This is a genomic window from Nostoc sp. FACHB-280, from assembly GCF_014697615.1.
Taxonomy (GTDB): domain Bacteria; phylum Cyanobacteriota; class Cyanobacteriia; order Cyanobacteriales; family Nostocaceae; genus Nostoc_B.
Genome location: NZ_JACJSD010000048.1, coordinates 1 through 56,860, shown reverse-complemented (window position 1 = coordinate 56,860; position 56,860 = coordinate 1). Strand labels below are relative to the sequence as shown.

The 56,860-nt window shown below is 41.4% G+C and carries 60 protein-coding genes (1 of these 60 cut by a window edge); 28 read left to right on the top strand and 32 right to left on the bottom strand.

What is annotated here, in order from left to right:
• The 5 genes from H6G75_RS26730 to H6G75_RS26710 form a co-directional block, all read right to left on the bottom strand.
• Positions 1-459: the 5' portion of an ABC transporter ATP-binding protein gene (locus tag H6G75_RS26730; protein WP_190982936.1), read on the bottom strand. Its footprint begins 333 nt before the window's first position; 459 of the gene's 792 nt are visible here — the first part of the coding sequence; it begins with the start codon at positions 457-459; its stop codon lies off the left edge, out of view.
• 13 nt (positions 460-472) lie between these two features.
• Positions 473-1,405 carry a branched-chain amino acid ABC transporter permease gene (locus H6G75_RS26725; RefSeq protein WP_190982935.1) on the bottom strand — a complete coding sequence of 311 codons (933 nt, stop codon included), beginning with the start codon at positions 1,403-1,405 and terminating at the stop codon, positions 473-475.
• A 23-nt stretch (positions 1,406-1,428) separates the two neighbouring features.
• Positions 1,429-2,379 (bottom strand): branched-chain amino acid ABC transporter permease, encoded by a 951-nt coding sequence (locus H6G75_RS26720; RefSeq protein ID WP_190982934.1) that lies wholly within the window; start codon positions 2,377-2,379, stop codon positions 1,429-1,431.
• Between the two features lie 7 nt (positions 2,380-2,386).
• A complete protein-coding gene (locus tag H6G75_RS26715; RefSeq protein ID WP_190982933.1) occupies positions 2,387-3,607 on the bottom strand; it encodes an ABC transporter substrate-binding protein in 1,221 nt (406 codons plus the stop codon).
• A gap of 198 nt (positions 3,608-3,805) precedes the next feature.
• Positions 3,806-4,957, bottom strand: coding sequence for an FAD-dependent oxidoreductase (locus H6G75_RS26710; RefSeq protein ID WP_190982932.1), 1,152 nt, complete (start codon positions 4,955-4,957; stop codon positions 3,806-3,808).
• A gap of 69 nt (positions 4,958-5,026) precedes the next feature.
• Between H6G75_RS26710 and H6G75_RS26705 the strand changes: the two genes are divergently transcribed.
• The 7 genes from H6G75_RS26705 (at position 5,027) to H6G75_RS26675 (ending at position 13,447) form a co-directional block, all read left to right on the top strand.
• Positions 5,027-5,536, top strand: a complete 510-nt coding sequence (locus H6G75_RS26705) for a GNAT family N-acetyltransferase (RefSeq protein ID WP_190982931.1) — start codon at positions 5,027-5,029, stop codon at positions 5,534-5,536.
• Positions 5,537-5,884: 348 nt separating this feature from the next.
• A complete protein-coding gene (locus tag H6G75_RS26700; RefSeq protein WP_190982930.1) occupies positions 5,885-7,744 on the top strand; it encodes an NAD(P)H-quinone oxidoreductase subunit F in 1,860 nt (619 codons plus the stop codon).
• A gap of 50 nt (positions 7,745-7,794) precedes the next feature.
• Complete coding sequence (locus H6G75_RS26695; protein WP_190982929.1) at positions 7,795-9,297, top strand: NADH-quinone oxidoreductase subunit M; 1,503 nt, start codon at positions 7,795-7,797, stop codon at positions 9,295-9,297.
• Positions 9,298-9,508: 211 nt separating this feature from the next.
• The gene (locus tag H6G75_RS26690) at positions 9,509-10,105 is read left to right on the top strand and encodes a CDP-alcohol phosphatidyltransferase family protein (RefSeq protein ID WP_190982928.1); all 597 of its coding nucleotides are present in this window, start codon (positions 9,509-9,511) and stop codon (positions 10,103-10,105) included.
• A gap of 27 nt (positions 10,106-10,132) precedes the next feature.
• Entirely contained in the window at positions 10,133-11,458 is a 1,326-nt protein-coding gene (locus H6G75_RS26685) for a CO2 hydration protein (RefSeq protein ID WP_190982927.1), read from the top strand.
• A 207-nt stretch (positions 11,459-11,665) separates the two neighbouring features.
• Entirely contained in the window at positions 11,666-13,093 is a 1,428-nt protein-coding gene (locus H6G75_RS26680; RefSeq protein WP_190982926.1) for a radical SAM protein, read from the top strand.
• A gap of 24 nt (positions 13,094-13,117) precedes the next feature.
• Positions 13,118-13,447, top strand: coding sequence for a hypothetical protein (locus H6G75_RS26675; RefSeq protein ID WP_190982925.1), 330 nt, complete (start codon positions 13,118-13,120; stop codon positions 13,445-13,447).
• A 3-nt stretch (positions 13,448-13,450) separates the two neighbouring features.
• On the opposite strand, the gene H6G75_RS26670 is transcribed toward H6G75_RS26675, so the two are convergent.
• From H6G75_RS26670 to H6G75_RS26660, 4 genes are all read right to left on the bottom strand, one after another.
• Positions 13,451-14,329, bottom strand: a complete 879-nt coding sequence (locus tag H6G75_RS26670; RefSeq protein ID WP_190982924.1) for an aspartoacylase — start codon at positions 14,327-14,329, stop codon at positions 13,451-13,453.
• Positions 14,330-14,391: 62 nt separating this feature from the next.
• Entirely contained in the window at positions 14,392-14,529 is a 138-nt protein-coding gene (locus H6G75_RS26665; RefSeq protein WP_190982923.1) for a hypothetical protein, read from the bottom strand.
• Positions 14,507-14,632 (bottom strand): hypothetical protein, encoded by a 126-nt coding sequence (locus tag H6G75_RS33970; RefSeq protein WP_397332790.1) that lies wholly within the window; start codon positions 14,630-14,632, stop codon positions 14,507-14,509. Before H6G75_RS33970 ends, H6G75_RS26665 begins: the two co-directional genes overlap by 23 nt.
• Positions 14,633-14,661: 29 nt before the next feature.
• Positions 14,662-15,405 (bottom strand): hypothetical protein, encoded by a 744-nt coding sequence (locus tag H6G75_RS26660; RefSeq protein WP_190982922.1) that lies wholly within the window; start codon positions 15,403-15,405, stop codon positions 14,662-14,664.
• A 116-nt stretch (positions 15,406-15,521) separates the two neighbouring features.
• Here H6G75_RS26660 and hemE point away from each other — a divergent pair, with 116 nt between their 5' ends.
• The 4 genes from hemE (at position 15,522) to H6G75_RS26640 (ending at position 18,113) form a co-directional block, all read left to right on the top strand.
• The gene (gene hemE / locus H6G75_RS26655) at positions 15,522-16,583 is read left to right on the top strand and encodes a uroporphyrinogen decarboxylase (RefSeq protein WP_190982921.1); all 1,062 of its coding nucleotides are present in this window, start codon (positions 15,522-15,524) and stop codon (positions 16,581-16,583) included.
• A gap of 77 nt (positions 16,584-16,660) precedes the next feature.
• A complete protein-coding gene (locus tag H6G75_RS26650; protein WP_190982920.1) occupies positions 16,661-16,870 on the top strand; it encodes a type II toxin-antitoxin system HicB family antitoxin in 210 nt (69 codons plus the stop codon).
• 3 nt (positions 16,871-16,873) lie between these two features.
• Positions 16,874-17,098 carry a type II toxin-antitoxin system HicA family toxin gene (locus H6G75_RS26645; RefSeq protein ID WP_190707397.1) on the top strand — a complete coding sequence of 75 codons (225 nt, stop codon included), beginning with the start codon at positions 16,874-16,876 and terminating at the stop codon, positions 17,096-17,098.
• Positions 17,099-17,156: 58 nt separating this feature from the next.
• Positions 17,157-18,113, top strand: coding sequence for an NAD(P)-dependent oxidoreductase (locus tag H6G75_RS26640; RefSeq protein WP_190982919.1), 957 nt, complete (start codon positions 17,157-17,159; stop codon positions 18,111-18,113).
• 75 nt (positions 18,114-18,188) lie between these two features.
• Here H6G75_RS26640 and H6G75_RS26635 read toward each other — a convergent pair whose 3' ends face one another.
• Complete coding sequence (locus tag H6G75_RS26635; protein ID WP_190982918.1) at positions 18,189-18,797, bottom strand: Uma2 family endonuclease; 609 nt, start codon at positions 18,795-18,797, stop codon at positions 18,189-18,191.
• Between the two features lie 187 nt (positions 18,798-18,984).
• Here H6G75_RS26635 and H6G75_RS26630 point away from each other — a divergent pair, with 187 nt between their 5' ends.
• Together H6G75_RS26630 and H6G75_RS26625 are read left to right on the top strand one after the other, a co-directional pair.
• Complete coding sequence (locus H6G75_RS26630; protein ID WP_190982917.1) at positions 18,985-20,571, top strand: B12-binding domain-containing radical SAM protein; 1,587 nt, start codon at positions 18,985-18,987, stop codon at positions 20,569-20,571.
• An 83-nt stretch (positions 20,572-20,654) separates the two neighbouring features.
• Positions 20,655-21,221, top strand: a complete 567-nt coding sequence (locus H6G75_RS26625; protein ID WP_190982916.1) for a Uma2 family endonuclease — start codon at positions 20,655-20,657, stop codon at positions 21,219-21,221.
• A 21-nt stretch (positions 21,222-21,242) separates the two neighbouring features.
• On the opposite strand, the gene H6G75_RS26620 is transcribed toward H6G75_RS26625, so the two are convergent.
• The 9 genes from H6G75_RS26620 to H6G75_RS26580 all read right to left on the bottom strand — a co-directional run bounded on the left by H6G75_RS26620 (position 21,243) and on the right by H6G75_RS26580 (position 27,611).
• Complete coding sequence (locus H6G75_RS26620) at positions 21,243-21,521, bottom strand: hypothetical protein (protein ID WP_190982915.1); 279 nt, start codon at positions 21,519-21,521, stop codon at positions 21,243-21,245.
• Positions 21,522-21,668: 147 nt separating this feature from the next.
• Positions 21,669-21,998, bottom strand: coding sequence for a DUF433 domain-containing protein (locus H6G75_RS26615; protein ID WP_190982914.1), 330 nt, complete (start codon positions 21,996-21,998; stop codon positions 21,669-21,671).
• A 112-nt stretch (positions 21,999-22,110) separates the two neighbouring features.
• On the bottom strand, positions 22,111-23,433 hold the full coding sequence (locus tag H6G75_RS26610) for an OmpP1/FadL family transporter (protein ID WP_190982913.1): 1,323 nt from the start codon (positions 23,431-23,433) through the stop codon (positions 22,111-22,113).
• Positions 23,434-23,625: 192 nt separating this feature from the next.
• On the bottom strand, positions 23,626-24,015 hold the full coding sequence (locus H6G75_RS26605; RefSeq protein WP_190982912.1) for a PIN domain-containing protein: 390 nt from the start codon (positions 24,013-24,015) through the stop codon (positions 23,626-23,628).
• Positions 24,002-24,277 (bottom strand): AbrB/MazE/SpoVT family DNA-binding domain-containing protein, encoded by a 276-nt coding sequence (locus H6G75_RS26600; RefSeq protein ID WP_242051653.1) that lies wholly within the window; start codon positions 24,275-24,277, stop codon positions 24,002-24,004. Before H6G75_RS26600 ends, H6G75_RS26605 begins: the two co-directional genes overlap by 14 nt.
• A 52-nt stretch (positions 24,278-24,329) precedes the next feature.
• Positions 24,330-26,390 carry a ribonuclease catalytic domain-containing protein gene (locus H6G75_RS26595; RefSeq protein ID WP_190982911.1) on the bottom strand — a complete coding sequence of 687 codons (2,061 nt, stop codon included), beginning with the start codon at positions 26,388-26,390 and terminating at the stop codon, positions 24,330-24,332.
• A 206-nt stretch (positions 26,391-26,596) separates the two neighbouring features.
• Positions 26,597-26,812 carry a 30S ribosomal protein S18 gene (rpsR, locus tag H6G75_RS26590; protein ID WP_062296148.1) on the bottom strand — a complete coding sequence of 72 codons (216 nt, stop codon included), beginning with the start codon at positions 26,810-26,812 and terminating at the stop codon, positions 26,597-26,599.
• A 2-nt stretch (positions 26,813-26,814) separates the two neighbouring features.
• On the bottom strand, positions 26,815-27,009 hold the full coding sequence (gene rpmG / locus H6G75_RS26585) for a 50S ribosomal protein L33 (protein ID WP_083468823.1): 195 nt from the start codon (positions 27,007-27,009) through the stop codon (positions 26,815-26,817).
• Positions 27,010-27,053: 44 nt separating this feature from the next.
• A complete protein-coding gene (locus H6G75_RS26580) occupies positions 27,054-27,611 on the bottom strand; it encodes an RDD family protein (protein WP_190971115.1) in 558 nt (185 codons plus the stop codon).
• A gap of 127 nt (positions 27,612-27,738) precedes the next feature.
• On the opposite strand from H6G75_RS26580, the gene H6G75_RS26575 reads away from it, so the two are divergent.
• From H6G75_RS26575 to glp, 3 genes are read left to right on the top strand one after another with little or no spacing between them, the layout of a single operon-like run.
• Entirely contained in the window at positions 27,739-27,930 is a 192-nt protein-coding gene (locus H6G75_RS26575; protein ID WP_190982910.1) for a hypothetical protein, read from the top strand.
• Positions 27,927-28,178, top strand: a complete 252-nt coding sequence (locus H6G75_RS26570; RefSeq protein WP_190982909.1) for a hypothetical protein — start codon at positions 27,927-27,929, stop codon at positions 28,176-28,178. The genes H6G75_RS26575 and H6G75_RS26570 overlap by 4 nt, the downstream gene beginning before the upstream one ends.
• A gap of 34 nt (positions 28,179-28,212) precedes the next feature.
• On the top strand, positions 28,213-29,454 hold the full coding sequence (glp, locus tag H6G75_RS26565; RefSeq protein ID WP_190982908.1) for a gephyrin-like molybdotransferase Glp: 1,242 nt from the start codon (positions 28,213-28,215) through the stop codon (positions 29,452-29,454).
• 114 nt (positions 29,455-29,568) lie between these two features.
• Here glp and H6G75_RS26560 read toward each other — a convergent pair whose 3' ends face one another.
• A complete protein-coding gene (locus tag H6G75_RS26560; protein ID WP_190673726.1) occupies positions 29,569-30,594 on the bottom strand; it encodes an ABC transporter permease in 1,026 nt (341 codons plus the stop codon).
• Between the two features lie 127 nt (positions 30,595-30,721).
• Positions 30,722-32,374 (bottom strand): ABC transporter substrate-binding protein, encoded by a 1,653-nt coding sequence (locus H6G75_RS26555; protein ID WP_190982907.1) that lies wholly within the window; start codon positions 32,372-32,374, stop codon positions 30,722-30,724.
• A gap of 690 nt (positions 32,375-33,064) precedes the next feature.
• Between H6G75_RS26555 and H6G75_RS26550 the strand changes: the two genes are divergently transcribed.
• From H6G75_RS26550 to H6G75_RS26525, 6 genes are all read left to right on the top strand, one after another.
• Positions 33,065-33,391 carry a hypothetical protein gene (locus tag H6G75_RS26550; protein ID WP_190982906.1) on the top strand — a complete coding sequence of 109 codons (327 nt, stop codon included), beginning with the start codon at positions 33,065-33,067 and terminating at the stop codon, positions 33,389-33,391.
• A 192-nt stretch (positions 33,392-33,583) separates the two neighbouring features.
• Positions 33,584-33,760, top strand: coding sequence for a hypothetical protein (locus H6G75_RS26545; protein ID WP_190982905.1), 177 nt, complete (start codon positions 33,584-33,586; stop codon positions 33,758-33,760).
• 253 nt (positions 33,761-34,013) lie between these two features.
• Positions 34,014-35,543, top strand: coding sequence for a photosystem II chlorophyll-binding protein CP47 (gene psbB, locus H6G75_RS26540; protein WP_190982904.1), 1,530 nt, complete (start codon positions 34,014-34,016; stop codon positions 35,541-35,543).
• A gap of 73 nt (positions 35,544-35,616) precedes the next feature.
• The gene (locus H6G75_RS26535; protein WP_015115729.1) at positions 35,617-35,721 is read left to right on the top strand and encodes a photosystem II reaction center protein T; all 105 of its coding nucleotides are present in this window, start codon (positions 35,617-35,619) and stop codon (positions 35,719-35,721) included.
• A 295-nt stretch (positions 35,722-36,016) separates the two neighbouring features.
• On the top strand, positions 36,017-37,036 hold the full coding sequence (locus H6G75_RS26530; RefSeq protein WP_190982903.1) for a 30S ribosomal protein S1: 1,020 nt from the start codon (positions 36,017-36,019) through the stop codon (positions 37,034-37,036).
• A gap of 88 nt (positions 37,037-37,124) precedes the next feature.
• Positions 37,125-37,856, top strand: coding sequence for an HAD family hydrolase (locus H6G75_RS26525; protein ID WP_190982902.1), 732 nt, complete (start codon positions 37,125-37,127; stop codon positions 37,854-37,856).
• 120 nt (positions 37,857-37,976) lie between these two features.
• Here H6G75_RS26525 and H6G75_RS26520 read toward each other — a convergent pair whose 3' ends face one another.
• The gene (locus H6G75_RS26520; protein WP_190982901.1) at positions 37,977-38,369 is read right to left on the bottom strand and encodes a pentapeptide repeat-containing protein; all 393 of its coding nucleotides are present in this window, start codon (positions 38,367-38,369) and stop codon (positions 37,977-37,979) included.
• Positions 38,370-38,677: 308 nt separating this feature from the next.
• Here H6G75_RS26520 and H6G75_RS26515 point away from each other — a divergent pair, with 308 nt between their 5' ends.
• Complete coding sequence (locus H6G75_RS26515) at positions 38,678-39,139, top strand: hydrogenase maturation protease (RefSeq protein WP_190982900.1); 462 nt, start codon at positions 38,678-38,680, stop codon at positions 39,137-39,139.
• A gap of 143 nt (positions 39,140-39,282) precedes the next feature.
• Positions 39,283-42,087: a bifunctional acetate--CoA ligase family protein/GNAT family N-acetyltransferase gene (locus H6G75_RS26510; RefSeq protein ID WP_190982899.1), complete on the top strand. Its 2,805-nt coding sequence runs from the start codon at positions 39,283-39,285 to the stop codon at positions 42,085-42,087.
• A gap of 13 nt (positions 42,088-42,100) precedes the next feature.
• Here the strand turns inward: H6G75_RS26510 and H6G75_RS26505 are convergent, their stop codons facing one another.
• From H6G75_RS26505 to H6G75_RS26495, 3 genes are all read right to left on the bottom strand, one after another.
• The gene (locus H6G75_RS26505; protein ID WP_190982898.1) at positions 42,101-42,847 is read right to left on the bottom strand and encodes an isoprenyl transferase; all 747 of its coding nucleotides are present in this window, start codon (positions 42,845-42,847) and stop codon (positions 42,101-42,103) included.
• Between the two features lie 28 nt (positions 42,848-42,875).
• The gene (locus H6G75_RS26500; protein ID WP_190982897.1) at positions 42,876-43,808 is read right to left on the bottom strand and encodes a ferritin-like domain-containing protein; all 933 of its coding nucleotides are present in this window, start codon (positions 43,806-43,808) and stop codon (positions 42,876-42,878) included.
• A gap of 207 nt (positions 43,809-44,015) precedes the next feature.
• Complete coding sequence (locus H6G75_RS26495; protein WP_190982896.1) at positions 44,016-44,672, bottom strand: NAD(P)H-binding protein; 657 nt, start codon at positions 44,670-44,672, stop codon at positions 44,016-44,018.
• A 173-nt stretch (positions 44,673-44,845) separates the two neighbouring features.
• Here H6G75_RS26495 and H6G75_RS26490 point away from each other — a divergent pair, with 173 nt between their 5' ends.
• Positions 44,846-45,526, top strand: a complete 681-nt coding sequence (locus H6G75_RS26490) for a DUF1997 domain-containing protein (protein ID WP_190982895.1) — start codon at positions 44,846-44,848, stop codon at positions 45,524-45,526.
• Between the two features lie 75 nt (positions 45,527-45,601).
• Here H6G75_RS26490 and H6G75_RS26485 read toward each other — a convergent pair whose 3' ends face one another.
• Positions 45,602-46,072, bottom strand: a complete 471-nt coding sequence (locus H6G75_RS26485) for a DUF4079 domain-containing protein (protein ID WP_190982894.1) — start codon at positions 46,070-46,072, stop codon at positions 45,602-45,604.
• Positions 46,073-46,280: 208 nt separating this feature from the next.
• On the opposite strand from H6G75_RS26485, the gene H6G75_RS26480 reads away from it, so the two are divergent.
• Entirely contained in the window at positions 46,281-47,558 is a 1,278-nt protein-coding gene (locus tag H6G75_RS26480) for an ankyrin repeat domain-containing protein (RefSeq protein ID WP_190982893.1), read from the top strand.
• 187 nt (positions 47,559-47,745) lie between these two features.
• Here the strand turns inward: H6G75_RS26480 and H6G75_RS26475 are convergent, their stop codons facing one another.
• Complete coding sequence (locus H6G75_RS26475) at positions 47,746-50,001, bottom strand: S-layer family protein (protein WP_242051652.1); 2,256 nt, start codon at positions 49,999-50,001, stop codon at positions 47,746-47,748.
• On the bottom strand, positions 49,922-51,154 hold the full coding sequence (locus H6G75_RS33200; RefSeq protein WP_242051651.1) for a filamentous hemagglutinin N-terminal domain-containing protein: 1,233 nt from the start codon (positions 51,152-51,154) through the stop codon (positions 49,922-49,924). The genes H6G75_RS26475 and H6G75_RS33200 overlap by 80 nt, the downstream gene beginning before the upstream one ends.
• A gap of 564 nt (positions 51,155-51,718) precedes the next feature.
• Here H6G75_RS33200 and H6G75_RS26470 point away from each other — a divergent pair.
• Positions 51,719-53,080, top strand: a complete 1,362-nt coding sequence (locus H6G75_RS26470; protein ID WP_190982892.1) for an NAD(P)/FAD-dependent oxidoreductase — start codon at positions 51,719-51,721, stop codon at positions 53,078-53,080.
• A 371-nt stretch (positions 53,081-53,451) separates the two neighbouring features.
• On the opposite strand, the gene H6G75_RS26465 is transcribed toward H6G75_RS26470, so the two are convergent.
• The 3 genes from H6G75_RS26465 to H6G75_RS26455 form a co-directional block, all read right to left on the bottom strand.
• Positions 53,452-53,844 carry a DUF309 domain-containing protein gene (locus H6G75_RS26465; protein WP_190982891.1) on the bottom strand — a complete coding sequence of 131 codons (393 nt, stop codon included), beginning with the start codon at positions 53,842-53,844 and terminating at the stop codon, positions 53,452-53,454.
• Complete coding sequence (locus H6G75_RS26460; RefSeq protein ID WP_190982890.1) at positions 53,841-54,206, bottom strand: ferredoxin thioredoxin reductase catalytic beta subunit; 366 nt, start codon at positions 54,204-54,206, stop codon at positions 53,841-53,843. The genes H6G75_RS26465 and H6G75_RS26460 overlap by 4 nt, the downstream gene beginning before the upstream one ends.
• Positions 54,207-54,371: 165 nt before the next feature.
• Positions 54,372-55,538 carry a DUF58 domain-containing protein gene (locus tag H6G75_RS26455; RefSeq protein ID WP_190982889.1) on the bottom strand — a complete coding sequence of 389 codons (1,167 nt, stop codon included), beginning with the start codon at positions 55,536-55,538 and terminating at the stop codon, positions 54,372-54,374.
• Positions 55,539-55,644: 106 nt separating this feature from the next.
• Here H6G75_RS26455 and H6G75_RS26450 point away from each other — a divergent pair, with 106 nt between their 5' ends.
• Positions 55,645-56,658: a hypothetical protein gene (locus H6G75_RS26450; RefSeq protein WP_190982888.1), complete on the top strand. Its 1,014-nt coding sequence runs from the start codon at positions 55,645-55,647 to the stop codon at positions 56,656-56,658.
• A gap of 101 nt (positions 56,659-56,759) precedes the next feature.
• On the opposite strand, the gene H6G75_RS26445 is transcribed toward H6G75_RS26450, so the two are convergent.
• Positions 56,760-56,860: transposase (locus H6G75_RS26445; protein WP_190982198.1), on the bottom strand; the 101-nt coding region annotated here is incomplete at its 5' end.

Here is a 56,860-nt window from a genome sequence, read left to right as displayed (position 1 = left end):
ATCGCTCAACCCAACTAATTCTAATAATTCTAAAGCTTTTTGCTTACTTTGATTTTCTTCAGTAGGAGCGGGTGGTAGTCCCAAAACTCCTGTAATCATATTACTTTTAGTATGCAAATGCCGACCAATTATAACATTTTCTAAGGCTGATAATTCGCCAAATAAGCGAATATTTTGAAAGGTTCTCGCAATACCTAAAGCTGCAATTTGATGGGGTCGCAGTTGAGCAATTTCTTGACCTTGATAAATCAATCCACCCTCAGAAGGTGGAATCAGGGCTGTAATTAAATTAAATAAAGTTGTTTTTCCTGCACCATTAGGGCCAATTAAGCCAAAAATTTCATATTGTTTAACTTTAAAAGAGACATTATTTACCGCAACTAAACCACCAAAGCGGCGAGTTAGTGAGTTAGCTTCTAATATAACTTTACTGTTATCTGAGGCATTAATTTCAGACATATTTAGATTTGAATTATTTTCTGACTTTACCCATTTTAAAAATTTCAGGCGTAACTAAACCTTGAGGAAAGAAAATAGTACCTATGACTATAAGTAAACCAAAAATAATTAATCTACCATCTCGGAGGAATTGGGCTAACCAACCTAACCAAGCAGGAAAAATACCAGAGTCGGCGATACCGCGTAAAATTTCTGGTAGGGCTGTAAATACCATACCACCTACAACTGAACCTAAAAAAGTTCTGGAACCACCAATTAAGACAAAAGTTAGGTAAATAATACTGGCATCAAAAGTACCTTGACGCGCATTCCAGGTGTTGAGAAAATGGGCGCTAATTGCACCTACAATACCAGCTAGAATTGCCCCTAAAGTAAAGGCTAAGACTTTGTAGTATGTGGGGTTAATTCCCATTGCACCGGCGGCTAATTCATCTTCGCGGATGGCTGTAAATGCTCTACCAACTCTGACTCTTTCTAAGCGATAAAACAATACCATACTGATTAAAAGTAACGGTAAAGCAATCCAGAGATATTCGATTTGAGTTTGGAAGGGTTGGGGTATACCAAAAATCCCAACAGCACCGCCTGTAATGTCTAAATTTAAGGAAAGAACTCGCAGAACTTCAACAAAAGCAATGGTGGCGATCGCTAAATAGATTCCCCGTAATCTTAATGCTGGAATACCTACTAATAAACCTAGTATCCCAGACACTAAACCAGCGATTAACATTTCCAATAAAAGTAAATGTAGGGGAAATAGATTACTACTAGATGTAAATACTTTTGTGGATAAAATCGCTGCAATATATCCACCTAAAGCATAAAATCCTGGACTGGCTAAAGATAATTGTCCAGTCATTAAAGGTAAGTACAAAGAAAGTCCTAATAATGCTCCTAGCACCATCGAGACAATTAGTGAACCATAAGTTGAAAAAAATTCAGCCATAAATTGCCAGAATGCAGAATTTATTAGACTTTCTGAACGAACCGCCGACCAAGTAAACCTTGAGGTCTAACTAACAGCATGATAAACAATATTCCAAATGCTACAGCATCTTTGTAACCAGAGTATTCGGCGGGGACAAAAGCTTCTACTAAGCCGATGAGTAATCCTCCTAAAACTGCACCAGGAATACTACCCAAACCACCTAAGACGATCACGGCTAACCCCCGCAAACCAAAGGCGATTCCAAAGTATGGCCCTGCAATACTCACGCTAGAAGCTACCAATGTTCCGGCTAATCCGGCTAAGAAGCTGCTGATAAAAAATGTCAAAACGATAAAGCGATCGCTGTTAATTCCTAGTAAACTAGCTGTGGTTGCATCTTCGGCGATCGCTTGCATAGCCTTACCATATTTAGTTCGATTAATAAAATAGGTAAGAATTGCCACAATTACGATTGACACTACAAAAATTAATATCTGCACACTGCGAATAGGAATTGGTTTCTCAACAGTGCCGAAGTTAATTGCAGGTGGTAAATTACCAAAGGTATTAGCGGGATATGTATAACTTTCTGCGCCTACTAAGTACTGAATTAAGTTAACAATTACAACTGCTACACCCAAACTAGAAACAACAGTTAATAAAGGATCAGATCCTTGACGGCGCAAAGGTAGGAAAGCTATACGTTCCATTGCAACTCCCACCAATCCAGCTATGCTACTACCAATAATTAAGGATATGGCAAATGGTAATTGCAAAGTTAGAGTCAAATTCGCCAGTAAACCGTTAAATCCAAAAGTTCCACCCATGAGTGCGTAGGTGAAATACGCACCAAGGGTAAAAATTGCACCATGAGCTAAATTAATGATGCCTAAAATAGAATAAACCAGAGTATATCCTAAAGCAAAAATCGCGTAGACACTGCCAATAGATAACCCATTTAACAATTGCTGAAAAAACAGACTAATATCCATGTAGCTACTATTTCAAAAATGTAAATTTACCTTTACTACCATCGGATTCCATTTTGATTTGAGCTACGTAAAAGTCTTGTTGTACTACTTCTCCTATGGGTGTAAAACCAATTTCTCCGAGGGGTGTATTGTATTTACCAGTCAGTAGCTGTTTGTTCAATTCAGTTCGCAATGCTGGTAATTCTAACTTGTTGACTTTGCTCTTTTGATCTAAGGATTTTAGAGCTTCTACATATACCTGAACTGCTGCAAATGCTTGGGCGCTAAATTGTGGTGGTTCTTTTTTAAATTGGTCTACATAAGCTTGACGAAATTTAGTATTAATTTCGCCAGGATGTTCTGGACTGTATGCTTGAGCAATTAATACACCATCACAAAGTGCCTTACAAACTGGGAAAATATTAGATGTATTCAGACCATTACCACCAACGATTAAGCCTTTATAACCTAATTCTCTTAGTTGTCTGACTAAGTTTCCACCATCAGCAGCTAAACCAGAAATAATTACTAAGTCTGGTTTCAGGTTAATTGCATTGGTGGCTTGACTTTGAAAGTCTGTATCGCTAGTTTGGAATTTTTGGACTGTAACTAATTCTAAATTCTGTTCTTTAACTGTTTGCTGAAAAATTTCGGTCTCTGATTTGCTAAATGCGTCATTTTGCGCGAAGAAAACGGCAACTTTTTTAATGTTAGGATTTATCTTGAGTGCAGCTTTAATTGAATTTGGTGCAACTACAGAAACTGGTGCCGAAACACGCGCAATGTAATCACCTATTTCTGGAATACCTTTGGCTGTATTTGAGGGTGCAAGTACAGGAATTTTAGCCCGTTCGGCAATGGGGTCAGCACTAAAGGCTTGTTGTGATAAAGTCGGGCCAACAATTCCCACTACTTTATCTTTATTAATTAATGCTTGAAAGGCGTTAATTGTACCAGCTTCATCACCAGCAGTATCTTGAAAGACTAATTTAATGGGTGTGCCATTAATTCCACCTTGATCATTAAAATATTTCTCGGCAATTTTCGCGCCAGCAACTTGTTCTTGTCCCAGTAAAGCAACATTACTTGTTTGGGCTACAGCAATCCCTATAGGAATAACTGTGGATGTTTGTGGAGTTGCATTGTTATTATTTGCTGGATTTGTGCTAGTGGTAGAGCCACTACAAGCAGTGAAAAATAAAGCGAAAATGGGTAGTAATGCTGTGGTACGAATAAAGGCAGTGTTCATTAGAAATATTTATGCAGTGATGAGAAATTTCAAAAAGTTAGTTATTAAATCATTTTCATTTGACCATGCAAATGTAACTATTCAAAGTGTTGATCAATACATTTTTTTAAGAATGCAGATATAAAAAGCAGATGATTTTGCTAACTGTTGATTTCAACGAGAAAGTTATAGTTCATAATATCGTACTCTGTGTTGCGCTTACACACTCAAACTTTGCATAAAGCGGCAGTCAATCCAATCTTTCCAGCACCATATTAAAGGGTGGGGAGGTAAGGTGAATGCGCCTTTGGTAGCGATCGCTCTTTTGTCGCCTGTCCCAATTAAACTTAGATATTGTTGCTGTGGGATATAAGGTTTGAATGGTTTGCCTAAAATCATTCGTTGCAAGTTCTCAAATAACGGCTTACCCTGACGTACTGCAAACACACCAGCTTTAGGACGGGGATGATTTAGCATTGTGGCAATATCACCAGCAGCAAATACCTGCGGATGGGTTTGAGATTGCAAGGTGTCATTAACTAAAATAAAGCCTTGTGCATCAGTTCCGAGTCCGGTAGTTTTTAACCAGTCTGGTGCTGAGGCTTGTGTTACCCAAAAAACTTTATGACACTCTACCACTAACCCCGATTTAGATTTGACTGCAAATAATTTTTCATTTATCTGCGTAATCTGAGAGACAGACTCGCCTAGATGCAGCTGAACACCTCGACGGGTCAAAACTTGTTTTACCTGACGCTGCACTGAGTGATGATTATGCGGCAAAATTTTCTGATGGCGTTGAAATAAATGAATTTCCAGATTTTGAAATGTTTGCTGGTTCGCAATCAAGATTTGCTGTAAGTGTGCTTGCATTGCGAGTGCTAATTCTACGCCACCCACACCACCACCGACAATTGCTATTTTGAGTTGCTGCTGAGGATTTTCGTGAAAGCTTTGCAGCAGTTCATACCAACAATCTAGGAGTTTTGCTACTGGTTTAGCTGCAATAGCATATTCGGCTGCACCTGGTACAGAGATTGTCGCTGGAGTACTGCCAATGTCAATAGACAGTACATCAAAATTTACTGGCGGACGGTTAGCGCAAATTACTTGACGATTTTCTAAATCTAAACCAATGGCTTGGTCTATATATAAATGTGTATGGGCAAAGTCAGCTAATCGTGACAAATTAATGTGGCACTCATCATAACTATATAATCCAGCAATGTGTCCGGGTAACATTCCTGAATAAGGTGTGTCTGATGTTGGGGTAATTAAAGTTAAACGTACTCCTGGTAGTGGTTTCATACCAAACATTTTGAGTGCGATCGCATGACTATGACCACCACCCACTAGTACTACATCAGGCATAGAATTCTTTCGATGAACACTGTATGATTTTTGAATATTTTCTACAATATCCTTTCCGACACGGTAGCGATGACTATCCGCCATGCGACTGAAGCTGATTTACCTGCGATCGTAGCTATTTATAATGCGGCAATTCCTAGCCGTCTCGCTACTGCTGATTTAGAACCTGTATCTGTGGAAAGTCGCCGCACTTGGTTTCATGGGCGATCGCCTCATTTTCGCCCTTTGTGGGTAATCGAACAGGATGGTAAAATTGCTGGGTGGCTGAGTTTCCAATCATTTTACGGTCGCCCAGCGTATCAAGCTACTGCCGAAATTAGTATTTATATCGCCCCAGCTTTTCATCATTGCGGTTTGGGAAGACGACTCCTAAGCCTCGCAATTTCAGAAAGCCCCAATTTAGGTTTAAAAACGCTCTTAGGTTTTATCTTTGCTCATAATCACCCCAGCCTCAAGCTGTTTGAAACACTGGGTTTTCAACGTTGGGGATATTTACCGCAAGTAGCAGAACTAGATGGGGTCGAACGGGACTTAATTATTATGGGTTTGCGAATTTGCGAAAAGAAGTCTGAAGTTTGAAAAATATGTGAAAGCGTTACTTATTGGTTCTGTGTGTCTTCATACCTAGACCAGACAGATCCCACGATATGAATAATGATTACTATATTGATTTCTCTATGGATAAACCATAGATATTAATCGATAGATAATATTGGTTAATTCAATCCATAGATATATAAGAATTAATTAGAGTAATTATCGCTGATTTATCTAATCGACTAATTCCCTTTTGCCTCAGATAACGGTAAGCTTAATCTAACAAAATTAAGCAAATATAAACTTGCGTTTTTGAATAGTGCATAGTGGCGGGATCAAAGCAATTTGATGCCAAAACACTAATTTCTGTTTAAATCTAGGGGTATTTTCATGGCTCAGTTTCTACTAGAGACTGTTTGGCTAGTTCCTTTATATGCCTTAATTGGTGGGCTTTTAGCCGTACCTTGGTCGCCGGGGATCATCCGCAAAACTGGGCCAAGGCCAGCAGGTTATGTAAATTTAGTAATGACATTTTTGGCGTTTGTCCATAGTGCGATCGCCTTACAAGCAACTTGGAATCATCCTCCCCAAGAAGTATTTATTCATTGGCTATCAACAGCAGGTTTAGACTTGACCATTGCTGTCGAAATTTCGTCAATTAGTGTAGGCGCATTAGTTGTCATCACTGGTTTAAATTTGTTAGCACAAATTTATGCTATTGGTTACATGGAAATGGATTGGGGTTGGGGACGCTTCTATTCTTTATTAGGTTTGTTTGAAGCGGGATTGTGCGCCCTAGCCTTATGTAATAACTTGTTCTTTAGTTATGTAATCCTAGAAGTCCTCACCTTGGGAACTTACTTGTTAGTAGGCTTATGGTTTAGCCAACCCTTGGTGGTAACAGGTGCGAGAGACGCTTTCTTAACCAAACGGGTAGGAGACTTGTTTCTGCTGATTGGGGTTTTAGGTTTATGGCCTCTGGCGGGAACCTGGGATTACAACGAACTGGCTGTATGGGCGAAAACTGCGGAAGTTGACCCTACAGTAATTACCTTAGTAGGTTTAGCCTTAATTGCCGGGCCGATGGGTAAATGCGCCCAATTCCCCCTGCACTTGTGGTTAGATGAGGCGATGGAAGGCCCTGTTCCCAGTACAATTTTGCGGAACTCGGTAGTTGTAGCCAGTGGTGCATGGGTACTGATTAAACTGCAACCCGTATTAACTTTATCACCCCTAGTTTCTACCGTGATGGTAGCGATTGGGTCAGTGACAGCTATTGGTGCATCTTTAATTGCGATCGCGCAAATTGACGTGAAACGCTGCCAATCTTATTCTGTGAGTGCTTACATGGGCTTAGTGTTCATCGCTGTAGGCACACAGCAAGATGATGCTGCACTGTTATTAGTACTTACCCATGCCTTATCTGCGGCACTGTTAGTAATGAGTACTGGTGGCGTGATTTGGAATAGCATCAGCCAAGATATCACCCAACTAGGTGGTCTATGGTCACGCCGTCCTATCTCTGGTTTAGCATTTATTATCGGCACATTAGGATTAATCGGTTTCCCACCCCTTGGTAGTTTCTGGGCATTGATGGAATTAGCCGATGGTTTATGGGAAACTCAGCCTTGGCTAGTTGGGATAGTTATAGCAGTTAACGCATTGACAGCCGTTAGTTTAGCTAGAGAATTTGGCTTGATTTTTGGTGGTAAAGCGAAGCAAATGAGTGAGCGATCGCCTGAAGTTCACTGGCCGATGGTATTGCCAATGGTGATTTTATTCGGATTTGTCCTCCATTTACCTTTAGTGTTGCAAAGCTTATCACTCTTACCCGACTGGGCAAACCTTAATAAAGATGTCGCACTTCTACTAATTTGGTCAAGTATTTTTGGTTGTAGCGTCGGTGGCGTAATTTATCTCGGCAACATTCCCAAACCAGTCCGCCTACCTTGGAAAGGTTTGCAAGACTTGTTAGCTTACGACTTTTACACCCCCAAACTCTACCGCCTAACCATCATTTTCAGCGTTGCCCAACTGGCAAAATTTGCTGATATGGTTGACCGCTTCGTAGTAGATGGCATTGTTAACTTTGTTGGTTTGTTCTCCCTCCTCGGTGGCGAAGGCTTGAAATATAGCACCTCTGGACAAACCCAAACTTACGCCTTCACAGTCCTCTTAGGCATTGGTCTTTTAGGCGCTTGGGTGACATGGCCATACTGGGGCGTACAGTTTCTAGAGTTAATGTTTTAACTAGTTAATCATCTGCGTTCATCTGCGTTCATCGGCGGTTAAAAACTCCCATGCTAAGTGTTTTAATTTGGGCACCAATTATCGCTTCCGTAATTATTGGGTTTTGGCCTAATAATGCCATCCAACCAAATCGCTTGCGCTTGGTATCCCTCACCTTATCCGGTTTAATCCTGCTATGGAATTTGTTCATCCTGTTTAAATTTGATTTAACTAATCCAGGAATGCAGTTTCAAGAATATCTACCTTGGAACGAAACCCTCGGTTTAAGTTATCAATTAGGGGTGGACGGTCTATCAATATTAATGTTGATTTTAAATAGCCTCCTGACTTGGATTGCTATTTACAGTAGCAGCAAAGATACAGAACGACCCCGCTTATTTTACTCAATGATTTTGTTAGTAAGTGGCGGCGTTGCTGGTGCTTTTTTGGCAGAAAACTTACTGTTGTTTTTCCTGTTCTACGAATTAGAATTAATTCCCTTTTATTTATTAATTTCAATTTGGGGCGGTGAAAAACGGGCTTACGCTGGAATTAAATTTTTAATTTACACTGCGGTTTCCGGCGCATTAATTTTAGCCACCTTTTTAGGTATGGTGTGGCTAACAGGTTCCACCAGCTTTGCCTTCGATGCTGTTTCCACTCAAACCCTGTCTGCTGGACTGCAACTGCTGTTACTAGCAGGAATTATCCTTGGTTTTGGCATCAAAATTCCTCTAGTTCCCTTCCACACTTGGCTACCTGATGCTTATGTGGAAGCCTCTGCACCCATCGCCATTTTGTTAGGTGGTGTATTAGCAAAGCTGGGAACCTACGGTTTATTGCGGTTTGGCATGGGGATGTTCCCCAACGCTTGGAGTACTGTTGCCCCAACCTTGGCAATTTGGGGGGCAATTAGCGCGATATATGGGGCAGTAGTAGCGATCGCCCAAAAAGATATCAAGCGGATGGTAGCATACAGTTCTATCGGTCACATGGGTTATGTGTTGCTGGCCAGTGCCGCTAGTACCTCCCTCGCCTTAGTTGGTGCAGTTTCCCAAATGTTCAGCCACGGCATCATCCTCGCCATTCTCTTCCATTTGGTAGGTGTTGTTGAAGCCAAAGCCGGCACACGCGAGTTAGACAAACTCAACGGTTTAATGAGTCCAATTCGTGGCATACCTTTAATTAGTGCCTTACTCGTATTAAGTGGTATGGCTAGTGCGGGTATTCCTGGTTTAACAGGATTTATCGCGGAATTTATCGTCTTTCAGGGCAGTTTCTCTGTTTTCCCCATTCCGACAATATTATGTGTTGTCGCCAGTGGTTTAACGGCGGTATATTTCGTCATCCTGCTGAACCGCACCTGTTTTGGCAGACTCGACAATGATTTAGCCTACTATCCCAAAGTTTTGTGGTCTGAGAAAGTACCAGCCCTAATTTTGGCAGTCCTCATCATCTTTTTGGGAGTTCAACCTACATGGTTAGTGCGTTGGAGTGAGACCACAACCACGGCAATGGTAGCAGCAATTACTCCTGCGGAAAAAACCGTAATTTCTCAGGTTGCGTTGAAGTAATGGAAAGAATTCAGAATTCAGAATTATCTCTCTACTTCCTCCGTCAACTGCATAGAACTAGAACTGACTCAAGAACTCTCTAAAACTCTTTTTTCTTCTTCGTGTCCTTTGCGTTCTTTGCGGTTCGTTTATCTTAAATTTTGGGAAGTTATGATAGTGATTCTAAACTCTGACTCTTGAATACTGCTTCATCAAACATACAGGAGAAAATATGAATCTCACCTTAATACCAAGTGGTCTTGTAATGTTCCGCTTTTTAATAGCACCCTTCCTCCTGTGGGATGCTTGGGATGGTGATACGAGTATTTGGTTTTTAGTGGGTTTTACTGCTGCTTTTCTTTCCGACATTTTTGATGGCATTATTGCCCGGCGACTTGGTGTTAGCAATGCCAAATTGCGACAAGCTGATAGCTGGGCTGATACCTGCCTTTTTAGTTGTATCTTTTTAAGTGCTTGGCTGGGATATCGAGATATTTTGATAGCTTATCGCCTTCCTTTATTGATGGTGATTTTTGCTCAACTTGTGTGGTGGATAGTTAACTTAATTAAATATGGCAAACCCGCCAGCTATCACACTTACTCAGCCAAGTTTTGGGGAATTACATTATTTATTGCCATTGTGGCATTGTTTGGATTTAACTACGCTGGCATAGCTTTATGGCTAACTTGTATTGCCGGAACTATTTACAGCATCGAAGAAATTGCGATGACGTTAATATTGCCAGTTTGGACGCATGATGTTTTGAGTATTTTTCATGCTTTAAAAATACATCAGCAATTACAAACAACCGATATTTCTACTGTCTAAAAATACATTTAATATCCAGGAACCAATATGGTACAAACTCCAGAAAAACCTGTGACAACTAAACTTCCACCTTCTCGCCATGAATTTGCGGAAGTAATTCATCGTTTAGAAGCTGGCGGTTCAATGTTACCAGATACGCCAGAAAACTTAATGCAAATCATCGGGATTTATAAAGCTTATGCTGTACCGATGGACTTTTACTGGCGTGATTTATTATATATAGCTGAACAGGTATTTTTAGAGCCATTTGCCTTTTTTAAATACTTCTTACCTCAAAAGTATTTAGACCTGCATAATCATTACGCTGGCGATACTGCTGATTTAAGAATTTGGCGTGGTGAAGCAACAGCCCATCCTGAACTTTTGGCATTTATGGAAAAGGGTGAAACCTTGAAAATGCCAAAATTATTGCATCACTTATTCCACGATCGCATCAATATGGAATTTGCGGAAGCTTGTATGCGGGCAATGCTTTGGCATAGACACATGTATGCGCCAGTCAATCAATTTGATGCGTATCTCGACTCCGAGGAATACAAAGCCAACGCCGACAGGGCAATTAAAGCCTACTTCCAAGGCAACCCCGTAATGCTGGGACTGTACAAACTTTTTCCTGAGATGTTTTTGGAACAGTGCCGCCAGATGTCATACTACTCTAACCTCGGCTTATTCTGGGAAGTCATGGCCCCGGTATTCTTTGAAATGTCCGACATCTACGACGAAGGCGGGTTTAAGGGCGTACCTGATGCAATGAACTTTTTGGTCAATGGCATATTTGCGATCGCAGGTCGTCCCATTTACCATCATGTTTATATCCGTGGCGAATGCTACGAAATTATCCCCAAATCTAAAGGCTTCACCTGGCTATACGAAGCAGCATTACCCTACGTAGAAGCTGTATTCTACCGCACCGCCCCCTTTAGAGGCACAAAATCTTACAACGCCCAAGCCGGACAAGTCCCAGATGATCAAAAAGATTTCCACTACGGCATTCTCTACGCCGATGTATTTCCTGTAGGTACTGCTGGTATTCCACCAACATTATTGATGCAAGATATGTTGCACTTCTTACCACAATATCTTGTTGATTATTACAAACAACATTGCCGTGGTGAAGATGATATGTTGATTCAGTTGGGTATTAGTTTCCAACGCTCAATGTATAACGTTACTTCTGCGGTCATTCAAGCATTGAGAACTGCGCTTTTATATCCCTTAGATGACCCTAATCCTAAACACTTGCAAGCCAATCGTGAGTTTTTTGAACAGCAATTAAATCGCTTTACTCGCGCTGATTATAATATGCGTGATGCTGCCCGTCTGCGGAATATTCAAACCCCAGATTATCGTTAATTAATTTTCCTTTCATGGTATTTCGATTACTTCACCTCTCTGAACAAGGGAGGTTTTTATGTAACTAAATTTTAAAAAATATATCAATTTTTATTGTTAACTTCTCATGTACACATTTAAAGGTATTTTTAGGTAAATAAACCATACCTTCTTTTATCTCACGCAAAGGCGCAGAGACGCAAAGAAGAGTGAAAGAGTAGAAATATTATGAATCCTACTAGAAATTATCTTTTTTATGCTTTAACAAATAGCATTTGCTCAAAATGTCTTGTAAAAGTTGAAGCTAAAATTATTTTTCAAGATGGTTGTGTTTATATGATTAAACACTGTCCGACGCATGGACAGGAAAAAGTTTTGATCGCAGATGATATTGAATATTACAAAAAATCACTGGAATTTATTAAACCAGGTGATATGCCTTTAAGGTTTAATACACCAATTAAACATGGCTGTCCTTATGATTGTGGGTTGTGTCCTGACCATGAACAGCATAGTTGTTTAACTTTAGTTGAAGTCACAGATAGATGCAATCTTTCCTGCCCAATTTGTTATGCTGATTCTGGTGCGGCTGAAGTTTCGGAAATATCGCAGCAACCGCGTCGCCATCGCAGTTTAGCACATATTGAAAAAATGATTGATGCGGTGGTGGCAAATGAAGGTGAACCGCAGATAGTACAGTTAAGTGGCGGTGAACCAACTATTCATCCAGAGTTTTTTGAAATCTTAGATATTGCTAAAAGTAAGCCGATTAAGCATTTAATGATTAATACCAATGGCGTGAGGATTGCCAAGGATAAATCATTTTGCGATCGCCTTAGTCAATATATGCCAGGAATTGAATTATATCTGCAATTTGATAGTTTTGAAAAGGCAGCTTTAGAAGAATTACGTGGTGCAGATTTACGGGAAGTTCGAGAAAAAGCCATTGAACATCTCAATGAATATAATATATCGACAACATTGGTTGTCACCCTGAAAAAAGGGCTGAATGACCACGAAATTGGCAAGATTATCGATTATGCTTTACAACAAAAATGTATTCGGGGTGTAACTTTTCAACCTATACAAGTAGCAGGTAGATTAGAAGGATTTGACGCAAAACAAGATAGATATACTTTAACCGAAGTTCGTCGCTCAATTCTCGAACAAAGTTCTCATTTTAAGCCAGAAGATATTCTACCTGTGCCTTGCCATCCCGATTGTTTAGCGATGGCTTATGCTTTGAAACTTAACGGTAAAGTGATACCTCTAACTAGTTTAATAAATCCTGATGTTTTTGTAGATGTTGTACCCAATAGCGTATTATATGAACAAAATGAAGAACTGAAACGGCATATTTTTCAACTCTTTTCTACAAGTCACTCGCCTAATTCTGCGGCTGTATCCTTAAAGCAACTTTTATGTTGTTTACCAATGCTACCCGTACCTGAAAACATCAACTATAGCAATGTGTTTCGAGTCATGATTGTACAGTTTCTTGACCCTTACAATTTTGATGTGCGTTCAGTCAAGCGTTCCTGTATTCATATTGTTCACCCAGATGGTAGAATTATTCCCTTCGATACTTTCAATATTTTTTACCGCGAAGGTAGTGCGGGCTATGGATTAGTAAATAGCAAATATTCTTTAGTTTGATTAATTTCGATTAAGGTTGATTTAATGTCACAACAAAATAATACTAATGAAATTGCCAAAATCATTTTAGGAATACTGTTACTTTGTGGCTTTCATATTCTAGCAATCATTATTATATTTGCTATTGGCATATTGTTAGAATACACTTCCGTTTCTAATAACTATATTGTTTTACAAGTTTGGCTAATCGGTGGTTTTGGTTTTCTATTTTGGCAACTTTTATATGTGATTCCCCTTTGTATTTTTTTACAAAGGAAGCGACAAATAGCTATGAGGAATGGTGTAGTTATTGGTGCAGCACTGACAGCTTTATTGAATGGTGGCTGTTTTCTGCTGTTTAGTGGTGGGCGCTAAAATTTAAATTTGGATAGTTTTCTTTTCGGTTAAACACATCGCAATTCCTTTTTCATAATATGCAGCTTCGTTAATAAAAATGGGGTAAACTGTAGATGTGCCTTGATAGGAGATCGCACTTCCTTCTAATGTTAAAAATATCGGTTCACCAGGGTTAAGCTGTTGATAATCTTGAAACTGGAGTTGGGGGTGAATCATACCGATAATTTCGCCAGCTTCGGTGCGGGGATAATCAATAACTCCTGTATATTGATAATATGTCAGCGTAGTATTTTGCTGTTGAGATAAACCTTGATTATAACTTTCGATATAGTCTAAAACTTGATAAATTAACGCTTCAGTTTTTTGAAATAACTCAGCATTTAACACTCCCTGTGCTACAGGCCCCACTTCAATCGCAAAACCCAATTCTGATATTGAACATAGAAAGTTAGAATCCCTCGTCGGTTGAGAATAACAAATTCTCACATCAGGATTAATTGCACTTAAATGGGCAGCTAATTGTAAAATAAAAGGGTGTTGACTTCCCAAAATTATAGTTAACTGCATATTGGCAGTAGAACTATGCAAATCAATAATAACTTGTTGCTGATTTTTGCTTTCTTCTGCTAGTAAATAATAGATATTTTTCGCCAAAATATCTTCATAACTTGCAAGTTGGGGATTTTGTAAATCTGCTGCTGCAAAGCAACGATTTAAATCTTTATCAATATAGCGTCTGGCTGCTGCAAATGCCTTGGGGTTACTCAATAGAATGCGAGTATCAAAACTAGGATGCTGAATCAGTTGCGGAAACTGTTCAAATTTTTTTCCTAGATATATTCCTGTAAATTCATTGCCATGTGTACCAGTGGCAATTACTACTGAATTGATGTTTCCCATAGTTTTTATAAATTGTTGGGGTCGATACCTTTTTGTTGTAATTTAGCTAAGAGTTATTGAAGTTAGTTTTGGGTTTCTTTTAGTTCCTGTTGTCGTGCATTTGCCAATTCTTCTGGTGTTGGATATCTTCTACCATTTTCATCGTAACAATACAACCATTCTTGCGTTATGCCTTGATTAAGTTCTGCGTTCTCTGCCAATACCTAAATTAACTTCTGGCATCCAAATTTTATCACCAGAATCATCAGAATCTGGTAATTCGGCTGATGAAGGTAAACATGCTAACGGATTGTAGTGAAACATAAATGTATTTCCTACTTAAACTTTTCTGCTTAACTTGCCTGAGTTTGTCTTGGTAAGCGTCTTTTTAAAATACAAAAACCAATTGCTGGTACTATTCCTAGAATAGTTGCTGTGAATCCTTGTTGACTGCCATACAATATCGCTTCTGGTATGAAGTTTTGCATTAATGATAGCAACCAGACCAGCAAACTAATTAACAAAAAAGCAACTGATGGCACAAAATTCCACCACCAGGGTTTAATTGTGTAACGGCGGACAACTAGCCATTGCAATAGCCCCATCCAAAGACCTGAAAAAATATAAGCAATTGTTGATAAAAATCCAAAGATAATTGCTAACTCAGGAGATAAAGTTTCATTAAGAGAATTAGCAATTGAGGCAATATAATTAATCCAGGCAGTTGCTACACAATCAGCAGTTAACCAACCAATGGTAGTCGCAATTATCCATCGCCAACCAGAAAGATAACGACGCATAACTAATGCTTGGTCGGTAGCAAAAACCACAGCAAATACAATATTACTGAGTAATTTTATGCCATAGCCCCATGATTGCATTTCTATAGATCCAAATGCACTCAGAATTTGTGTGAGCAGTCTTTCTACAGCGAGACTAAAAACGCCACCCACTACCCAACCCAAAATTGTCATAAAAGTAAACAATACACAAAACTTGCGTCGTTGGCTGGGGGGTATAAATAATTTGCCTGATGGAGAATTGCTATTAGTAGGTGCAACATTAGAAGGATTTGGATTATTAGAATCGGTTTGCATATTAAGTTAAGTAAAGCTAAGACTTGGGCTTTTCAAGCAAGCCTTCTGAAAAAGCGTAATCTCAGAATGATAAGCTAAACATTGACATAACAAAGTGACTTAGGATGAAGTGTTAAATGGGTGTTTCCTCAACGGCCCCTCATCTCCTGCGGGCTGCTCGTGGTGAAATAGTAGATCGTCCCCCAGTATGGATGATGCGACAAGCAGGACGATATATGAAGGCGTACCGAGACTTAAGGGAAAAGTATCCTTCATTTCGCGATCGCTCCGAAATTCCCGAAGTAGCGATTGAAGTATCCCTGCAACCTTGGAAAGCCTTCCAGCCGGACGGAGTGATTTTATTTTCCGACATTGTAACTCCATTGCCTGGTTTGGGCATTGATATGGACATTGCGGAAGGTAAAGGGCCAATCATTCATTCGCCCATTCGCACTCAAGCACAAATTGATAGCCTGCATGATTTAGATCCAGAGGCGGCTCTACCGTTTATTAAAACCATCTTGCAGGCATTACGCCAAGAAGTTGGCAACAAATCAACAGTATTAGGCTTTGTCGGTGCGCCGTGGACGTTGGCTGCTTACGCAGTCGAAGGAAAAGGTTCTAAAACCTATTCCATCATCAAAAACTTGGCCTTCTCAGACCCGGCAATTCTACACCAACTGCTGACAAAATTGGCAGATGCGATCGCTACTTATGCCCGTTACCAAATTGACTGCGGCGCTCAAGTAGTGCAGATGTTCGATTCTTGGGCGGGACAATTAAGCCCTCAAGATTACGATACCTTTGCTCTGCCTTATCAACGACGGGTATTCCAGCAAGTCAAACAAACCCACCCCGACACACCATTAATTCTTTTAGTTAGTGGTAGTGCAGGTGTACTAGAAAGAATGGCTCAATCTGGTGCGGATATTGTCACCGTTGACTGGACTGTAGACATGGCTGATGCTCGCGCTCGATTAGGCAAGCACGTTAAAGTACAAGGTAATCTTGACCCTGGTGTACTCTATGCTTCCAAAGAGTTCATCCGCGATCGCATTTATGATACCGTTCGCAAAGCTGGCAATTGGGGTCATATACTCAACCTCGGTCATGGTGTATTACCAGATACCCCAGAAGAAAACGTCGCTTTCTTCTTTGAAACAGCCAAGCAACTCAGTACAGCAGCACTGGTAAGTTAATTACCTTTGTGTCTTTGTGGTGACAATTTTTGAACCACAAAGACATAATAATTGCATTGCTGACACATCTATTTTTTATGAGAACTTTTACTGCGATAATCGAACGAGATCCTGACACAAATCTATATGTTGGGTACGTTCCTGGTTTTCCTGGAGCGCATTCTCAAGGTGAAACATTGGATGAGTTAAACAAAAATTTACGTGAAGTAATTGAGATGTTACTGGAAGATGAAAATTTAGCTTTTGATACTGAGTTTGTCGGTACACAGCAAATTGTAATTCGATAAATCATGAGCAACATTCCCGTTCTCAAACCTCAAGAAGTTGTTAGGATTCTGGAAAATCTTGGCTTTGTTGAGGTGCGACAGAAGGGTTCACACAAACAATTCCGTCATTCGGATGGACGAGGTACAACAGTTCCATTTCACAAAGGTAAAGACATATCACCAAGGTTACTCAGACAAATTGCTATTGATATCAATTTGACAATTGAGGAAATGTTAGAAGCACGATGAACTCTAGCGCGGAACATTTAATCTTATTTTTAAATCTTAAAATTTTAAAAAACTTACTATGAGTCAGAAAAGAATTTTAGTCACAGGCGCAAGTGGCTGCATCGGTCATTATATTTCAGAAGCATTAATTCAAAATACAAATCACGAACTATTTTTATTAGTTAGAAACCCCAATAAACTGCAAGTTAATACGCAATATCGTTCAGGTATTACCGTCTTGCAAGGCGATATGCAAGAAATTAAACACTTTGCAGATTTGTTATCAACTATTGATGTCGCAGTATTAACAGCAACGGCTTGGGGCGGAGAAAATACTTACGACATTAATGTCAACAAAACACTAGAGTTGCTCAGTTTATTAGACCCTGAACGTTGTGAACAGGTAATTTATTTTTCAACTGCTAGTGTATTAGATAACAAAAACCAACCTCTAAAAGAAGCAGGCGAAATTGGGACAGATTATATCGGTTCTAAATATCAATGCTTGCATGAAAAAGAAAAACTAGCGATCGCACCTAAAATTACCACTGTTTTTCCCACCTTAGTACTAGGCGGCGATGCCAATAAACCCTATTCTCACCTGACTTCTGGTATACCCGAAGTCACAAAATATATTAACTTAATTCGCTTTTTACAAGCAGACGGCAGTTTTCACTTTATTCACGGAAAAGATATCGCCACAGTTGTGGAATATTTAATCGAACATCCACCCCAAACCCAAGAACAACGCAAATTAGTTTTAGGTCAAGAAAGACTCACCGCCAACCAAGCAATAGAAGAAACCTGCGCTTATCTTGGCAAAAAAATTTACTTCCGCATCCCCCTATCTATCTCCTTAGCCAATTTGATTATTGCCGTCTTCCGCATTCAAATGGCTGCTTGGGATAGATTCTGTATGAATTATCGCCATTTTACTTATAAAAATGCCGTCAATCCTGCGAGTTTTGACTTGCCAAATTATTGTGCAACCATGAGTGATGTGTTGAAAATTAGTGGTGTGCCGAGGAAAAAATAATGTTATTTAAATCTCAAACCTCTTTCTACTCTCTGCGCCTTTGCGCCTCTGCGTGAGATAAATCATCCCACAGTTTCAACCCCAAACACGACTTAAATCCAAAACAGACCCTCGTAAAACTCCTTCACCCAATAACTCCGCCGGATTCTCAAACACTTCCACCACCGAAATTGGGCGATAAATTTCTACACGTCGCTGCTGCGGATCAATTAACCAACCGAGTTTTGCACCATTATCGATGTACTCGTGCATTTTTTCTTGCAGAGTTTTGAGAGTATCAGAACTAGAGCGTAATTCTACTACAAAATCTGGACAGATATTCGCAAAAGTTCCTTTTTGTTCGGGAGTCAGGACTTGCCAACGTTCTTGGCTTACCCAAGAAACATAAGGAGAACGAATTGCGTCATTTGGTAAGACAAAAGCAGTTGAGGAGTCAAACCCTTTACCTGGTTCACCTGCATTCCGCCACCATAAGTATAATTCTCCCGAAATGGTTGCATTAAGTTTCCCAGTCTCCCAGACTGTTGGCGGATTCACGATTAACTCTCCTTTTGCAGTTCTTTCCAGTCTCAAGTTTCGGTTAGCGGCGGCTAATGCGGCGAACTGTTCTGGGGTGACATGTAATGCGATCGCTTTCGGTAACTCAATCCATAAGTTTTCTGGGTTAACGGGTATCTGTACCATCTTGACCTCTTACTTACATCATCAAGCATCGAGAGGCATCATATTTTTATTATCAGACACATAATATTGTCTCGTTAATAATTGCACAGACAAAAACTTTAACGGTAAGCTAAAGCCAATATAAAGTCAATAAGTAATTATTTCCGCTAGAGTGGGATAACAATCAAAGTGTGAGGTCTGCTACTACATGCGAGTTTTATTAGTTTATCCGATATTTCCTAAAACCTTTTGGTCTTATGAAAAGATTCTGGATTTAGTCGATCGCAAGGTTTTATTACCACCTTTGGGTTTAGTGACTGTAGCGGCAATTCTGCCCCAAGAATGGGAATTTAAGCTGGTTGATCGCAATATTCGCCCTGCGACAGAAGCAGAATGGGAATGGGCAGATATAGTCATTTTCTCAGCGATGATTGTCCAGAAACAAGATTTATTGGAACAAATTCAAGAAGCAAAACGACGCGGTAAGTTAGTTGCAGTTGGTGGCCCTTATCCAACTTCCACACCCTATGATGTTCAAAATGTTGGTGCAGATTTCCTGATTTTGGATGAAGGGGAAATCACCTTACCGATGTTTGTGGAAGCAATTCAACGAGGTGAAAAATCGGGAACTTTCCGCACCGCAGAAAAACCAGATGTCACAAGCACACCCGTACCCCGCTTTGATTTATTAGAATTAGATGCTTATGACATGATGTCGGTGCAATTTTCGCGCGGTTGTCCTTTCCAGTGCGAATTTTGCGACATTATCGTTCTTTATGGACGCAAACCACGCACCAAAACCCCAGAACAATTATTAGCAGAATTGGATTATCTCTATGAATTGGGTTGGCGGCGGGGTGTGTTCATGGTGGATGACAACTTTATCGGTAACAAGCGGAATGTGAAATTGTTGCTGAAAGAGTTAAAAGTCTGGATGGAAGAACACCAATATCCCTTTAAATTTGATACGGAAGCTTCTGTAGATTTAGCCCAAGACGAAGAATTACTAGAATTGATGGTTGAGTCTGGATTTTCGGCGGTGTTTTTGGGAATTGAAACCCCAGACGAAGATAGTTTACAACTCACCAAGAAATTTCAAAATACCCGCAGTTCTTTGACAGACGCAGTGCAAACCATTATCAAAGCTGGGTTGCGGCCAATGGCTGGGTTTATTATCGGATTTGATGGAGAGAAAGCAGGCGCAGGCGATCGCATCGTCCGGTTTGCTGAACAAGCCGGGATTCCCTCAACCACCTTCGCCATGTTACAAGCATTACCCAATACAGCACTGTGGCATCGGCTGAAAAAAGAAGGTAGATTGCGGGAAAATACAGAAAGTAACATCAACCAAACCACGTTGATGAACTTTATTCCCACCCGTCCTTTAGAGGAACTTGCCAGGGAATATGTTGAGGCTTTTTGTGTTTTATACGACCCTGTGAAATATTTAGACCGCACCTATCGCTGTTTTTTAATGTTAGGTTCGCCTAAGTGGAAAGCACCTTTTAAAATGCCATCATGGGTAGAACTCAAAGCACTGTTGATTGTAGTTTGGCGACAAGGAGTTGTCAGGGAAACTCGGTGGAAATTCTGGCATCATTTGTTCAGTATTATCAAGCGTAACCCTGATGTATTTGCACATTACCTTGCCGTTTGCGCCCATAACGAACATTTTATTGAGTATCGCCAAATTGTCCGCGACCAAATTGAAAGCCAGTTAGCCGCATATTTGGCACAAGGCGCAGAAAAACCTTATGTCCCTGTGGCTGAAAAAGCAGAGGCGATCGCTAGTTAAATTAAAGATAGGGAATAGGGAGTAGGGAATAAAAAACATCCTCTCCCTAAATCCAAAATCTGAAATCCCAAATCCCAAATTGTATGACTTCCACTGCATCCGAAAAAGTCCGTTGGACAACTGCCGACTTAGAGTTATTTCCTGACGACGGCAAGCGTTATGAGATAATTGATGGAGAGTTATTTGTGACTAGAGCGCCTCATTGGAAACACCAAAATGTTTGTGTCAAAATTGGGACACAATTACAAATTTGGTCAAATCAAACAAGTTTAGGACAAGTTGCCTTTGCACCAGGAATTATTTTTACTGATGATGATAATGTAATTCCTGATGTAGTTTGGGTGAGTAATGAACGTTTATCAGAAATATTAGATGAAGCTGGACATTTAACAGGTGCGCCAGAATTAGTAATTGAAGTGCTTTCTCCTGGCGAAATACAGAAAAAACGAGATAAGCAATTAAAGCTAAAACTTTACTCAGTTCAAGGTGTACAAGAATACTGGATTTTTGACCGCGAAAAAGAAACAGTAGAAATTTACCGTCGAGAAAATGGTGTTTTAAAATTAGCAGCTACTTTATATAAAGAAGATAATTTAACCAGTCCGCTTTTGCCGGGATTTAGTTGTACTGTTAAAGTTTGTTTTAGTTAGCGATCAGGATGGAGAAGAACTTCATACATCGGAGCGAAGGTTTCTCCAATTAGTATACTCGGCTTTAGGGGTTGCTTGATTTTGCTTAACTCGCTCTATTAATCCAGGAATTGCCAAAAGTTCTTGCGTCGCACTTTCACTTTCAGCATTTGCCAAGTAAGCTGCAAAATCAGCAAGCACCTGTAGTCGCTCAGGCGATAGTTGTTTGAGTAAGTCATAAAGCTGGTTCTGCAACTCTGTTACAGATACCAAATCTGCCGACGAACTATCATCCATTGGGGCATTATCTGTAGTGTTCATTGCCTACTTTGCAGTTGCTATATTAGCATCCATTGTAAGGCAACTAATTGTGAGGAATGTTATTGCTTGTCGAAAACGTTAGTTCTCTTCGTAAAACCCCTGTGACGATTGCTTGGTTCAAATCAGCATCGGCTTGGTAGCGAACAATCACGGCTCTACCTGCTGTCTTGCTACTTTAGCCGCTATGAGTTTGTTGTATAAATCAGGATTGCTGGCTTGAAGCGGTTGAGGCATAGAATCAAATGCTGCTTCTTCTGCTGCTAAGTAAGCATCGATTTCAGTGCGATTCGCTAGATAAAATGCGATCGCTCCATAAACCTGTTCAAGTGTTAGCAACGGAAAAGACTGAACAATACTTTCAGGCGATAACCCCTTTCGGAAAGTGTAAACAATTGAGTCAAGAGAAATCCGAGTTCCTTCTACCCAATAAGCATCTTTGCGAAACTCTACGTAAGATTTAGGTGCTAAGACTGCCATAATTTCATGATTAATCAACTGTTTTCAATCATAAATAGAAAATATCAGATAGTCAGTTTCGAGATAGCGATCGTATGAATGAAATTATCAGGCGATCGCCCTCAGTACAAGCCTAAAACTGCCAATTCAGTTGTAATCCCACAACATCTACTGAGCTTTCAAATTCACCTCTAACTGTGCCAGTGGTAGTACTAGACTGATTGATGGGGCTGTCTTCTGTGAAAACATGGCTATAGGCAACATCAAGACTGAAAGATTTAGAAGGACGGTAACTCGCACCCACACCTACCAAAGTGCGATCGCCTCCTGGTAATCTGGCTGTGACAAACTCATCTTTAATGGGACTAGGATCGTAAGTCACACCAGTCCGCAGTGTTAATTTATCGTTCACTGCGTAATTTACACCAAGTCCAAAACGATAAGTATCTTCCCAGTTTTCTGGTTGTACACTATCTGCTTGTCTGGGATTATCAAACTGTACCCGTAATTCTTTAAAGCGACTCCAATTTGTCCAAGTCACATCGCCCACAACTGAAACACGAGGACTCAATTCTTGATATACAGCCAGTGAGAGGATATCAGGAAGATTGACAACAGCTTTAGCCCCCGTATCTGTAAACTGTCCCCTAGCAGTTAGTACTTGTAGACTTTGTGGAACTGTAAAATCAGCATTCCCGCGAATGTCTTGGGTAATTGCAGAACGGTAACTCAAACCGATGCGAGTACTTTTGCTTGGTTCATACATTACTCCCAAGTTATAACCCACACTCCAATCAGAACCAGTTACTTTCACAAAACCATCTGCTTGTTGAGGTCGGGTAGGTAAGCCTGCACTCCGCCCAATTAAGCCAAAGTCAATGGCGTTAGAAAGTGTAGCTTCAGCATACTGGACATTTAACCCCGCACCCACAGAAAAGTTATCTGACAATTTCACCGCCACTGTGGGATTAATATTAATTGTGGCAAGTCTAGATTCTACTGCTTGGTAACGTCCCACCCAATCGTTGCTATATTTAGTCGCTAAACCAAAAGGAACATTGAAGCCAATACCAGCTTTGACAGTATCCGAAAGACTCCAAGCCGCATAAAGATTCGGAACCACAACATCAACGCCAGCTTCACCGCCATTACTCCCGGTTAAGGGCGCACCTGTAACAACTGTTGAACCCTGATTTTGAAATCTCACTGTAGGATAAATCACAAAGGCAGATCCAGTAACTGAATTGCCTGTTAAGTGCGTCAACCCAGCCGGATTAAAAAAAATCGCACTAGCATCATCAATGTTAACGGCTGTTCCCGCATAGCCATTGCCCACATTTTTCACACTTTGTTCATTCAGGGCAAATCCGCCAGCTAATACTAAATTTGCAGTGTTACTAATTGTTAATGTTGTGAGTATTGGGACTAAGTAAAAATGCGCTTGCGATCGCTTCATGATAAAAGATTTTTAAGTACCAATACTTAGTATCTATGAATTTGATACATCAATCGCAGTAATATTTGTGACAATAGGTAAAGTGATTAGTTAATATAACTACATACGAAAAGGTGTATTTTGTGCTATTTAAATTCTTGTGTAACAATCAGATTTATTTGTGCTGTTAAAGATTGTTTTGGGTAGCGATCGCTACTCCAGACAACGAAATCCGATTTCACCCTTCAGCTTGCCATCAAAGTTTACGGTTTCTGTACAATTCAACTGATGTGCGATTGCCCCAATTAAGTAGTCTGAGAAATCCGCTTTACCCTGCTTGTAACGTTGTAGAGCCTGGTCAATAGTAGAACGGTTTTCAAACTCAAAGGCGGGACTGTGCAGCATGGACTCTAGAGTATTAATAATCTCTTCTTTACGAAAACCGTAATTTGAACCTCTGAGTACCCAGAACAATTCGCACAAGACGATATTGGCAATAAAGCAGGGTTGGTTGGACTGAATAAGGGAAGAAGCTTGTTGCCACTGCTGTTCATCATCTTTCGTTAGGTAGCGAACAAGGATGTTGGTATCAAGTCCGATCATTGGCTCCCTCAGAGATAGCCGCTTCCATATCGTCGAGAGTAGCTGGTCGAATGTCTGGTCGATACAGAATCCCTGACAGAGTTTCTACTGGAACATTGAGGGGAAAGATTTTCACTTGACCATCTGCATCGATAACAAATTCAACCCTGCTACCGCTAACTAAATTGAGATGCTTCCGAATTTCTGCGGGGAGAGTGATTTCTCCAGTGTCAGTGACTGTTGTGCTGAACATAACTAACGATGGCTGTGAAGAAGCTTGCATTTATATTTTAACCAAGTCAATCGCTACTAGCTTTATCTATAGACTGGGAGAATCAATTCGCCGCAGATTGAGCTTCTTGATACATGATTTCTTGGAATTGAATCATATCTTTTTGGGGGTCGGCAATACTCACTTTCACTAATAATTGCTCGCCCAAGGTTACAGAACGTTTAAAAATCATTGGTAACTGCAAGCCCAAATCTTCTAATAAAATGAGTGCTAAGTTACTGTCTTCTCGCAACCACATTAAAACTGTGACTGACCAAACTTGCTCAGGATGACGGCGGAGATATTCTAAAGCCCAATATCTGTTAGTTTGTCGTTCCACCATCGTTACTTCTTGGGTAATAGTGGAGACAGTCATCATTACTTCTTTGAGTTGTTCGGCGGAAAAGGGCAGAACTTCGCCGCGCAGGTGGGCTTTTAGTTGAAAATGAGTAAGCAAATCACTGTAGCGGCGGATGGGCGAAGTGGCTTGGGTATAGGTATCTAAACCCAAACCTGCATGGCGTAGAGGTGTGATGCTCATTTCACTTTTGGGCATACAGCGACGCATTGCACAAGCACGCACAAACCCGGCTGGAAGTTGAATTAATTCTTCTTCTGGAGGCAATTCTGGCTGTGGCTGACCACGGAAAGGCAGAGGTATATTATGAGTTTTACCGTAACGGGCGGCTACTTCACCAGCAAGAATCATCATTTCTGCTACAAGTTGCCGCGATGAGGAATCATCTAAAATGTCAATGCTAATATCGTCGCCTTTGACTTTAATCATCGCCTCTGGCATATTGATGCTGATAGCTCCTTGGTTATAACGCCAAGATTTACGTTTTTTTGCCCAATTTGCGATCGCTGCAATTTCTGGTTCTGCTTGCACGCCTAATTCCAGCATCTCATCGACATCTTCATAGGTGAGGCGATATGTCGGTTTAATCAAACTGGCATGAATGCTATAATCTTCTACTGCCCCATTACTATCTAAAATAATCCCAAAACTCAGGGCGCAACAAATTTTCCCCTGTACCAAACTCATCGGCCCAGTCGCCAAGATTTCTGGGAACATGGGAACCATCCCCGTGGGCAAATAAACCGTACTTCCCCGCTTTCTGGCTTCTAAATCTAAGTCATCTTCTGGCTCTAACCAGCGTGTGGGGTCAGCAATATGTACCCACAATCTTTCTCGACCATCGCTGAGTGATTCCCAACTCAGACCATCATCTATCTCAGTGGTACTTTCATCATCAATTGTGTAAACCTTTAGATGAGTCAAATCCAGGCGATTTGCATCCAAGTCTGTTGTTGGGGAATCCAAACGCTGTTGCGCCACTTCTAATACCTTGCTAGTAAACTGAACAGGAATTGACGAACGACGCAGGAACAAGTTTTCATAGGGACTCCACCAGCCCAGGTCTACTAATAATTGAAAAGCTCCTTGGGGGGTTCCCGGCCGCCCCAGCATATTCATCGTTTCTAAGACTGGTGCTGGAGGAGGATACGCCCTTGATAGCGCATCATATTTTACTCCCTCCCGCACAATATCAGCCATTAAAGCTGCATATTTTTCTAATGCTTCTAGGCGGTGACGGTCATGGCGTTGCCATTCTACCGCTTCACCTTTGAGTGCTTGTTCTACTCGCACTAAAAATTCTTGCTGGCCTTTAGCTTTAAGAGTTTCTACTTCTATTTGGTGTTTCCGTTCGGCTACTTGGGCCGTTGTGCGCGGTTCATAAGCATCGCCTTTTTGCTTGAAGTAGAGTTTGTCATCTGATAACAAGCAATGGGCTGCGTAACAAGGGGCTGGTTCTGATTCGGAAAACAGCAGATTTGCCATTTGTGATGGTGTGACTGCTTCTCCGTCCTCCACCAATAATTCCCAAGCCACTTCTAAGCTAGATGGGTCTAAATATGGCTTGACCTCTTCCAGAAATTTCGGAATTTCTAAGGACTTGTAAGTTTGGCCGTTAACTGTATATGTAATTTGTCTTGGCGCGAGGCTGTGGGATTGACCACGTTCATCTACCACAAACCAACGGGTCTTACCATCTGGACGATCTACCACTCCCAGACGGCGATCGCCTTGAACCCTAAATTCAACTAGCGTCCCCTTCTCCACAACTCTCGCACTCTTATAATTTTAGATTTTAGATTTTGGATTTTGGATTTAATAACTAGTATTAAATCTGAATCACAATAATTTTATGTAGGAACCAATTTTACACTTTATTATTCAGATTTGAGATTTTGGACTCAGAAAGACAAAGCTGTTAAATCAGCTTTCCCTGTTAATCCAAAATCTAAAATCCTAGATTTAAAATTGATTTAGCCTTCAGCGTTGATGAACGGTAACAAAGCGACAATCCGCGCCCGTTTAATTGCTAATGTTAAGTCTCGCTGTTGCTGACAAGTCAGCCCAGTAATCCGCCGAGGTAGAATTTTGCCTCGTTCGGTAATAAACTTACGCAGTAAATCAACATCCTTGTAATCGATTGGCTCTCCTGGCTTAATTGGAGACAGACGACGACGATAGTAACTCATCTTTACTTGATTTCCTTGTGAACGGTATGTTTGTTGCAGTGGGTACAGAACTTGTTCAGTTCTAAACGGTTGGTCGTATTACGACGGTTTTTCATGGTGGTATACCGGGACACACCAGGAGAACGCTTGTCAGGGTTGCTACGACACTCGGTACATTCTAGTGTCACAATTATACGGACACCTTTACTCTTAGCCATAATCTTACAAACAGTAAAGCCTGAAGAGAAATTTACACAAATGACTATCTTCGCACATTTCGTTGCAAAGTATCAACTAAACGCTTGATTTTGATATCGAGCGAGTAGCCCCGACGCGATGAAACTATGAACGTTCTAGCGTAACGGTCATGCAACGCTTGTCGTAACTGGGGATCGGAGAAAGCTGCACCACAGTCTATTGCCAGAGGAAGTAATAGCAGTATAGCAGTGGGATTTGCTCTCAGGTTGCCAAGGGCGATCGACACCAACAAAGCACCAAAGCCAATTATAGCTTCTCGCTTCACCAGTGCCAGCAACTCTGGAATTCTCCCTACTACTTGCCCATTTTCCACTTCTAGGATTTTCAAGTCAAAAGCCCAGCGTCCTAAACTTTGCCCTCGATTATTAAATACCACCACTACCCGTAAAATCAGCCAACAAAAGATAAAAACTAAAATTTGGACAAATTGAATACCGAGACTACTACTACCAAATAGGGAACTGACTAACCAAGCACCTAAAAAATCCAGTCCCAAAGCCAGACCACGCCGCCAAATCTCAGCTTTGGGATAGTGTTTTTGCGGAATTCTTTCGATAGTCATATTAAATAGGTGTTTTTATTTAGCGGTTGGGAAATAATCTATGCTTCTATTCTTAATATTAAAGTGATGGCTGGGTACTTGCTTTGCTGAAAAAGCCCGAAATCACGCCTAATAAACATAAAACTGTATGACTGAGGAAAATCAACCAGAAGCGGAAAAGTTTGATCCAGCAACGGATAATAGCGACTGGTCAGCAGCAGCCACAGAATTAGCTTGTTTTGCACTTGCTAGAAGTAAAGGAAAGCGGTTAGTTAAAATTATCAATACTGGAAATGAGCCGCTACCATTTATTTGTATTTTTGAGGATTACCCAGAATGACTTCCACAGGGACAACTGCTAATCAAATCCCCGTTAGCATCATCATTCCGATGCTAAGTGCTATTGATGACCGTGATTATTCGCTTTTTAAAGAATTAGAAAAAACTTTTGTTGCTCAGTATGGTGTTGAGGTGTGGCAAAATGTTTTTAATTTCCGCGTCTTACCAGCCCTTGATCAGCAATCTAATAAATGGCTACTACAATCATGGTGTAGTAATGGAATTATCAGCGTTAAGGATATAGCTTGAATATTTTTCAGTTGCATTATCAGAGTCTTTCACCATGTTGCAAGTCAGCGATGCAGAAGTAATCATTTTAAATTTGGTACAACCGTTAGATGCTGAAGGGGATATAGAAATTGTAGATTTATTGGCGGCAAGCGATCGCATTCTGGCAAACCCCATCACTAGCCAGCTAGACTTTCCCCATTGGGATAACTCCGCAATGGATGGCTACGCAGTCCGTTACGCAGATGTACAGCAAGCTAACGCCCAGCAACCAGCTATCTTAGAAATAGTCGAAGAAATTCCGGCTGGATATCAACCTAAAACCACAATTCAACCAGGACAAGCAGCACGCATTTTTACTGGTGCAGTAATTCCCACAGGTGCGGATACTGTAGTTATGCAAGAAAGGACAAGCCGCGAGGAAAATCGCGTGTTGATTCAAGTCGCACCACAACCGCAAGAATTTGTCCGCCGCAAAGCATCTTATTATCAAGCCGGAAATCAACTGTTACCAGCAGGAATTCAATTAAAAGCGGCGGAAATTGCTGTTTTAGCAGCAGCACAATGTCCCCAAGTCAAAATTTATCGCCGTCCAAAAGTTGCAATTTTTTCTACTGGGGATGAATTAGTGACACCAAATACACCATTACAACCAGGACAAATTGTCGATTCTAATAATTATGCTCTGGCGACTTTGGTTAAAGAAACTGGTGCAGAGCCTTTATTATTAGGCATTGTGAAAGATAATCCTGTGGCTTTACAAGAAACAATTGCTTACGCCATAGCAAATGCTGATATTGTACTTTCTTCGGGTGGGGTTTCTGTTGGTGAATATGATTATGTTGATAAAATTCTGGAAGATTTAGGGGCAGAAATTCATATTCGTGCGGTGGAAATGACACCAGGGAAACCATTAACTGTGGCGAATTTACCCAATCAAAATTCAGCCATTTATTTTGGTTTACCAGGAAATCCTGTTTCAGCTTTGGTCACTTTTTGGCGATTTGTACAACCTGCAATTAAAAAATTAGCTGGACTTGCTGACGGCTGGGAGGCAAAATTTATTAAGGTGCGATCGCGTGATGAATTACGCGCCAATGGTAAACGTGAAACTTATATTTGGGGACGCTTAAATTTAGTTGATGGCGTTTATGAATTTCACAAAGCTGGCGGTACTCACAATTCTGGCAATTTAATTAACTTAGCTCAAACTAATGCCTTAGCAGTTTTACCAGTAGGTCAAACCTTAATTGCAGCAGGCGAAGAAGTGCAAGTTTTATTAATTGCTGCGGTTTAACTTTTGAATTTTTACTTCCTTATGGGTGTGTACACACATCTAAAAGCATCTTCCCTCCTTCCTTCTGCCTTCTGCCTCCTGCCTTTCCTTAACTACAATTCACGCCGCCTTACTTTAATACCTGATGCGTGGGTCAACGTAAGCATTAATAATATCAATTAAAATGCTTGCCCCAACAACGATCGCCCCAAAGAATACCAAGACACCTTGGACTGTGGGATAATCGCGATCGCTGATTGCTTGATATAAGCGATTAGCTAACCCAGGCCAAGAAAATGTTACTTCCGTTAAAATCGCACCACCCAACAACGAGGCAAAGGTCAATCCTAACACCGTAATTACGGGAATTAAGGCATTCTTTAAAGCATGAGAGACTAAAATTTTATTTTCTGCAATTCCTCTGGCTCTCGCTGCTTCTACATAGTCTGCACGCAGGGTTTGTTTTAAATTCACCCGGACAATACGCTCAAAAATCCCACTTAACAAAATGCCCAAAGTCAAACTCGGTAGGGCAAGATGGTGCAAAGAAGCAAAAAACTGCGTCAAATTCCCACTCAGTAAGCTATCAAAAGTATACAGCCCGGTAATTGGGGATGGTGGCGGTAGTGTCGGCGGAAAACGGTTAGAGTTGGGAAACCAACCCAATTGCACAGAAAAAACTAACTGTAACAGCATTCCCGCCCAAAACATTGGTAAAGCATAAGTAATAATTCCAAATAACCGTCCGCCGACATCAAAATAAGTTCCAGGACGAGACGCGGAAAGCGTACCTACCAAAATCCCAACAATCAAAGCAACTGCCATACTAAATACAGCTAACTCCACTGTTGCTGGAAAATATTGTCCGATGATGTCCCAAACATTTTGTCCGCGACTGGTTAAAGAAGTTCCTAAATCAAAGCGCAGTAAGTTTCCTAAATAATTTAAATACTGTAACCAAATAGGTAAATTTAATCCTAATTGCTTGCGTAATTCTTCCTTTGCTGCTTCTGGCGCACGTCCACCCAAAATTGCATCAGCAGGATCTCCGGGTGTCGCTCTTAATAATAAAAATACGATAGTAATGATAGTTAAAAGTTGTAGTGGTGCTAGGAGCAACCGCGAAACAATGTAATATTGTAGGGCTTTAGAACGAGACATCTTTTAGTAATTTGTTATTTGTCATTCGTCACTTGTACTGAGTGAAGCCGAAGTATTGGTCATTTGCCATTCGCTATTTGTGAAGTAGAACACAAAAGACAAAGGACAAATGACAAAGGACTATCAACTATTTTTTGATTGTTTTATAAATCAAATTTTGAGTAGGGTCAAGCTGCACGTTAGTGACACCTTTTTGAGCAAATACATAGTCTTTGTTTTGCCACAGAGGAACGTAAGGTACATCATTAAGTACTTGGGTTTGAATTTGAGCAAAAATTTGCCCTCGTGCGCTAGGATTTTGTTCTTTGCGTTGTTGGTCGATGAGTTTATTCATGGTTTCGCTATAGTAAAACGAACCTTGAGTTTGACTACCGCCATCTTCACAACCTTTCGCATCAGACCCTTTTTGACAAGCTAAGAAAGGTTGAACATAGTTATCAGGATCTAAAAAGTCAGGATACCAATCAAGCAATGCTGCGGGATATAAACCTTTAGAAATGTCTTTAAAGAAAGTCGGCCCTTCAACTGTGTTGACTTCTAGTTGAACAATACCGTCCATTTTAGTATCAGCCAGTGATTTGAGTGTTTGCGCTGCTAAACTGCGAGTCGGTGAACTGGAAGGATACCAAAGAGGAATTTTCACAGGATTATCTTTAGAGTAGCCAGCTTTAGTTAATAATTCCTTAGCTTGATCAAATTTACCGTCACCATATTTATCTTTAAATAATGGTTGGGAAACATTGAATGTAGTCGGAATCATGCTGTAAAGTGGATCAGCTTGACCGTATAAAACTCGCTCATTTAATAGTTGACGGTCGATAATAGCTGCGATCGCTTGTCTGACTTCTGGTTTATCTAAAGGTTTTTGATTGCGATTCAATACCAGATAACTTACTACACTACCTTGGGCTGTAATTGCTTGCCAATCTCCCTTTTTACCACCTTCTTCTAGGCTGCGAATTTGGTCAGGTTGTAATGATAAATAAGCTACATCGACTGCACCTGTCCGAAAGGCATTAAATAAGTTAACTGGACTGGTTTGAATTTGGACGTTAACGCCTTGATTTACTGGTTTTTCTCCCCAATATTTATCAAATACATCCATCCGCAGTGAATCTGTCCCATACTGCGCTAATTTATAAGGGCCAGTCCCAACAAATGTGTTGGGTTGAAATTTACCAGCACCCAATTGATATGCTTTGGGTGAAACTGCACAAACTCCCGAAAATGCGAGTAAAGAAGGAAATGCAGCAAAGGGTTTTTTGAGTTTAATTGTTAACTCATTTTCACCTGTTGCGGTGACTGAAGCTACTGTATCAGCTAATAAAAAAGAAGGTTTACCTTTATTTTCAATAAATCGCTTAATACTAAACTCCATTGCTTTCGCGTTGAAGGGTGTGCCATCGTGAAACACAACTCCTTGACGTAGCGGGATAGTGTAAGTTAAACCGTCTTGGCTGACTTTGGGTAAACTTGTTGCCAGTTGGGGTTTAATTTCTGTGCTACCTGGTTCGTAAGTATAAAGGCGATCGCTCATATTAAACACTAAACCCAAAGATGCCAACTCGTAAGCATCGGCCGGATCTAATGTCCTCGGTTTGGCAGTTGTCCCAATAGTAATACGACCATCACCCGCAGGCGTATTAGCATTACCCGACGGTGTAGTATTCGCTTGTGGTCGCGTACCACAACTGATGACTAAAAACAAACACAGACAGAACAGAGAAACGAATTGAGTCAACCGACCCCATCTTCGTACAGACAAGGGAAATAAAGTCATACTTTGGATAGTTTTCAAGTCAGCGGTCAGTAATCATACTATATGTCTGGCAATCATACCCAATTTTTTACAATTCAGGCAGCCTCTAGTTAAGCAGAAATACTTATTTACTTAGGACTTACCCATAAAAACGAAAAATAACGGGTTTTAGCAAGGGTATAAAGGTGTAGGGTGTAAGGGTTCTCGATACATACACCCCCCTACACACAATATTTATGAGTAAGTCCTAATTACTATACAAACCATCAATGTAATTTGATATTACAGATGCTAAAAGCACAATTATTGAAGTTATATCAATAAATATTACAAAAATTCATTTTGTTGCCTCAGTATTTTAATGTGATATTTTGAACGATTTGAATTTAAAATTCCAGCAGCTTTATAAGACAGTCTGTATATGTAAAAATCCGCATAATTTTACTATTTAATCTGAATTTTACAAACCCCATAAAATTGTTTTAAAAGAATAAGATTTTTTGAAATAAAATTTGTTAAGCTGCTCAATTAGCTCTCATTCTTTACATTTCAACTTAGTCTTTTAACCGATGAGAGTATTGCTGAAAAAGCTTTATCAGGAATTTTGGCATCATAGCTTAATGAGCCAATCTGCTTTATTTAAAACATCTACTGAGTCAATTTTGTGGGTGTAGATATCAAAATTTATAGTCAAAATAGCGAGATAAAACCGTGAAATATTTTTTTCTTTCGGAAGGATGGCATATAGGTAGAGTCTGGTCATCTGATGGGTTGTGGCAAATCACCGCATGGCGACGACAACCAGATATTCAGAAAATGAATATTTGTATAGTAGAAAACAATGAATTACTCTGGCTTTATCGTACAGAAGAAGCTGTTTTAACCATAGAAGTTAAACCCTCAACCTCAGAAGTTGCCACTCAAACAATCGGACAAGTAGTACTCAAGCGTTTAATGAGTGCTGAACAAGTAATTGAACGTCTCAACACAGCCGAAGCCAAGTGTCAGCTACAAAACATCCAGTTGGTGACACAGTGATTTAACTGAGTCAGGAATTGCTCAAAAATCTTGTCTGTTGAGAGTGGGCTTTAGGGATGTAAAAGTGTAAATGAGGCAAACTCATACACCCTTATACCCTTACACCAATTCTCAAGAGACAATTTTTGTGCGTAAGTTTTAGAGAATTACGTAAATGAAATTCTGGTAGAGATTTGTGAGAAAATAACACAGATGGAATACCGATCGCATCGATTTACCCGCTTGCAAACAATTCCATCAATAGTTACACTTTTTAAAACATTCTCATTTTTGTATGGCGATCGCGTAGACGACTACAAGGCTGCTGCCAACAGGGGTAGCTCGCTCGATTACCCGAATACCAACCCGGTATTTGCCGAGTTCTATTAGAACCAGGGAGAGTTTTATGAAAAAATTCTTGGAGAAGACAAGCGATCGCAACCCCAAAAGGTCAAGCAACCGCAGCGTCTAAGTGTTGCCAAAGCCACACAGTCTGTCTTGTAAAGACTGAGCCGTGGTTAAACTCAGAACCCTGGCAATAAAAAAACTCAGAGATTTCTTTAAAAAGCGGTCTTCGCCAATTTAAAGAACTCAGTAAATAAATTGCTTTGTAAACATAACTCTTCGAGGAGGAGCGTAGTCGATGGGACTACCTTGGTACCGAGTACATACAGTTGTTCTGAACGATCCAGGGCGGCTGATTTCTGTACACTTGATGCACACAGCCCTGGTGGCAGGCTGGGCTGGTTCAATGGCGTTATATGAACTCGCTATTTATGACCCCAGCGACCCTGTTCTCAACCCCATGTGGCGACAAGGGATGTTCGTGCTGCCCTTCATGGCACGTCTAGGTGTTACCCAATCTTGGGGCGGCTGGAGCGTCACTGGTGGCCCTGCTACCGACCCTGGTTTTTGGTCATTTGAAGGTGTAGCTGCTGCTCACATCGTACTTTCTGGTTTATTATTCTTAGCCGCAGTTTGGCACTGGGTTTACTGGGATTTGGAACTCTTTAGAGATCCTCGAACTGGTGAACCAGCACTAGACTTGCCAAAAATGTTTGGTATTCACCTGTTCTTATCTGGTTTACTTTGCTTTGGCTTTGGTGCATTCCACCTCACCGGACTTTACGGCCCTGGGATGTGGGTTTCTGACGCTTATGGAGTCACAGGTAGCATCCAGCCAGTAGCACCAGAATGGGGGCCAGATGGCTTTAACCCCTTTAACCCTGGTGGTATTGTGGCTCACCACATCGCCGCAGGTGTAGTTGGTATTATTGCTGGTTTATTCCACCTCACAGTTAGACCACCCGAAAGGTTATACAAAGCCCTACGGATGGGTAACATTGAAACCGTACTCTCCAGCAGTATTGCGGCGGTATTCTTCGCAGCTTTCGTTGTCGCTGGTACCATGTGGTACGGTAGCGCAACCACCCCCATCGAACTGTTTGGCCCTACCCGTTACCAATGGGATCAAGGCTACTTCCGTCAAGAAATCAACCGTCGTGTACAAGCAAGCGTAGCCAACGGTGCAAGCTTGTCTGAAGCTTGGTCACAAATTCCTGAAAAACTGGCATTCTACGATTACGTTGGTAATAGCCCCGCCAAAGGTGGTTTGTTCCGCACAGGCCCTATGGTTAAGGGTGATGGTATTGCTCAATCTTGGCAAGGTCACGCAGTATTCACCGATGCTGAAGGTAGAGAATTGACTGTCCGTCGTCTACCTAACTTCTTTGAAACCTTCCCCGTACTTTTGACCGACAGTGATGGTGTTGTCCGCGCTGACATTCCATTCCGTCGGGCAGAATCTAAATACAGCTTTGAACAAACTGGTGTCACCGTTAGCTTCTATGGTGGCGACTTAGACGGTAAGACCTTCACAGATCCTGCTGATGTGAAGAAATATGCTCGTAAAGCTCAAGGCGGCGAAATCTTTGAATTTGACCGCGAAACCTTGAACTCTGACGGGGTATTCCGTACCAGTCCTAGAGGTTGGTTTACCTTTGGACACGCAGTATTTGCTTTACTGTTCTTCTTCGGTCACTTATGGCACGGCGCTCGGACAATCTACCGAGATGTATTTGCTGGTGTGGAAGCAGACTTAGAAGAGCAAGTCGAATGGGGTCTGTTCCAGAAAGTGGGTGATAAGTCAACCCGCCGGAAGGAAGCCCTCTAATTATTTAGTGCTGAGTAATGAGTAAGTCTTGAACTCAGCACTCAGCACTCATTGACTCTAAGGAGCTTTTGAGATGGAAAGCGTTGCATACATTTTAATTTTTACTTTGTGCATAGGCGTTCTGTTTTTTGCGATCGCCTTCCGTGAACCTCCCCGCATTGAGAAAAAAGACGAGTAGTAGATTACTATTACCAAGCTTTGCAAAACACAAAATATCCGCTGTTATAGCTATAACAGCGGATATTTTACTGAATTTGGCAATGTATAAAAATCTCTTCTAACTTATGGCTGATAGCCAAATGCCATTGTTGATATGATATAATCTTCTATCTGGAAGTTGATATGTGTTAACACTAGCTTTCTACGCTAGGATTAATAAGGGACGTAAGCTTACACTGGTCTTCAGTGGCTTACACAGGCATTATCATTATGTCACAAAACTTTACGGAGACTAGAACCAGGAACAAATCAGCATGGTCAATCAGAACTTAACCGCTACAGAAATTGGATTTACTCACGAAGATTTCGCTGCTCTACTTGACAAATACGACTATCACTTTAGCCCTGGAGATATTGTACCAGGAACGGTTTTCAGTATAGAGCCGCGCGGCGCTCTGATTGACATCGGTGCTAAAACAGCAGCATATATCCCTATACAAGAAATGTCTATCAACCGGGTAGATGCCCCGGAAGAAGTTTTACAATCAAACGAAACACGGGAATTTTTCATCCTCACCGATGAAAACGAAGATGGTCAGTTGACCCTCTCGATTCGCCGTATTGAATATATGCGGGCTTGGGAGCGTGTACGTCAGTTGCAAGCAGAAGATGCAACTGTTCGTTCTGGCGTATTTGCGACAAACCGTGGTGGTGCGTTGGTCAGAATTGAGGGATTACGTGGCTTTATCCCTGGTTCCCACATTAGTACTCGCAAACCCAAAGAAGAATTAGTGGGTGAAGAACTACCCTTGAAGTTCTTGGAAGTAGACGAAGAACGTAACCGCCTAGTTCTATCTCATCGTCGGGCGTTGGTTGAACGTAAGATGAACCGCCTCGAAGTTGGCGAAGTAGTAATTGGTACAGTTCGCGGTATCAAGCCTTACGGTGCTTTCATCGACATCGGTGGTGTCAGTGGCTTGTTACACATCTCAGAAATTTCTCACGAACATATCGATACACCTCACAGCGTGTTCAATGTCAATGATGAAGTGAAAGTGATGATCATTGATTTGGATGCTGAAAGAGGTCGGATTTCTCTATCTACCAAACAGTTGGAACCAGAACCCGGTGATATGATTAAAAACCGTGATTTGGTTTACGATAAAGCTGAAGAAATGGCAGCTAAATATCGTGAGCAACTGTTAGCGAAACAACAAGGTATCACCGCACCTCCTACTGAAGAAACTGTAGCTGAAGAAGAAATTCCAGCAGCTGTTGAAGAAGAGATTCCAGCAGCTATTGAAGAAGAAATTCCCGTAGCTATTGAAGAGTAAGATTAATAGATAATTGCATTCTAGTTTGAAAAAAGAGGGAATATCCCTCTTTTTTTATGACATTTTTTTTTAACCGGGGTGAAAAATTTTGGCAACTATTCAATGTAAAAATATTACTTTTGAGAATATTCAGGCAATTTTTTTTGACAAAAACGGTACTTTAGAAGATTCAGACATTTATTTGCGATCGCTGGGACAAAAAGCAGCGAGAATTATCGATGCTCAATTTCCGGGAATTGGCGAACCTTTATTAATGGCTTACGGTATTGATAGTAATTCCCTCGATCCTGCTGGCTTAATGGCGGTGGGTAGTCGCCGCGAAACTGAAATCGCCACAGCCGCCTATATTGCGGAAACTGGTAGAGGATGGTTTGAATCTCTCAAAATCGCCCGTCAAAGTTTAAACGAAGCCGAAAAATATCTCGAAGCATCTCCCGCACCGCTTTTTTCTGGGAGTTTGGAGTTATTACAATCCCTCTCCACAGCCGGACTGAAACTGGGGATCATCTCAGCAGCCACCACCGCCGAAGTACAAGCCTTTGTGGCTCGGTATAATTTGGGTGATTATCTTCCAGCCCAAATTGGTGTAGATGATGGCCCTGGTAAGCCAGATCCAACTTTGTTTTTACAAGCTTGTGAAGTAGTGGGAGTAGAACCCAACGCCGCACTCATGGTTGGTGATGCGGTTGGCGATATGCAAATGGCAAAAAACGCCAAAGCCGCAGGTTGTATCGGTATTACATGGATTGGTAAATCAGATCATGTCCAAGGTGCGGATGTGGTGATTAATCAACTGAGTGAAATTAAAGTTTTGGAGTAAAGTGCTGAGTGCTGTAAACTGCGATCAACCCTCTTTTAGTAAGCTGATCGAGCATTGAGCGACTTGCCTTGAGCGTAGTCGAAAGGAGTCGAAATGCGTCTTCTATGTGTATCCACCTACTTATAACTCTGATTTAATTTGAACTCCTGCCTGAACTGGGTCAAAATTTGGGGGAAAATGGGTATTGCGATCGCAGTCTGCCTTATCTAGTTTTGTACCTTGAAGATTGGCTTGGCGGAGATTGGCTGACATCAATAAAGCACCCCGCAAGTCTGCATCTGTGAGGTCAGCTTGGGAAAGATCGGAATAACTGAGGTCACTTCCTCTAAGATTTGCACCTCGTAGATTAGCTGTACTTAAGTCCGCGTAACTCAAGTCAGACCCTTTGAGATTAACACCTTGTAAGTCGGCATCACCAAGTTCAGCCCTCTCAAAATCCCGTTGTCCCTCAGCATATTTTTCTAAAAGAGTAGCCACCGCATTAATTGGCTGTTGATAATTAACTTCAGACATAAAACAGCCTCAAAGATTGTTGATTCAAATTCATCATAAAACTGCTGATGCTAAAAATCATCGGATAAATTGCATCAATTTATCAAATTATAGTAATAGTAATTTACAAGAATATTCTCTATCCTCACAAGTTCCTCAAATTCTTTTTATAAGTTCAAAAATAAATGATCATAGCTTTTACTCATCTGTTGAGGTAAAAACTTATCTGTGCCTATCTGTGTCCATTTGCGGTTAGTTTTTTATTTTTACCACATTGTAAATTGGCAAATTTATCATTAATTTTGAGTGCATTAAAGCAAACGAAAAAAATGAATGCAACCGTCATGGTGATTGGTTACGGTAATGACTTGCGGAGTGATGATGGCATTGGTCAAAGAATTGCTGATGAAATTGCCTCTTGGCATTTATCGGCAGTGAAATCTTTAGCAGTCCACCAACTGACACCCGAATTAGCTGATGCTTTAGCAAATGCAGAATTAGCAATTTTTGTGGATGCTTATGTACCTTCAGAATCTTTTGATGTGCAGGTACAATCACTTTCACCTTCTGTTGAAAATACGATCGCTGGACATACCGCCGATCCCCAATCACTGTTAGCTTTGACTAGAACTCTTTACGGCCATTGTCCGCCGGCTTTGTGGGTGACAGTTCCCGGCGTTAACTTTGAATTTGGCGATCGCTTCTCAGAAATCACCGAAACCGGCAAAGCGATCGCCCTCGGAAAAATTATGCAAATTTTAGACAAGTTTAAAAATTTCTGGATGAAATGAACCCAATCTGAAACTCAAGCATAGACTGAAAGCAAAAGCCTAATACTGACAACCAAGTTGCTTTCAGAAATACTATTCCCAGCCTAATTTAGTATCTTTGACTGCAACTCAGCACCTTCAACTCAGCACTTTAAGGAGGATTAATGCAGCAATCTCTCAAGCCCACAAGCGATCGCGCCTTTGATATCTTGCAGGCAGAGAAGCTTAATCCCCTTGATGCCATCTTTGCACCCAAAACTGTAGCGGTGATTGGTGCGAGTGAAACACCTGGGAGTGTGGGACGCACTCTCTTGTGGAATTTAATCACAAATCCCTTTGGCGGGACTGTGTTTCCCGTCAATCCCAAACGCCATAGTGTATTGGGAATCAAAGCCTATCCGAAAATTGCCGATATCCCCGAAACTGTAGATTTAGCTGTAATTGCCACACCAGCACCCACAGTTCCGGGGATTATTGCTGAATGTGTTGATGCTGGGGTAAAAAGTGCGATCGTCATTTCTGCTGGGTTTAAAGAAGCTGGTGCGGCTGGTATCGCTTTAGAACAGCAAATTCTCGCCCAAGCCCGTCGCGGTAACATTCGTATCATCGGCCCGAACTGTTTGGGGGTAATGAGTCCTCTGAGTGGGTTAAATGCTACCTTTGCCAGTGCAATGGCGCGTCCAGGTAATGTGGGCTTTATTAGTCAAAGTGGGGCGCTGTGTACGGCGATTCTAGACTGGAGTTTTCAAGAAAACGTCGGGTTTAGTGCCTTCGTGTCCATCGGTTCAATGTTGGATGTGGGCTGGGGTGACTTAATTTATTATCTCGGTGATGACCCCCGCACCAAAAGTATTGTGATTTACATGGAATCTATTGGGGATGCACGGTCTTTTATTTCTGCGGCGCGAGAAGTTGCCCTCACCAAACCGATTATTGTGATTAAAGCCGGACGCACAGAAGCAGCCGCCAAAGCAGCAGCATCTCATACAGGGGCGTTGGCGGGGAGTGATGCGGTGTTAGATGCAGCTTTCCGGCGCTGTGGGGTGCTGCGGGTGAATAGTATTTCTGACTTATTTGATGTGGCGGAAGTGTTGGCAAAACAACCGCGTCCCAAAGGGCCACGCTTGACCATTTTAACGAATGCAGGCGGGCCAGGAGTCTTGGCGACCGATGCTTTGATTGAAGCGGGTGGAGAATTAGCGACAATTTCACCAGATGCGATCGCTGCTTTTGATCAAATACTTCCCACTCATTGGAGTCATAATAACCCAATTGATATTCTGGGGGATGCTGACCCCCAACGTTATACCCAAGCTTTAGAAATAGCCGCCACAGATCCCAATAGTGATGGCTTGTTGGTTATTCTCACACCCCAAGCCATGACCGACCCCACCCAAACGGCTGAACAATTGAAACCCTACGCCCAAATTCCTGGTAAACCAATTCTCGCTAGTTGGATGGGTGGTGCAGAAGTCACCGCAGGCGAAACAATTTTAAATCGTCAATCTATTCCTACTTATCGCTATCCAGATACAGCCACCCGCATATTTAGTTATATGTGGCAATCTAGCTATAACCTGCGGGGTATCTATGAAACTCCAGTTTTACCAGCAGTTGATCCCCAATCAGGCATACCAGACCGCAACTTAGTCGCAAAGATTATCGCCTCCGCGCGTCAAGATGGACGAACCATTCTTACAGAATTTGAATCGAAGCAAATACTAGCAGCTTATGGCATCCCAGTTGTGGAAACTTGCGTGGCTACAAGTGAAGATGAAGCGGTGAAATGTGCGGAGAGTATTGGCTACCCCGTAGTTGTCAAACTTTATTCTCATATCATTACTCATAAAACCGATGTCGGCGGTGTGCAGTTAAATCTGCGGGATGCGGAAGCAGTCAGACAAGCCTATCGCACCATCAAATCCTCTGTTGAAGAAAAAATAGCCAAAGACCTTCACTACTCAAAATTCGCTACTCAAAACTCAGCACTCTTCCTCGGCGTAACAGTACAGCCAATGGTGAAAACCGACGGCTACGAGTTGATTATTGGTAGTAGTCTTGATCCCCAATTCGGGCCAGTGTTGTTATTTGGTGCAGGGGGACAGCTAGTCGAAGTATTTCAGGATCGAGCGATCGCCCTACCTCCCCTAAACACAACTTTAGCCCGCCGGATGATGGAACACACCAAAATTTACAAAGCCCTCAAAGGTGTGCGGGGACGGCAAAGTGTAGATATGGCAGCCCTCGAACAATTGATGGTTGCATTTAGCCAACTGGTAGTAGAACAACCGTGGATTAAAGAAATTGACATCAACCCCTTGCTGGCAATTCCGCCAACCGCCGTCAACTCTGGAGGATTGATTGCTTTAGATGGGCGTGTTCTCCTCCAACCACCAGATATTACAGAAGAACAACTACCAAAATTAGCCATTTGTCCCTATCCCACCCAATACATTGACAACTGGACAACGAAAAATGGGATGTCAGTAACCATCCGTCCGATTCGTCCAGAAGATGAGCCGTTACTGGTACAGTTTCACCAAACCCTTTCCGAAGAAAGCGTTTATTTTCGGTACTTTCACCTGATTAAATTGAGTCAACGCATCACCCACGAACGCCTCACCCGGATTTGCTTTATTGATTACGACAGGGAAATGGCATTGGTAGTAGAACATCAAGACTCAGAAACCGGAATGCGGCAGATTTTAGCAGTTGGGCGATTGAGTAAACTGCACGGTACAGATGCCGCAGAATTCGCTATGATTGTCAGCGATCGCTATCAGTGTCAAGGTTTAGGTACAGAACTCGTTAGGCGCTTACTGCAAGTTGGTCGTCAAGAACATATCGGCCGAATTACAGCTAATATTTTGTCTGATAATTACGGAATGCAGCGAGTTTGTGAAAAATTAGGCTTTCATCTGCAACCCACCAGCGACACAACTGTGATGCAAGCGGAAATTGCTTTGTGAGCAGACTTTGATGTTAAGCTGAACAAGCAGTTTTAACTTGACCGAAACGGCGATCGCGTTTTTGGTAACTTAACAAAGCTTGATGAAATGCTTCTCGGTCAAAATCCGGCCAGAGAACATCAGTAAAGTACATTTCTGTATAAGCCATTTGCCACAACAAAAAATTACTCAACCGCATTTCTGCACTAGTCCGAATCAGTAAATCTGGGGCTGGTGTATTTGCGGTATAGAGATATTGTTCTACAAGATTTTCATTGATTGCTTCTAGGCTGAGTTCACCTTGTTGTACCAATTGGGCTATGTGGTGACAGGCTTGAGTAATTTCGTGACGACTACCATAATTCACCGCCACATTAAAATGAATTGCTTGGTTATTCAATGTTTCTGTCATTGAACGTTGCATTTCGGCTTGCAGAGATACAGGCAAAACTGATAAATCACCAATAAAAGAAATTCTCACCCCTTCTTGCTGCATCTGGGCTAACTCGCTGCGGAGAAAGCGTTCAAATAAAAGCATCAGAAAATCTACTTCTTCAATGGGACGTTGCCAATTTTCTGTAGAGAATGCGTAGACTGTGAGAACTTTGATCCCCCAATCTTTACAGCAGCGTAATAGTTGTTTGAGAGTTCTTGCACCTTGGCGATGTCCAGCTACGCGCGGTAGTCCGCGATTAGTCGCCCATCTACCATTCCCATCCATAATTACAGCTATGTGTTGGGGGATTGTTTGGGGGTTGAGGTCTAAAGGTAGGGAGTTCATGGTGGTTTTGATGAATAAGAGGATAGTTTCAAGACGCAAATAAGTTGTGTAAATACTCTGGAGTCAGGCTGTAGTGCCACTTCCAAAGACGGTGCATCGTATAAGTGAAGGTGAACAAAAGGGTGGCTTTATTGGTGGGTGTCCAGGCTTTCCAGTTGAGTGTATTCATCATCCGGCGTAGAGTACGCATCAAGTTATTGCGTTCGTAGCTTTGCGAACGGGTTTTGATGAGGGTTGTGGTGATGCGGATGAATCCTGTATCGGGAAAAGTCCAGACTCCGAAGCCCCAAAATTTAGTCATGTGGTTGATTTCATCTTTGGCGAGTTCTTCCAGCACATCTTGGAGTGCGCCTGTTGTGTGCGCCATCAACCACAAATAAAGACAAGTTGCACCATATTCTGTAGCAACGCGGTGTAAGCCGTGGCGATATAAATCTTCGTGAGGATCATCTGTAGGGATATAGCCTCTAACAGTGCGGTGTTTGGGGATGATTTTTTCACCTGTTAATTGGGTGTAAATCTTCATTAATGCGGGTGTATGTTGGCGTTCTTCTTTTTCCCACAAGCCAATTTCTTGCAGTTCACCAGCTTCACTGACTGTTCCACCCACAAACTGCCCCATCTGGGGATGTAATTTCTCTAAATATTGGCGACTGGTTTGGGTATAACCGCGAATTGGCGCTTCTGTATCCATTGCACCTATCAAAATGGATAAGAATACTTCTGGTTTGATCCCAATAATTTGACTCTGGTTAATAGCTTGCCAGTCAATTGGTTTCCAAGGACGTGCTTGGGGATGAGTAAATTGCCTCGGTAAATCTTCTAAGCGTTCCTGTAGCTTTTCGCTGGCTACATAGTTATCTATTAGTGAACAAAGACGCTGCTGTATTTGCCAATAGTTAGGCACAGTATAGCTTTGTCCAGCCAAATCTGCTGCTAATGGGCTGGTAGTATGAACCATATTTGTATGTCTTCAACTCTACGCCCAATAGCCTAAGCGATCGCACTTTATTTTGTCAGTCGGCTAAAGTCGGGTTAAAAGTCGGACGCAAAAAAACATGAAAACTTAAGGTTTTCGAGCAGGGTGTGGGTATTCAAAATCCTTACACCCCATACCCTTGCACCCCTACACCCAATACCCACAGACAATTTTGGTGCGTAAGTCCTGTTAGCATTGCTGAAACAACTCCCCAAGTGTTTTCACACTTGCATCTGGTTTAGCAATAATCTCTACAATCTTATTGCGGGCGGCTGGTTCAAAAAGTGCTGCAACCGAAACTTGGGCAACTTTTTGGCGCGGAATACTACCATCGAATAATGTATCTGCACTTTGCATCACGATAGCATCAGTATTATCTTCGTTTTTTAATCCGCCAGGTCGCACAATTGTATAGGGAAGACCACTTTTTTGAATGTATTCCTCGGCTTGCTTTTTCCAAACTAAAATCAACCAAAACAAATTTAAAGGATGGAACAGCAGAGATGTACACAAGGAAGAAACTAAAACAAAATGCTCAATTCCCTTGGTCTTAGCAGCATCCACTAAATTTTTTGTCCCTTCAAAGTCTACTTTATATGGCCCAGTTGGATCAAAACTCGGTTTTGCGCCAGTCGCACACAGCAATACAGTACTATCTCCTAAAGCATTGGCGAGACTATCTGCTTGCAACACATCACCAAGCACCAACTCCACATCAGGAGGCAAAATTGCTTTAGCTGTCTGGATATCCCGTACCAACGCCCGCACAGGAATGTTACGTGCTACTAACTCTTGGACAATGCGGCGACCTGTTTCACCTGTAGCCCCAGCCACAAACGCTTTCATAAAAACGCTACCTTAAAAAACTAGTATGTGATTTATCCGTATTTTAGTAATTTCATAAAGTTTATGACAGAATGTTAAAGTTTCAGCCAAAATAGAATTTTGCCTACGAAATCACCCAAGTCACCTGGGAATCATAAATCTAGCCAAACGCCATCTCAGAGGGGAATGCTTTGATGCTTTCAACAAACGGCGAATATCAGTCCTTAGATATAAAAGAAACTGTTTTACCTGTAGAAACCAACTTAGTAGAAACTGATGATGTAGTTTCTGATACAAATTTTGACCATCAAACCCGATTTTGTGGTTGCTACAGCGATTATATGGAGATGTATGCTCCAGTAGATCAAGTTGCGGAATATCTCAATGCTCATTCGTCGTGGTTTATCCGTTGTGCTGAACCAATGAAGGTACAGCCACTGGGAGAAAATGGCTATGCTTTGATTATTGGTCGTTTCGGCTCTTTTGGTTATGAAGTCGAGCCGAAAGTTGGTTTAGAACTTTTACCACCAGAAGAGGGAATATATCGTATTCGGACAATCCCCATTCCTGACTATCAAGCACCTGGTTACGATGTAGATTATCGAGCATCAATGCAATTAAAAGAGTATCCCAATGATAATGCTGCGATTTCCAGTACGGTGACACGGGTTGAATGGGATTTAGATTTAAAGGTTTATCTTCACTTTCCCAGATTTATCCAACGATTGCCTCAGTCTCTCATCCAATCTACAGGCGATCGCTTACTAAATCAAATTGTGCGGCAAGTCTCTCGTCGCTTAACTCGCAAAGTTCAAGAAGACTTTCATCAGTCTTTGGGTATACCTTTTCCTGCTAATTCTAAGAAAAAGCGTTGAATCAAATAAAGTCTGAAGTATGAATTATGAAGTCTGAAAAATCATTTGAGACTTCATAATTCAATTGACTGTTAACTAAGCATTACTCAAAATTCTTTGTACAATCTGCACGCCAGTAATAGCCTGCCAAGTAAATAAACCTAAAATCGCAAAATTTAACAAGATGTGCGTGATTCTTGCCCAATTTGCGCCTTTTTGCATAAAAGGAGATAGGGAAGCAGAAAACGCTATTAAACTAGTCATTCCTAGTCCCGCCAGCAAGTGCGGCCCGACAAATAACTTGCCGTTGTTAATATAAGTAACAGCCATCCCACCAACTGCACCGGCTACCATCAAACCTAAAATGATAGATCCGATTTGGTAGTGTTTGATGTTAAATTTGCCTTTAATAAGTTCTTTCTTTTCTTCACCTTGAGCGTTTCTGGTACGCTGTACTTGCAATCCCAAATAAGCAGCATAAAGTGAAAGCGCCAAAAGTACCCACATCATTAGCGGGTGGAAAAAGTTAAGCCAGTATTTCACCGCGGGAGACAGTTCCAGAGCCATCGTGTTCTCGCCCAATTATTAAATCTTAATAAAAATTAGCACAAGTCTAAGGGTAATTCGTAATTCGGAGTTCGTAATTTGTAATTAATTAGGCGTGATGGGTTGCGTTTACGCAGCACTCAATACTTTCCTCAAACAGCCCTATTGCAAAAGTACTTAAAGAATTTCAAACTATAGATGATAAAACCGCCTGGGCAGGATTTGATTCATGACGGAAAACAACGATGTCTTGCTGCTGAAGGCTGCGAAAAGTGGAGATATCAAGCGGCTGAGTGAGATTTTAGCGGCTGGTGTCAATATAGATGCGTGCGATCGCGATGGGACGACGGCGTTAATGTATGCTGCTAATTTAGGCTACACCGAAATTGTGCGATCGCTTTTAGATGCCGAGGCAAATATCAACTTAAAAAGAAAACGCTATGGTTTAACGGCGTTGATGTTGGCTGCAAGTAATAAACAAATGGATATTGTGCAGCTTTTAATCTCCAGGGGTGCTGATGTTAATGCTATCAACGAAGATGGCAGCACCGCTTTAATGGCAGCAGCACTCAAAGGTTATACAGAAATAGTCCAAATATTACTTGCGGCTGGTGCAAAGGTAAATCTTGCCGATCAAGATGATGACACTGCTTTGAAATTGGCAGTCAAACAAGGACACCCCGCAATTGTGCAACTACTAGCACAAAATGGCGCAGATGTAAATCTTCAAGATGAAGATGGCGAAACACTGTTGATGATTGCGGCAGATTTAGGAAATTTAGCAATTGTGCAAGCATTGTTAGCGGCTGGTGCAGATGTTAACTTACAAAACAGCGATGGGGGTACAGCATTATTAGCGGCGGCGGCGGCTGGTAATAGTGCGATCGCTTCTGCTTTACTAGATAAAGATGCCCAAGTTAATCTGCAAGACAAAGATGGTGAAACAGCATTACATATTGCCGTCGTGGAAGGACATCTTGACGTAGTGCAAGTCTTACTCAGTCGCGGTGCAAATGTCCAACTAAGAAATAACTTAGGCGACACACCGATATTAGTTGCAGTCTTGCAAGGACACAGCCAAATTCTCGAAGCATTGCTGCGTTCTGCTGCAAACTCTTATGGAGAATTAGAAATTCCTTTAATGGCCGCCATATCCTTGGGACACACTAAAACAGTCCAAGTATTATTAGACTATGGCGCTAATCCCAATACTTTAGGCAATGATAGCCAGACAGCGTTACTCAAAGCTGCGAAACGCCATCAAATAGAAATAATTCAACTTTTAGTAGCCAAAGGTGCAAATGTCAATTTTCAAGACATAGCCGGAGCCACAGCATTAATGTGGGCTGCCTCTGGAGGCTACACTAAAACTGTGCAGATATTACTCCAAGCTGGCGCAAACCCCAATTTAAGAAATCGTGGCGGTTATACAGCTTTGATGCTGGCAGAATTTAACGGCTATCAAGATATCGTCAAACTTTTGCAAACCGCCGGCGCACAGGAGTAATCTTGTGTCTGGTGAATACCTATCATGAATGACACAATGAAATATTTGTAGCGATAGTGAAACCTAACAAGGTTTGTATGGTGTTGGGTTACGGCGCAATATATATTTTCCGTGTTGCTATCAATATCTTTTGTGCGCCTCCACCCAAACTAATTTTTTCTGTTGATTTTTCGTTTCACTGTGTCAGTTATACAGGTTTATGACAAGCAACTTGATTAGAACCAACACTGTCAGCATTTCCCTGAGAAACATGACTAACTAGTGTTACTTCTCCCTGATTATTAAATACCCAATTTGTTGCAGGAATAATAGATACTGTTTCATTAGTCTTAAGAGGTCTATTTACTTGACTTACTGCACCATTTTGTGGTTTTGCTGCTGTTGTTAAACGAGTATCTGACCACACCACATCACCAGCGAGATTTTCATTAGGGTTGGGGGGTAAACCTCCACGTCCGGTGACAGTGAATTGAGAGCCTGTTTTACCATCAAAAGCGGAACAACTAGAATTAACCAAACCTGCTGTATTGACTGTATCTGCTGGCAATTTCACTAACCCACGAGTAGGGTCAGCATCAGGTGTATTGATAATGATTTCGCCATTAATTCCCGTTGTAGAACTAGCAGTGATATCGCTGAAATTAGTCTCCCCAGGACGTGGTTCGATACCAAAGATACCTTGAGTGTTAATCTCAACTCGACCACCTGCACCGGAGAAAGCATTTGCTGTAATATCGCTGTTTTCTTCTGGTGAAGCAATGATAAAACCTGCACTGATGTTAAGATTACCTCCGTTACCACTAGCCTCAGCCGTACCTGCGGAAGTTGAAATCAATCCGCCACGACGTAAAAGTAAGAAATCACGAATATTCAGGGTGATGTCGCCACCATTACCAGCCAAAGTTGTAGAAGCAATCCCACTTCCTTTTCCATTGATTTCTAGAAAATTAGCATTGATTCCGATCCTTCCTGCCTCACCATTACCTGAACTGCCAGATGTAATTTCAGCATTATTACGTATAATGAGACGATTGGTAGTAATATCTATATCACCACCTTTACCGTTAGCCCTTTCGTCAACTGATGATGAAATACCTGTGCTTAACTCACTATCTGAACCAGTTAGGATAATATTATCAGCTTGCACTTTTATATTACCTGCGTTGCCATTTCCGAAAGTTGCCGATAATATCTGCGATTCTTCTTGGACATTGAATAGTTGAGTTGTGATGTTGATATTGCCTGCATTACCCGTAGCTTCATCATCAACCTGAGTGATGATATTGCTACTTCCACGTAAATTAATTTGATTGGCTTTAATAGTAATATTTCCAGCATCACCTTGGTTGAAGGTTGCAGCAGAAATTTCTCCATTATTGCTGAGGTTTAAGGTTCTTGTTGTAACATCAATGCTACCTCCAGAGCCTATTCCTCCTGCTTGCAGTTCTGCAAATAAACCTGATGGTGCAGGTGAACCATCAAGTCGTATTGGGCCAACCCCATTAATATCAATAGAATCAGTGGCGCGGACTATCACATTACCGCCTTTTCCCCGTCCCAAGATTACCGATGTAGATATGTCTGCACCATTACTTAAGCGCAATCTTTCTGTGTCAATAGTTATTGTGCCACCCTGCACATCTGTATTACTGCCAATAACATCGGAGGAGAATTCACTGATGCGGTAAAAACCACCAAAGCGAGACACCGTTTCACTAAATAACGGGTCAGAAAAAACCTCTTGTAAAAAACTAGGGTCTAGCCCAGTTAAACTCTCCAGGGGTATAAAAGAAAACCCATCTAATTCCACATCTGTGGCACGAATATTAATATTTCCAGCGTTTCCATTGCTCATAAAAGATGTAGCACTTATGTTTCCTCCTTGAGTTAGGGTAAGACGTGGTGTTTCTATAGTTACATTGCCCCCATTACCTGTTGCCCCTAATCTAGTACCACTTGATATCCTACTTATGCTGCCATTAAATGGCGAAGAAACACCACTAATCTCTACATGCTCACCAGCTTTAATAAAAATATTAGCTGCATTCGCACTACTAAAGGTATCTGTACTAATAGAACCTCCATCTTTAAGATGAACTCGCCTGGTTTCAATTGTTATATCCCCTACTGTGGCTTGAGTTGTGCTTCCGGGCCGAACAGATGTAGATATGGTTCCGTTAGTTACTTCAACTGCATTCCGAGCCTGAATGGAAATAGAACCAACACTTCCACTAGCAGTAATAGCTGTCACTCCTCCTTGGGGAAAAGTGTTTTTCACTCGTAAAGTACCCGTTTCAATTCGCAGGTTCCCTGTTGAACCTGAACTCAAGCTGGAGATTCCTAAAAAGCCTTGATTACTTATATCAACTACATCTTTTGACCGCACAACCTCCCGATACAACAGAGACAAAGCCGCCATTGATATTAACAGACTCAGTAGCATTCAGATTAAGATTTCCTCCATTACCACTGCTACTAGTAATTACCGCGATAAGACCGCTATTTTCTGGTATTCCATCCCCTGCAACTGTGATTTTTTTAGAATTGATAGTAACATCGCCACCCGTAGCTGAATTATTGCTAGTAGATGAAATCAAGCTACCGTTTGTAACAGTTACTGCATCGCTGGCTTGAATTTGAATATCGCCGCCATTTGCGGCTCTAGAAGTAATACTCTGAATGCTAGAACCGTTATTTAAATTGAATTGAGTAGCATCAACCCAAATTGAACCGCCTAAACTAGCAATAGTCGAACCTTCTAGTCCTATCTGTCCGCCAAATAGCTCAATTGCACTATTGCCATTTGTAACGATAAAGCTTCCATTGGTTAAATTGATGGGTGCGCGTCTGAGATTTTCTGATAATTCAAATCCTACGGAGGAGCCATTAATATCTAGCCCAAAAGTTGTATCTCCGCCGACGGCTGCCAATTTTATCTGTCCATTTGGGGCAAATAATATACCATTATCTAAAGTAATTTCACCACCAACGAGTGCTAGTGTGCGACTAGAGCCAATAATCAAGCCGTTAACAGCTTGATTAGTAATACTTCCTGGTTGGGAACCAAATTGTAAACCAATTGGGATGTTAATACTCAACAACGATGAATCTTGAATATCGGTGGCGCTAAACTGCAACCCATCAGGAAAAAGTACACTATTTGCTGTTGTCCCAACAAATGCTCCTTTTACATCTAAGCGAGCATTTGGCCCGAATACAATACCGTTAGGGTTGATTAAAAATAAGTTTGCGTTACCACTTACACCTAGTAGCCCTAAAATTCTTGATGGCTCTGTTCCTGTGACGCGGCTCAAGATATTTTGAATTCCGGCTGGATTGGCAAAATAAGCACCCTCTCCACCACGTACATTAAATTGGGAAAAACTGTGGAATAAATTTGTACCTCTGACAGCACCACCTTCAATTACCTGTACGGGAAATCCAGGAACGTTTAATAGTTGTGATGCTTCATTACCCAAGGTATTATCAGGGACAATCTGTGCTGAGGCAGAATTGACAAATCCAGTGATAATTGCATTGCATCCAATCAAAAAACCTAGTAGTTTCCCGGTATTTTGCCACAGGTAATCAGTCATATATATCTATACTCTAGTCTGATAATGATTTAAAAATGGCTACATTTTGTGCTAATGATTCAAAATCAGCCTTGTTTTAACAAAACCAATACTTTAATTTAAGATACAAAAAATAAGCACAAAGGAATATACCCCAAGAATTCTTAATCTTTTGGGGACAAGAAAGACCAAAGTCTTGTGATGTGATATTGTTCTAGACCATAGTGCGATCGCCTACCCATCACCTCTAGGAATCACAAGGGTTTGAGCGGGTCTGGGTGTAGGGGTATAAGGGTGTATGTATCTAAAATCTTTTCACCCATACTCCCAGTCTCCACAAAAAATCTTTGTGCGGAAATCCTAATAAAATAATGCCCTTTGCAATATATCTAAACAAAGGGCGATAAACACTAAAGCTAAGAGGGCAATATATGAATGTAATATGTATCACCTGGAAATGGTAATCTGGCTTACCTTTATGTTTTTTTCATTTGTGCAGAGTGAACAGAAACATATATGACAAGTTTGATACATATTTGTTAAGAATAGTTACAGCACCCGTAACACTAGGAAATATTTCTTCTTATGGTAGACTCCCTTGAGAATAACCCACCGCATCAAGTTGTAATCATTGGTGGCGGCTTTGGTGGACTGTATGCAGCAAAGGCATTGGCTAAGGCTAAGGTAGACGTAACGCTGATTGACAAACGTAATTTTCACTTGTTCCAACCATTGCTGTACCAAGTTGCCACAGGTACACTATCTCCGGCTGATATTTCCTCACCGTTGCGTTCGGTATTAAGCAAAAGCAAAAATACAAAAGTGTTGTTGGGAGAAGTGAATGATATAGATCCCCAAGCACAGCAAGTCTTTTTGGGTGATCAAGCGATACCATACGATACGTTAATAGTGGCTACAGGTGCCAAGCATTCCTATTTTGGGAAAGATAACTGGGAAGATTTTGCTCCTGGTTTAAAAACTGTAGAAGATGCAATCGAAATGCGTCGCAGGATTTTCTCGGCGTTTGAAGCAGCAGAAAAAGAAACTGATCCTGAAAAACGTCGGGCTTGGTTAACCTTTGTAATTGTGGGTGGTGGCCCTACAGGGGTAGAATTAGCAGGTGCGATCGCTGAACTTGCTTATCAAACCCTCAAAGAAGATTTCCGCAACATCGACACATCTGAGGCGAGAGTTTTACTTTTAGAAGGACTAGATCGGATTTTGCCACCCTTTGCACCAGAATTATCTCAACAAGCAGAAGCATCTTTACAGCAATTGGGTGTCAGTGTTCAAACCAAAACTTTAGTCACCAACATTGAAAATGATATTGTCACCCTCAAACAAGGTGATGAAGTGAAAGAAATTGCTGCCAAAACAGTATTATGGGCAGCAGGTGTAAAAGCTTCACCAATGGGGCAAGTTTTAGCAGAACGCACAGGTGCAGAATGCGATCGCGCCGGACGAGTTGTTGTTGAACCCGACTTAAGCATCAAAGGCTATCCCAACATTCATGTAGTTGGTGACTTAGCAAACTTCTCACATCAAAATGGCAAACCTCTACCTGGTGTTGCACCAGTAGCGATGCAAGAGGGAGAATATGTTGCCAAGTTAATTAAGGAAAAAATCAAAGGGAATACCTTACCTGCTTTCAACTATAGCGATCGCGGCAGTTTAGCCATGATTGGGCAAAATCTAGCCGTTGTGGATTTAGGCTTTATCAAACTCAAAGGTTTCTTTGCTTGGCTATTTTGGCTCTTGATTCATATCTACTTCTTAATTGAGTTTGATAACAAACTCGTCGTCATGATTCAGTGGGTATGGAACTATATCACCCGCAAACGTGGCGCAAGATTGATTACTGGGCAAGAAGCTTTGGCACAAGTAGGAAATGAAGCGCCTAGTAAATATTACAAAGCCACGCCACCAAGACAAGCAGTCAACGCCTAAAAAGGTAAAAGGAAAACGCATATCCAGCCTTTTCCTTCTGAATTGTTAATTCAAGTCATGTTTAACTAGTCTCTCAAACCTAACCCCAACCCCTTCCCTACCAGGGAAGGGGAATAAGAATTAAAGCCTCTCTCTTCTTATACCAGTTCACGAAAAAAATGATACAAATTCACGGGTTTTTTATTCTTTCCCCTTGCCCCCTGCTCCCTGCTCCCCTGCGGTCTATTTGTATCAAACTTAAAGTGAAACGGTATTAGGGGTTTGGAGAGGGGTTAAAAATAAATTGCTTACGGCGTTAATTTCTCAAGCAATTGGGGAGTAGAAAAATCTACTCCCCAATTTCTCATTCCGAATCACCTGATAAAATTTGCCTAATCATTAGATAGTAGAAGTTTGGGTATAGGCAAGTTTTGATTTTCCAGTAATTCACTTGCAGGAATTTTATTTACACTTGTTTGCTGTAATACTGTTAATAATTCGGCACTTTGGCTTAATAACTCATCTACATTAATACCGCCATAACTATCTGGATAACGGCGTAGGCGGTTGCTTCCTTCTCCGAGTAAAATAGCTGCACCGCGCAAATTCTCATTTCTGAGATGATACAAAGCTACAGCAATTTGGAGAATGCCCTGGTAAAAAGTTTTTTCGGGTTCAATGGCTTCGATCCACAAAGCCTCTAAAGTGTCATGACAGGCGTAAAACTGTCCAGAGTTGAACTGTTCTACACCTTGCCAAAACTCTTGGGGCATAGTTTCGCTCATGCCATGCTATCTCTTACTTCTTTGATAGTTTCGATTGAGATTTCTTGGCTTTGACCAGCAAATTCATTGTCTGGTGTTAAAAACAGCATACAATGGCATTCTTTCCGTTCTCTCATTGGTACACAAGGACAATTCCAATATGTAGCCTTGACTTCAGCTTCTTTGTCTTCGTAGTGGCGGCAGGGACACAAAGGAGAACCTAGTTCGTCTTTATGTTTGGCTAACCCTTCAATTACCACTGCGGTAACAGAAGGTTCACTACAGAAGTACGTTCCAGTACGCTTGGCGTATTGTTCGGAAAAATGCCGCATTGCTTCTAAGCTTTTATCGCTGGAATTTGTGTTAACTTCTGATGTGATCATGTGGATCGGCCGCTCATAATTTAAATATTTCTTTGCATTGTACCTCAGCCTCAAGGTGCTATTACTGGGGATATCTCCCCAACCTAAGCAGATTCAATGATGATGTTTGACAAAAACCGCAATAAATCAGCATTCATTGAAATATTAAATACATAGCATACTCGTTTAAAATGCTTGTAAAGGTCTTTGTAGTTGAGGTTGTAAAGCTTGTTCGCTTTGTACCACAACACCAGGGCGGTCACGATTGACAACCGTTGATGCTTGAGGTGAGGAATTATTATTCTGCCACAAAATCCAACGACTGCCTTGGGGTAAGGAAGAGAGTGTCAGAGAATTTTGAGTTAACCAAATTAAAGGATAATCTGGTGGTTCTGTGGCGTTGATATCTTCTTGAAATGTTGCCGCCGCTAGGGTTTCTAGAACAATACGATCGCCTTTCACCAAATTTGTCCCAGCTGTCCAGAGTTTGACGGGCATCCCCATACGTTGTGTGTAAAAATACAAGCTGGCTGCGGCAATTACGGCTTGCTCAAAATCATCTTCTTGCCATTTAGCACCACTATCTAAGGCAATAATGATTTCTTGTCCACCTGTGACAACTTCTAACTCCCGGACTCGTAATTCACCATAACGGGCGCTAGTCCGCCAATGAATGAGTCTAGTGGGGTCGCCAATGCGGTAGGGACGGAGCGATCGCACTAATCCCGATGTTGCTGTCTGCAATGGGCGATTGATCGAATCACCTTTTTTGCTTTCTTCTTGTCCCATTTCATCAACTAGCGGACAAGTGGTTAAAGGTAATACAGTCGGGTAAACAATGGCCGTTGCTTCACAATCTCGCTGACGACGACACCAAAATAAACCTAAAGGTGCGCCAGTAGCTAATTCAACTTTGTGCCAACGATAAATACCTCGACGCTGGGTCTGGTGATAATAAATCCAACTGTAACTATTTTTACTCGGAATAATTTCTATTGGCTGTTTGATTGGCTTACCCAAAACAAAAGGCAAAATATCCTCGACTTGCAGCAAACTTACAGATTGTGCTGTGGGATTGTGGATTTCTAATTCTACAGTCAAGTCATCCCCAGCCGAGACAGGCTGAATTGGATTGCGGGTGATAGTTAAACCAACAAGCGATCGTGGCGGTAAAACTGCTGATACTACCAACAGCGCCACACTCACACCGCTAATAGCATACAGCCACCCCGCCATTGTATTGACAGCCGCACCAAAAAAACAAATAGCAATTCCCGCAAGCACCCAACCGCCGTATGTAGGTGTACTTGCCCGATTTTCTAACCAGTTGGTGATAGGTTTGATAATTTTCATGTTTCTTTTTTAACCCAACATCACCGGAAGTTCACAGTGGTGCTGGTGTCATTTCAGGAGCAGAACAATCATAATAATTAGCAAGCATCACCTTGATAATGCAAAAATGTCTAACAAATTCACTCACGTAGAAGAAAGCAACGCAATTCGTCGCCGTGGCGGTATTTACTTCGGTCGAGGAGTAAGAGGTACAGAACAGTTTGTTTATGAACTTGTATCCAATGTCCTTGACTCTTACCTGGCAAATCAAGCAACCTTTGTGAATGTAACTTTGGATGGAGCCACTATCTCAGTTGTAGATGACGGGCCAGGACTGCCATTTGATGAACCCAGTGATATCGAAGGTGTGAGCCTTGCTACTAAGTTTCTCACCACTATTCATCGGACACGCTCATATAATGAACAAGCTCCCCATGTTCACATAGCTAGACTTGGTGTTGGGTTGGCTCCGATTAATGGAACTAGCATTCAATTAACTGTACAAAGTTGGCGTTCTGGAATGCTGTGGGAACAGTGCTTTAATAAAGGAATTGCACAAGGATCTGCCAAGATTATTCAACAAGGTAATGGTCGAGGAACAAGAATTGAAGTCACACCTGATCCTGAAGTTTTTAGGCAAACGCAACCCAGATTTGGAATAATTCGGAGGGCTTTGTTTGACACTGCTCATTTATTTGCTGGGTTGAGAATTGGATTAAATGAAGAGTGTTTTTATGCACCGCAAGGACTGAAAATGCTGGGATATATACTTTTGACTCGGCAAACTCAAGCTAACAACGAGCCATTTCATGTAACTTTGCATCATAATAATATTTTGATTGAAGCGGCAGCTTTTGGCGATAAGCTGCGAACAGGTATCTTTTCAGATAAGCAGCAATTACATACCTTTTCATGGGTGAATGGAGCAAGAACACCAGATAATGGCAGCCATGTTGAAGGTTTTCGACAAGCATTAGCAGAAGTCAACTGGAAACCTGCACTTAGCCTTATCCATGTTGTTATGTACGATCCAAGATTTGCAGGGCCGACACATGGCAAATTGGATGTTCCACATATTAAAGAAGTAATTCAAGAAGCACTGCGCGAACCTTTATTATTCTGGAGAGAAGATCCCAGATGAAGTGTAAGCGGAACCTAATGATGAGAGCCTTTCTTAGAGATAAGTAGATTCATACTTTAATAATTAAAAAATGTCGGTTCTTCAGTACATAGTATGCCAAACTAATAATTAAAATACCAGTTCAATAAACATCTAACTCGAAAGTTATCAAAGTTTCTAAAGCCATAGCTAGAACGTTTAATCAACTTGAGTTTGTTATTAA

Excerpts from the sequence above, each read along its gene's own strand:
- H6G75_RS26600 (WP_242051653.1), bottom strand. The coding sequence starts at position 24,277 with ATGCAAGCTTCTTCACAGCCATCGTTAGTTATGTTCAGCACAACAGTC.
- H6G75_RS26685 (WP_190982927.1), top strand. The coding sequence starts at position 10,133 with ATGGTACAAACTCCAGAAAAACCTGTGACAACTAAACTTCCACCTTCT.
- H6G75_RS26495 (WP_190982896.1), bottom strand. The coding sequence starts at position 44,672 with ATGAAAGCGTTTGTGGCTGGGGCTACAGGTGAAACAGGTCGCCGCATT.
- H6G75_RS26490 (WP_190982895.1), top strand. The coding sequence starts at position 44,846 with ATGCTTTCAACAAACGGCGAATATCAGTCCTTAGATATAAAAGAAACT.
- H6G75_RS26515 (WP_190982900.1), top strand. The coding sequence starts at position 38,678 with ATGAATGCAACCGTCATGGTGATTGGTTACGGTAATGACTTGCGGAGT.
- H6G75_RS26485 (WP_190982894.1), bottom strand. The coding sequence starts at position 46,072 with ATGGCTCTGGAACTGTCTCCCGCGGTGAAATACTGGCTTAACTTTTTC.
- H6G75_RS26475 (WP_242051652.1), bottom strand. The coding sequence starts at position 50,001 with ATGCTACTGAGTCTGTTAATATCAATGGCGGCTTTGTCTCTGTTGTAT.
- H6G75_RS26465 (WP_190982891.1), bottom strand. The coding sequence starts at position 53,844 with ATGAGCGAAACTATGCCCCAAGAGTTTTGGCAAGGTGTAGAACAGTTC.
- H6G75_RS26715 (WP_190982933.1), bottom strand. The coding sequence starts at position 3,607 with ATGAACACTGCCTTTATTCGTACCACAGCATTACTACCCATTTTCGCT.
- H6G75_RS33970 (WP_397332790.1), bottom strand. The coding sequence starts at position 14,632 with ATGTTTCACTACAATCCGTTAGCATGTTTACCTTCATCAGCCGAATTA.
- H6G75_RS26625 (WP_190982916.1), top strand. The coding sequence starts at position 20,655 with ATGACTTCCACTGCATCCGAAAAAGTCCGTTGGACAACTGCCGACTTA.
- rpmG (WP_083468823.1), bottom strand. The coding sequence starts at position 27,009 with ATGGCTAAGAGTAAAGGTGTCCGTATAATTGTGACACTAGAATGTACC.
- rpsR (WP_062296148.1), bottom strand. The coding sequence starts at position 26,812 with ATGAGTTACTATCGTCGTCGTCTGTCTCCAATTAAGCCAGGAGAGCCA.
- H6G75_RS26725 (WP_190982935.1), bottom strand. The coding sequence starts at position 1,405 with ATGGCTGAATTTTTTTCAACTTATGGTTCACTAATTGTCTCGATGGTG.
- glp (WP_190982908.1), top strand. The coding sequence starts at position 28,213 with ATGTTGCAAGTCAGCGATGCAGAAGTAATCATTTTAAATTTGGTACAA.
- H6G75_RS26605 (WP_190982912.1), bottom strand. The coding sequence starts at position 24,015 with ATGATCGGACTTGATACCAACATCCTTGTTCGCTACCTAACGAAAGAT.
- H6G75_RS26470 (WP_190982892.1), top strand. The coding sequence starts at position 51,719 with ATGGTAGACTCCCTTGAGAATAACCCACCGCATCAAGTTGTAATCATT.
- H6G75_RS26460 (WP_190982890.1), bottom strand. The coding sequence starts at position 54,206 with ATGATCACATCAGAAGTTAACACAAATTCCAGCGATAAAAGCTTAGAA.
- H6G75_RS26545 (WP_190982905.1), top strand. The coding sequence starts at position 33,584 with ATGGAATACCGATCGCATCGATTTACCCGCTTGCAAACAATTCCATCA.
- H6G75_RS26720 (WP_190982934.1), bottom strand. The coding sequence starts at position 2,379 with ATGGATATTAGTCTGTTTTTTCAGCAATTGTTAAATGGGTTATCTATT.
- H6G75_RS26570 (WP_190982909.1), top strand. The coding sequence starts at position 27,927 with ATGACTTCCACAGGGACAACTGCTAATCAAATCCCCGTTAGCATCATC.
- H6G75_RS26455 (WP_190982889.1), bottom strand. The coding sequence starts at position 55,538 with ATGAAAATTATCAAACCTATCACCAACTGGTTAGAAAATCGGGCAAGT.
- hemE (WP_190982921.1), top strand. The coding sequence starts at position 15,522 with ATGGGTGTTTCCTCAACGGCCCCTCATCTCCTGCGGGCTGCTCGTGGT.
- H6G75_RS26650 (WP_190982920.1), top strand. The coding sequence starts at position 16,661 with ATGAGAACTTTTACTGCGATAATCGAACGAGATCCTGACACAAATCTA.
- H6G75_RS26610 (WP_190982913.1), bottom strand. The coding sequence starts at position 23,433 with ATGAAGCGATCGCAAGCGCATTTTTACTTAGTCCCAATACTCACAACA.
- H6G75_RS26505 (WP_190982898.1), bottom strand. The coding sequence starts at position 42,847 with ATGAACTCCCTACCTTTAGACCTCAACCCCCAAACAATCCCCCAACAC.
- psbB (WP_190982904.1), top strand. The coding sequence starts at position 34,014 with ATGGGACTACCTTGGTACCGAGTACATACAGTTGTTCTGAACGATCCA.
- H6G75_RS26480 (WP_190982893.1), top strand. The coding sequence starts at position 46,281 with ATGACGGAAAACAACGATGTCTTGCTGCTGAAGGCTGCGAAAAGTGGA.
- H6G75_RS26700 (WP_190982930.1), top strand. The coding sequence starts at position 5,885 with ATGGCTCAGTTTCTACTAGAGACTGTTTGGCTAGTTCCTTTATATGCC.
- H6G75_RS26500 (WP_190982897.1), bottom strand. The coding sequence starts at position 43,808 with ATGGTTCATACTACCAGCCCATTAGCAGCAGATTTGGCTGGACAAAGC.
- H6G75_RS26670 (WP_190982924.1), bottom strand. The coding sequence starts at position 14,329 with ATGGGAAACATCAATTCAGTAGTAATTGCCACTGGTACACATGGCAAT.
- H6G75_RS26520 (WP_190982901.1), bottom strand. The coding sequence starts at position 38,369 with ATGTCTGAAGTTAATTATCAACAGCCAATTAATGCGGTGGCTACTCTT.
- H6G75_RS26680 (WP_190982926.1), top strand. The coding sequence starts at position 11,666 with ATGAATCCTACTAGAAATTATCTTTTTTATGCTTTAACAAATAGCATT.
- H6G75_RS26635 (WP_190982918.1), bottom strand. The coding sequence starts at position 18,797 with ATGGTACAGATACCCGTTAACCCAGAAAACTTATGGATTGAGTTACCG.
- H6G75_RS26645 (WP_190707397.1), top strand. The coding sequence starts at position 16,874 with ATGAGCAACATTCCCGTTCTCAAACCTCAAGAAGTTGTTAGGATTCTG.
- H6G75_RS26660 (WP_190982922.1), bottom strand. The coding sequence starts at position 15,405 with ATGCAAACCGATTCTAATAATCCAAATCCTTCTAATGTTGCACCTACT.
- H6G75_RS26530 (WP_190982903.1), top strand. The coding sequence starts at position 36,017 with ATGGTCAATCAGAACTTAACCGCTACAGAAATTGGATTTACTCACGAA.
- H6G75_RS26675 (WP_190982925.1), top strand. The coding sequence starts at position 13,118 with ATGTCACAACAAAATAATACTAATGAAATTGCCAAAATCATTTTAGGA.
- H6G75_RS33200 (WP_242051651.1), bottom strand. The coding sequence starts at position 51,154 with ATGACTGATTACCTGTGGCAAAATACCGGGAAACTACTAGGTTTTTTG.
- H6G75_RS26535 (WP_015115729.1), top strand. The coding sequence starts at position 35,617 with ATGGAAAGCGTTGCATACATTTTAATTTTTACTTTGTGCATAGGCGTT.
- H6G75_RS26560 (WP_190673726.1), bottom strand. The coding sequence starts at position 30,594 with ATGTCTCGTTCTAAAGCCCTACAATATTACATTGTTTCGCGGTTGCTC.
- H6G75_RS26555 (WP_190982907.1), bottom strand. The coding sequence starts at position 32,374 with ATGACTTTATTTCCCTTGTCTGTACGAAGATGGGGTCGGTTGACTCAA.
- H6G75_RS26630 (WP_190982917.1), top strand. The coding sequence starts at position 18,985 with ATGCGAGTTTTATTAGTTTATCCGATATTTCCTAAAACCTTTTGGTCT.
- H6G75_RS26695 (WP_190982929.1), top strand. The coding sequence starts at position 7,795 with ATGCTAAGTGTTTTAATTTGGGCACCAATTATCGCTTCCGTAATTATT.
- H6G75_RS26705 (WP_190982931.1), top strand. The coding sequence starts at position 5,027 with ATGACTATCCGCCATGCGACTGAAGCTGATTTACCTGCGATCGTAGCT.
- H6G75_RS26690 (WP_190982928.1), top strand. The coding sequence starts at position 9,509 with ATGAATCTCACCTTAATACCAAGTGGTCTTGTAATGTTCCGCTTTTTA.
- H6G75_RS26575 (WP_190982910.1), top strand. The coding sequence starts at position 27,739 with ATGACTGAGGAAAATCAACCAGAAGCGGAAAAGTTTGATCCAGCAACG.
- H6G75_RS26615 (WP_190982914.1), bottom strand. The coding sequence starts at position 21,998 with ATGGCAGTCTTAGCACCTAAATCTTACGTAGAGTTTCGCAAAGATGCT.
- H6G75_RS26620 (WP_190982915.1), bottom strand. The coding sequence starts at position 21,521 with ATGAACACTACAGATAATGCCCCAATGGATGATAGTTCGTCGGCAGAT.
- H6G75_RS26710 (WP_190982932.1), bottom strand. The coding sequence starts at position 4,957 with ATGCCTGATGTAGTACTAGTGGGTGGTGGTCATAGTCATGCGATCGCA.
- H6G75_RS26640 (WP_190982919.1), top strand. The coding sequence starts at position 17,157 with ATGAGTCAGAAAAGAATTTTAGTCACAGGCGCAAGTGGCTGCATCGGT.
- H6G75_RS26450 (WP_190982888.1), top strand. The coding sequence starts at position 55,645 with ATGTCTAACAAATTCACTCACGTAGAAGAAAGCAACGCAATTCGTCGC.
- H6G75_RS26510 (WP_190982899.1), top strand. The coding sequence starts at position 39,283 with ATGCAGCAATCTCTCAAGCCCACAAGCGATCGCGCCTTTGATATCTTG.
- H6G75_RS26580 (WP_190971115.1), bottom strand. The coding sequence starts at position 27,611 with ATGACTATCGAAAGAATTCCGCAAAAACACTATCCCAAAGCTGAGATT.